The organism is Lactobacillus melliventris (assembly GCF_042679465.1).
In the GTDB taxonomy this organism is placed as follows: domain Bacteria; phylum Bacillota; class Bacilli; order Lactobacillales; family Lactobacillaceae; genus Lactobacillus; species Lactobacillus melliventris.
The window spans coordinates 283,536-341,206 of record NZ_JBHTMT010000001.1 but is presented as its reverse complement, the minus strand read 5'-3'; the positions used below and the strand labels follow the sequence as shown (position 1 = coordinate 341,206).

Annotated in this window: 60 protein-coding genes, 2 pseudogenes and 1 other annotated feature (2 of these 63 cut by a window edge); of the genes and pseudogenes, 13 read left to right on the top strand and 49 right to left on the bottom strand. The window is 35.8% G+C overall.

Annotated features, from left to right (window positions below):
• The 8 genes and pseudogenes from ACFQ32_RS01785 to ACFQ32_RS01750 form a co-directional block, all read right to left on the bottom strand.
• Position 1 (bottom strand): annotated as a pseudogene (locus tag ACFQ32_RS01785) (ABC transporter ATP-binding protein); it reaches 703 nt to the left of the window's first position.
• A 10-nt stretch (positions 2-11) separates the two neighbouring features.
• On the bottom strand, positions 12-365 hold the full coding sequence (locus tag ACFQ32_RS01780) for a GntR family transcriptional regulator (protein WP_046324865.1): 354 nt from the start codon (positions 363-365) through the stop codon (positions 12-14).
• 76 nt (positions 366-441) lie between these two features.
• On the bottom strand, positions 442-1,206 hold the full coding sequence (locus tag ACFQ32_RS01775) for an ABC transporter permease (RefSeq protein ID WP_046324866.1): 765 nt from the start codon (positions 1,204-1,206) through the stop codon (positions 442-444).
• A gap of 18 nt (positions 1,207-1,224) precedes the next feature.
• The gene (locus tag ACFQ32_RS01770) at positions 1,225-1,980 is read right to left on the bottom strand and encodes an ABC transporter permease (RefSeq protein WP_046324867.1); all 756 of its coding nucleotides are present in this window, start codon (positions 1,978-1,980) and stop codon (positions 1,225-1,227) included.
• A gap of 5 nt (positions 1,981-1,985) precedes the next feature.
• A complete protein-coding gene (locus ACFQ32_RS01765) occupies positions 1,986-2,873 on the bottom strand; it encodes an ABC transporter ATP-binding protein (protein ID WP_084619546.1) in 888 nt (295 codons plus the stop codon).
• Between the two features lie 332 nt (positions 2,874-3,205).
• Positions 3,206-4,447: a peptidase T gene (pepT, locus tag ACFQ32_RS01760; protein WP_046324868.1), complete on the bottom strand. Its 1,242-nt coding sequence runs from the start codon at positions 4,445-4,447 to the stop codon at positions 3,206-3,208.
• Between the two features lie 13 nt (positions 4,448-4,460).
• On the bottom strand, positions 4,461-5,258 hold the full coding sequence (locus ACFQ32_RS01755; RefSeq protein ID WP_046324869.1) for a Nif3-like dinuclear metal center hexameric protein: 798 nt from the start codon (positions 5,256-5,258) through the stop codon (positions 4,461-4,463).
• The gene (locus ACFQ32_RS01750) at positions 5,251-5,934 is read right to left on the bottom strand and encodes a tRNA (adenine(22)-N(1))-methyltransferase (RefSeq protein WP_046324870.1); all 684 of its coding nucleotides are present in this window, start codon (positions 5,932-5,934) and stop codon (positions 5,251-5,253) included. The genes ACFQ32_RS01755 and ACFQ32_RS01750 overlap by 8 nt, the downstream gene beginning before the upstream one ends.
• A 266-nt stretch (positions 5,935-6,200) precedes the next feature.
• On the opposite strand from ACFQ32_RS01750, the gene ACFQ32_RS01745 reads away from it, so the two are divergent.
• The 4 genes and pseudogenes from ACFQ32_RS01745 (at position 6,201) to ACFQ32_RS01730 (ending at position 7,355) form a co-directional block, all read left to right on the top strand.
• Positions 6,201-6,641, top strand: a complete 441-nt coding sequence (locus ACFQ32_RS01745; RefSeq protein WP_046324871.1) for an 8-oxo-dGTP diphosphatase — start codon at positions 6,201-6,203, stop codon at positions 6,639-6,641.
• Positions 6,642-6,771: 130 nt separating this feature from the next.
• Positions 6,772-7,062, top strand: coding sequence for a hypothetical protein (locus tag ACFQ32_RS01740; protein WP_046324872.1), 291 nt, complete (start codon positions 6,772-6,774; stop codon positions 7,060-7,062).
• A pseudogene (locus ACFQ32_RS01735) lies at positions 7,056-7,106 on the top strand (hypothetical protein); the annotation flags it as partial. The gene ACFQ32_RS01740 and the pseudogene ACFQ32_RS01735, both read left to right, overlap by 7 nt.
• Before the next feature lie 12 nt (positions 7,107-7,118).
• Complete coding sequence (locus ACFQ32_RS01730; RefSeq protein ID WP_046324873.1) at positions 7,119-7,355, top strand: hypothetical protein; 237 nt, start codon at positions 7,119-7,121, stop codon at positions 7,353-7,355.
• Positions 7,356-7,400: 45 nt separating this feature from the next.
• Here the strand turns inward: ACFQ32_RS01730 and rpoD are convergent, their stop codons facing one another.
• From rpoD to rpsU, 10 genes are all read right to left on the bottom strand, one after another.
• A complete protein-coding gene (rpoD, locus tag ACFQ32_RS01725) occupies positions 7,401-8,522 on the bottom strand; it encodes an RNA polymerase sigma factor RpoD (protein WP_084619548.1) in 1,122 nt (373 codons plus the stop codon).
• A 13-nt stretch (positions 8,523-8,535) separates the two neighbouring features.
• A complete protein-coding gene (gene dnaG / locus ACFQ32_RS01720) occupies positions 8,536-10,344 on the bottom strand; it encodes a DNA primase (protein ID WP_046324874.1) in 1,809 nt (602 codons plus the stop codon).
• 15 nt (positions 10,345-10,359) lie between these two features.
• The gene (gene glyS / locus ACFQ32_RS01715; RefSeq protein WP_046325208.1) at positions 10,360-12,426 is read right to left on the bottom strand and encodes a glycine--tRNA ligase subunit beta; all 2,067 of its coding nucleotides are present in this window, start codon (positions 12,424-12,426) and stop codon (positions 10,360-10,362) included.
• On the bottom strand, positions 12,419-13,336 hold the full coding sequence (gene glyQ / locus ACFQ32_RS01710; RefSeq protein WP_046324875.1) for a glycine--tRNA ligase subunit alpha: 918 nt from the start codon (positions 13,334-13,336) through the stop codon (positions 12,419-12,421). Before glyQ ends, glyS begins: the two co-directional genes overlap by 8 nt.
• Positions 13,337-13,579: 243 nt before the next feature.
• Positions 13,580-14,335 (bottom strand): DNA repair protein RecO, encoded by a 756-nt coding sequence (recO, locus tag ACFQ32_RS01705; protein WP_046324876.1) that lies wholly within the window; start codon positions 14,333-14,335, stop codon positions 13,580-13,582.
• A gap of 1 nt (position 14,336) precedes the next feature.
• On the bottom strand, positions 14,337-15,245 hold the full coding sequence (gene era / locus ACFQ32_RS01700; RefSeq protein WP_046324877.1) for a GTPase Era: 909 nt from the start codon (positions 15,243-15,245) through the stop codon (positions 14,337-14,339).
• Entirely contained in the window at positions 15,245-15,769 is a 525-nt protein-coding gene (gene ybeY, locus ACFQ32_RS01695) for an rRNA maturation RNase YbeY (protein WP_046324878.1), read from the bottom strand. Before ybeY ends, era begins: the two co-directional genes overlap by 1 nt.
• Before the next feature lie 5 nt (positions 15,770-15,774).
• Positions 15,775-16,725: a PhoH family protein gene (locus tag ACFQ32_RS01690; RefSeq protein ID WP_046324879.1), complete on the bottom strand. Its 951-nt coding sequence runs from the start codon at positions 16,723-16,725 to the stop codon at positions 15,775-15,777.
• Positions 16,726-16,749: 24 nt separating this feature from the next.
• The gene (locus ACFQ32_RS01685; RefSeq protein WP_046324880.1) at positions 16,750-17,193 is read right to left on the bottom strand and encodes a GatB/YqeY domain-containing protein; all 444 of its coding nucleotides are present in this window, start codon (positions 17,191-17,193) and stop codon (positions 16,750-16,752) included.
• Positions 17,194-17,330: 137 nt separating this feature from the next.
• Positions 17,331-17,507, bottom strand: coding sequence for a 30S ribosomal protein S21 (rpsU, locus tag ACFQ32_RS01680; RefSeq protein WP_009560161.1), 177 nt, complete (start codon positions 17,505-17,507; stop codon positions 17,331-17,333).
• Between the two features lie 164 nt (positions 17,508-17,671).
• Between rpsU and ACFQ32_RS01675 the strand changes: the two genes are divergently transcribed.
• The 3 genes from ACFQ32_RS01675 (at position 17,672) to ACFQ32_RS01665 (ending at position 20,215) form a co-directional block, all read left to right on the top strand.
• Positions 17,672-18,499, top strand: coding sequence for a pyruvate, water dikinase regulatory protein (locus tag ACFQ32_RS01675; protein ID WP_046324881.1), 828 nt, complete (start codon positions 17,672-17,674; stop codon positions 18,497-18,499).
• A gap of 150 nt (positions 18,500-18,649) precedes the next feature.
• Positions 18,650-19,186: a peptide-methionine (S)-S-oxide reductase MsrA gene (gene msrA, locus ACFQ32_RS01670; protein ID WP_046324882.1), complete on the top strand. Its 537-nt coding sequence runs from the start codon at positions 18,650-18,652 to the stop codon at positions 19,184-19,186.
• A 150-nt stretch (positions 19,187-19,336) separates the two neighbouring features.
• Positions 19,337-20,215 (top strand): YitT family protein, encoded by an 879-nt coding sequence (locus ACFQ32_RS01665; RefSeq protein WP_046324883.1) that lies wholly within the window; start codon positions 19,337-19,339, stop codon positions 20,213-20,215.
• A 49-nt stretch (positions 20,216-20,264) separates the two neighbouring features.
• Here the strand turns inward: ACFQ32_RS01665 and msrB are convergent, their stop codons facing one another.
• A complete protein-coding gene (gene msrB, locus ACFQ32_RS01660; protein ID WP_046324884.1) occupies positions 20,265-20,696 on the bottom strand; it encodes a peptide-methionine (R)-S-oxide reductase MsrB in 432 nt (143 codons plus the stop codon).
• A gap of 144 nt (positions 20,697-20,840) precedes the next feature.
• Between msrB and ACFQ32_RS01655 the strand changes: the two genes are divergently transcribed.
• Together ACFQ32_RS01655 and tpx are read left to right on the top strand one after the other, a co-directional pair.
• The gene (locus ACFQ32_RS01655) at positions 20,841-22,025 is read left to right on the top strand and encodes an aminotransferase class I/II-fold pyridoxal phosphate-dependent enzyme (RefSeq protein ID WP_046324885.1); all 1,185 of its coding nucleotides are present in this window, start codon (positions 20,841-20,843) and stop codon (positions 22,023-22,025) included.
• Positions 22,026-22,109: 84 nt separating this feature from the next.
• Positions 22,110-22,604 carry a thiol peroxidase gene (gene tpx / locus ACFQ32_RS01650; RefSeq protein ID WP_046325209.1) on the top strand — a complete coding sequence of 165 codons (495 nt, stop codon included), beginning with the start codon at positions 22,110-22,112 and terminating at the stop codon, positions 22,602-22,604.
• Between the two features lie 52 nt (positions 22,605-22,656).
• Here tpx and ACFQ32_RS01645 read toward each other — a convergent pair whose 3' ends face one another.
• From ACFQ32_RS01645 to prmA, 7 genes are all read right to left on the bottom strand, one after another.
• A complete protein-coding gene (locus ACFQ32_RS01645) occupies positions 22,657-23,157 on the bottom strand; it encodes an NUDIX hydrolase (RefSeq protein ID WP_046324886.1) in 501 nt (166 codons plus the stop codon).
• A 476-nt stretch (positions 23,158-23,633) separates the two neighbouring features.
• Positions 23,634-25,484: an aspartate--tRNA ligase gene (aspS, locus tag ACFQ32_RS01640; protein ID WP_046324888.1), complete on the bottom strand. Its 1,851-nt coding sequence runs from the start codon at positions 25,482-25,484 to the stop codon at positions 23,634-23,636.
• A gap of 2 nt (positions 25,485-25,486) precedes the next feature.
• The gene (hisS, locus tag ACFQ32_RS01635; protein WP_046324890.1) at positions 25,487-26,773 is read right to left on the bottom strand and encodes a histidine--tRNA ligase; all 1,287 of its coding nucleotides are present in this window, start codon (positions 26,771-26,773) and stop codon (positions 25,487-25,489) included.
• Positions 26,774-27,043: 270 nt separating this feature from the next.
• Entirely contained in the window at positions 27,044-27,481 is a 438-nt protein-coding gene (dtd, locus tag ACFQ32_RS01630; RefSeq protein ID WP_046324892.1) for a D-aminoacyl-tRNA deacylase, read from the bottom strand.
• Complete coding sequence (locus ACFQ32_RS01625) at positions 27,481-29,721, bottom strand: RelA/SpoT family protein (protein ID WP_046324893.1); 2,241 nt, start codon at positions 29,719-29,721, stop codon at positions 27,481-27,483. The genes dtd and ACFQ32_RS01625 overlap by 1 nt, the downstream gene beginning before the upstream one ends.
• A gap of 20 nt (positions 29,722-29,741) precedes the next feature.
• The gene (locus ACFQ32_RS01620) at positions 29,742-30,095 is read right to left on the bottom strand and encodes a hypothetical protein (protein ID WP_194240838.1); all 354 of its coding nucleotides are present in this window, start codon (positions 30,093-30,095) and stop codon (positions 29,742-29,744) included.
• Positions 30,096-30,138: 43 nt separating this feature from the next.
• Positions 30,139-31,083 carry a 50S ribosomal protein L11 methyltransferase gene (gene prmA, locus ACFQ32_RS01615; RefSeq protein WP_046324897.1) on the bottom strand — a complete coding sequence of 315 codons (945 nt, stop codon included), beginning with the start codon at positions 31,081-31,083 and terminating at the stop codon, positions 30,139-30,141.
• A 45-nt stretch (positions 31,084-31,128) separates the two neighbouring features.
• On the opposite strand from prmA, the gene ybaK reads away from it, so the two are divergent.
• On the top strand, positions 31,129-31,647 hold the full coding sequence (gene ybaK / locus ACFQ32_RS01610) for a Cys-tRNA(Pro) deacylase (protein ID WP_379906787.1): 519 nt from the start codon (positions 31,129-31,131) through the stop codon (positions 31,645-31,647).
• A 129-nt stretch (positions 31,648-31,776) separates the two neighbouring features.
• Entirely contained in the window at positions 31,777-32,721 is a 945-nt protein-coding gene (locus ACFQ32_RS01605) for a sugar-binding transcriptional regulator (protein WP_046324900.1), read from the top strand.
• Here ACFQ32_RS01605 and citX read toward each other — a convergent pair.
• The 21 genes from citX to ACFQ32_RS01500 all read right to left on the bottom strand — a co-directional run bounded on the left by citX (position 32,718) and on the right by ACFQ32_RS01500 (position 54,842).
• The gene (gene citX / locus ACFQ32_RS01600) at positions 32,718-33,275 is read right to left on the bottom strand and encodes a citrate lyase holo-[acyl-carrier protein] synthase (RefSeq protein ID WP_046324901.1); all 558 of its coding nucleotides are present in this window, start codon (positions 33,273-33,275) and stop codon (positions 32,718-32,720) included. The two genes, ACFQ32_RS01605 and citX, sit on opposite strands and share 4 nt — an antisense overlap.
• Before the next feature lie 89 nt (positions 33,276-33,364).
• A complete protein-coding gene (citF, locus tag ACFQ32_RS01595) occupies positions 33,365-34,903 on the bottom strand; it encodes a citrate lyase subunit alpha (RefSeq protein ID WP_143444014.1) in 1,539 nt (512 codons plus the stop codon).
• Positions 34,893-35,807, bottom strand: coding sequence for an aldolase/citrate lyase family protein (locus ACFQ32_RS01590; protein WP_046324903.1), 915 nt, complete (start codon positions 35,805-35,807; stop codon positions 34,893-34,895). Before ACFQ32_RS01590 ends, citF begins: the two co-directional genes overlap by 11 nt.
• Positions 35,808-36,104 (bottom strand): citrate lyase acyl carrier protein, encoded by a 297-nt coding sequence (gene citD, locus ACFQ32_RS01585; RefSeq protein WP_046324904.1) that lies wholly within the window; start codon positions 36,102-36,104, stop codon positions 35,808-35,810. It lies immediately after the preceding gene.
• Positions 36,094-37,149 (bottom strand): [citrate (pro-3S)-lyase] ligase, encoded by a 1,056-nt coding sequence (gene citC / locus ACFQ32_RS01580; RefSeq protein ID WP_046324905.1) that lies wholly within the window; start codon positions 37,147-37,149, stop codon positions 36,094-36,096. The genes citD and citC overlap by 11 nt, the downstream gene beginning before the upstream one ends.
• Before the next feature lie 20 nt (positions 37,150-37,169).
• Positions 37,170-37,964: an alpha/beta fold hydrolase gene (locus tag ACFQ32_RS01575; RefSeq protein WP_046324906.1), complete on the bottom strand. Its 795-nt coding sequence runs from the start codon at positions 37,962-37,964 to the stop codon at positions 37,170-37,172.
• On the bottom strand, positions 37,965-39,431 hold the full coding sequence (locus ACFQ32_RS01570; RefSeq protein WP_046324907.1) for a DASS family sodium-coupled anion symporter: 1,467 nt from the start codon (positions 39,429-39,431) through the stop codon (positions 37,965-37,967).
• A gap of 5 nt (positions 39,432-39,436) precedes the next feature.
• Entirely contained in the window at positions 39,437-40,147 is a 711-nt protein-coding gene (locus ACFQ32_RS01565) for an RraA family protein (protein WP_046324908.1), read from the bottom strand.
• 20 nt (positions 40,148-40,167) lie between these two features.
• Positions 40,168-41,097: an L-lactate dehydrogenase gene (locus ACFQ32_RS01560; protein WP_046324909.1), complete on the bottom strand. Its 930-nt coding sequence runs from the start codon at positions 41,095-41,097 to the stop codon at positions 40,168-40,170.
• 403 nt (positions 41,098-41,500) lie between these two features.
• Positions 41,501-42,895 (bottom strand): flavocytochrome c, encoded by a 1,395-nt coding sequence (locus ACFQ32_RS01555; protein WP_046324910.1) that lies wholly within the window; start codon positions 42,893-42,895, stop codon positions 41,501-41,503.
• 30 nt (positions 42,896-42,925) lie between these two features.
• A complete protein-coding gene (locus ACFQ32_RS01550; protein WP_046324911.1) occupies positions 42,926-44,329 on the bottom strand; it encodes a class II fumarate hydratase in 1,404 nt (467 codons plus the stop codon).
• A gap of 185 nt (positions 44,330-44,514) precedes the next feature.
• On the bottom strand, positions 44,515-46,566 hold the full coding sequence (locus ACFQ32_RS01545) for a copper-translocating P-type ATPase (protein ID WP_342341518.1): 2,052 nt from the start codon (positions 46,564-46,566) through the stop codon (positions 44,515-44,517).
• 101 nt (positions 46,567-46,667) lie between these two features.
• Positions 46,668-48,041: a branched-chain amino acid transport system II carrier protein gene (gene brnQ, locus ACFQ32_RS01540; protein WP_046324912.1), complete on the bottom strand. Its 1,374-nt coding sequence runs from the start codon at positions 48,039-48,041 to the stop codon at positions 46,668-46,670.
• Between the two features lie 92 nt (positions 48,042-48,133).
• Positions 48,134-48,383: a binding site (T-box leader), on the bottom strand.
• 198 nt (positions 48,384-48,581) lie between these two features.
• On the bottom strand, positions 48,582-49,220 hold the full coding sequence (locus ACFQ32_RS01535; protein WP_046324913.1) for a copper homeostasis protein CutC: 639 nt from the start codon (positions 49,218-49,220) through the stop codon (positions 48,582-48,584).
• A 69-nt stretch (positions 49,221-49,289) separates the two neighbouring features.
• On the bottom strand, positions 49,290-50,204 hold the full coding sequence (locus ACFQ32_RS01530) for a N(4)-(beta-N-acetylglucosaminyl)-L-asparaginase (protein WP_046324914.1): 915 nt from the start codon (positions 50,202-50,204) through the stop codon (positions 49,290-49,292).
• A 349-nt stretch (positions 50,205-50,553) separates the two neighbouring features.
• Complete coding sequence (locus ACFQ32_RS01525) at positions 50,554-51,273, bottom strand: MIP/aquaporin family protein (RefSeq protein WP_046324915.1); 720 nt, start codon at positions 51,271-51,273, stop codon at positions 50,554-50,556.
• A gap of 259 nt (positions 51,274-51,532) precedes the next feature.
• Positions 51,533-51,904: a dihydroxyacetone kinase phosphoryl donor subunit DhaM gene (gene dhaM, locus ACFQ32_RS01520; protein ID WP_046324916.1), complete on the bottom strand. Its 372-nt coding sequence runs from the start codon at positions 51,902-51,904 to the stop codon at positions 51,533-51,535.
• The gene (gene dhaL, locus ACFQ32_RS01515; protein WP_046324917.1) at positions 51,901-52,485 is read right to left on the bottom strand and encodes a dihydroxyacetone kinase subunit DhaL; all 585 of its coding nucleotides are present in this window, start codon (positions 52,483-52,485) and stop codon (positions 51,901-51,903) included. Before dhaL ends, dhaM begins: the two co-directional genes overlap by 4 nt.
• 14 nt (positions 52,486-52,499) lie before the next feature.
• Positions 52,500-53,495, bottom strand: a complete 996-nt coding sequence (gene dhaK, locus ACFQ32_RS01510) for a dihydroxyacetone kinase subunit DhaK (protein WP_046324918.1) — start codon at positions 53,493-53,495, stop codon at positions 52,500-52,502.
• A gap of 168 nt (positions 53,496-53,663) precedes the next feature.
• Positions 53,664-54,146 carry a nitroreductase family protein gene (locus tag ACFQ32_RS01505; protein ID WP_046324919.1) on the bottom strand — a complete coding sequence of 161 codons (483 nt, stop codon included), beginning with the start codon at positions 54,144-54,146 and terminating at the stop codon, positions 53,664-53,666.
• Positions 54,147-54,197: 51 nt separating this feature from the next.
• Positions 54,198-54,842: an SLAP domain-containing protein gene (locus tag ACFQ32_RS01500; protein ID WP_046324920.1), complete on the bottom strand. Its 645-nt coding sequence runs from the start codon at positions 54,840-54,842 to the stop codon at positions 54,198-54,200.
• A 208-nt stretch (positions 54,843-55,050) separates the two neighbouring features.
• Here ACFQ32_RS01500 and ACFQ32_RS01495 point away from each other — a divergent pair, with 208 nt between their 5' ends.
• On the top strand, positions 55,051-55,911 hold the full coding sequence (locus ACFQ32_RS01495) for a glycosyltransferase family 8 protein (protein ID WP_046324921.1): 861 nt from the start codon (positions 55,051-55,053) through the stop codon (positions 55,909-55,911).
• A gap of 160 nt (positions 55,912-56,071) precedes the next feature.
• Positions 56,072-56,353, top strand: a complete 282-nt coding sequence (locus ACFQ32_RS01490; RefSeq protein WP_046324922.1) for an HU family DNA-binding protein — start codon at positions 56,072-56,074, stop codon at positions 56,351-56,353.
• A gap of 63 nt (positions 56,354-56,416) precedes the next feature.
• On the opposite strand, the gene ACFQ32_RS01485 is transcribed toward ACFQ32_RS01490, so the two are convergent.
• Together ACFQ32_RS01485 and ACFQ32_RS01480 are read right to left on the bottom strand one after the other, a co-directional pair.
• Positions 56,417-57,118 (bottom strand): methionine ABC transporter permease, encoded by a 702-nt coding sequence (locus ACFQ32_RS01485; RefSeq protein WP_046324923.1) that lies wholly within the window; start codon positions 57,116-57,118, stop codon positions 56,417-56,419.
• A protein-coding gene (locus ACFQ32_RS01480; RefSeq protein WP_046324924.1) for a methionine ABC transporter ATP-binding protein crosses the window boundary here: on the bottom strand, positions 57,111-57,671 show its 3' portion. The gene runs 504 nt beyond the window's last position; the window shows 561 of its 1,065 coding nt (coding positions 505-1,065); the start codon falls outside the window, past its right edge; it ends in the stop codon at positions 57,111-57,113. The genes ACFQ32_RS01485 and ACFQ32_RS01480 overlap by 8 nt, the downstream gene beginning before the upstream one ends.

The following is a 57,671-nucleotide window of genomic DNA, read 5'->3' as shown; positions in this document are numbered from 1 at the left end:
TTTTTTACTCCCTACTTTAAGTTTTCAGTTAAAATTAAATTAAGCTGTCGCGCTGAAACTCCTAAGGCCTTCATATTATGCACAAATTTGCTTTGTTCAGATCTGATAATGTCTCTTTTGATTTTTTTCAGTAATTTTTTATCATTAGTCACAAAATTACCCTCTCCTCTTTTAGTAATTAAAAGCCCTGATGTAGTCATTTGTTTGAGCGCTTTTTGAATAGTGTTCACGTTGACCATTAGATGGGTTGCCAAATTACGGACAGAGGGAATTTTCTGACTGGGTTTAAGTTTTCCGGTAATTATTTGGCGACATAAATCTTCTTGGATTTGAACATATATCGGCCTATCATCTTTAAACTTCATATTTCCCCTCTAACTGTATTACATTTATAATACACTATAATATTACAATAAACTTAAAAGTTATGCAATTAATTACTTAAAATCTTTTTCTCCGAAAGATTAAATAGCCAGCAATTATAAAAATAAAGATATAGATTAGACTACCCATTAAAAGCTCTTGGTTATTCAGGTGGGTAGTTAAAACATACATGCCATAATTACCATATTGCCGGGTTAAGTCCACCATATTAAAGGGGTTCCATTTCATAATGCTTATAAGCTTGCCCCCGTTCATTAAGTCGGAAGAAATGTTTTGACCTATGAATGTCACTAACAGGCTTGCTGTAATTACAATTGCACTACTATTAATTAGACACGAGAGTAAAAAAACAATAGCAATAATTAACATTGTAGTTACTAAATCTATTAGAGAAGCAGTTACCATGTTTAGCCATACCGGCTGATGGTATAGATATAGCGCTAACCAATTAACTTGGTAATTAAATATGGTATAACGCAAACATATGGTATAAAAAAGAGCTAGCAAATGCAGAAAAACATCGTATAAGAACAAAACAATATACTTCGATAAGTAGACATATATTTTATTCGAAGACTTATATAAAAGTGTTAAAATCGTATTGTTTTGAAACTCCATCGAAAAACACGTGGCACCTACGATCACTAGGATAAACATGATAAAATCAGAAGAATCAAAAGTTAATGTTAAAATCAGCTTTTTACTTTCATCTGCTAAAGCGAAACCGGTAACAAGCATTAGAAAAAATAATATGATAGCTGCAATCCAGCTAATTTTGCGGTGTACTAATTTATATAATTCTTGTTTAATACTATAAATCATTTTAGTTATCTCCTCTCTTTATACTCGTCGATGTTTGAATAGATAATATCCTAGAACCATAAAAAGTATGCCGTAAATGATATTGGCTATAATTAGTTCAAGACTTGATAAGTGCGATTTTAAGCTAAGACTTGGATTTGATAATTGCTGAGAAATAAAAGTCATATTTAAAAAGTTCCATTTAATAGTACTTATAAAATGGGGAAAGGTTTGCATTAATCCTTTGGAAAAGCTGGCACCAAAAAATGCTAGTACAATTCCAAAACAAACTACTACGGCATTATTTTTAACCAGCATAATGAGCATAAAGGATAAGCCAATGCTAAAAAAGGAATAAATCAATGCTCCTGCCAGGTTAGCTAATAGACCATTTAAAAGATTATTACCATTTTTGGTAACTAACCAATCATATCTGACATTATTAAAGAACATGCTTAAAATCAATGTAAATAGAAATGCGATCACTGTTAAGAAAAAACTATAGATTAAGACAACCAAAAACTTGGAAAAATAAATTTGAAACTTACTTGAAGTCTTATACTCCAACATGATAATCGTGTTATTCTTGTATTCCATTGAAAAAATTGCAGATGCTACGGTAATAACTATTAAAGGAATCCACTCAATTGCACCAAATCCGTAGCTAAGGGATTGGCTTGTAATAGGATTAGTAAAAAAGTTGTAAATCATTGTTACAATGAGAATAATCAGACCATACAGAGCAATGTTTTCATGCCTTAATTTATAGATTTCCTGTTTAAAGCTTATAAGCATTCTGTCTATCCCCTTTTCTTTTCCAAGACATCAACTACAATTCGTTCAAGGTTGGCTTCAAGCGGCAAAATTTCTTTTAAATGAACACCTTCGTTAAAAAGCAGATCTTCTATTTTGTATATATCCTTTTGGCTTACTATCAAATAGTTTTCTTTTGCTGTAAACGTGATCTGGTAAGCAGCAAAAATCTTTTTTGCAAGTTTATTATTTTCAGTAGTCAAATGGTATTTTTGGTGACTAATTTTTTCAAATTCTGCAATTTCTTTATTCAATATGATTTGTCCCCCGGAGATTAAGACAACTCTCGTCATTACTTTTTGTAATTCACTTAAAATGTGACTTGAAATTAAAAAAGCAGTTCCTTGGTCAGAATACCTTTTGATTAGTTTTCTTACTCTAATAGTTGATTCAATATCCAGTCCGTTCATTGGTTCATCAAGAATTACAATTTGAGGTTGATTTAGTAAGGCGATTGCTATGCCTAATTTTTGCTTCATACCAAGAGAATACCCTTTAGCCTTATTATTAATATAGGAACCCATTTGTAAGTCAGAAATCAAGTTTGCCATATCTTTTTGATCATGAGCATAAAGGGTCAAATTCTGCATTCCAGTAAGAAATGGGTAAATAGCAGGGTGTTCAATTAACGCACCTGCCTTATCTAAAGCCTGATGATCATTTTCAGAAACTTCTCGCCCATTAACTACAACTTTTCCTTTGAATTTCATTAAACCCAGGATAGTTTTCATAATGGTGGTTTTCCCAGCCCCATTAGGACCTATCAAACCGATTATTTCACCTGGTTTAACTTCAAAAGTAGCATTTTTGACTAGCACAGTTTTGCCAACAAATGTACTAACATTATCCAGTTGTAGTGCATTAATATTTTTCACTCTTAATCATCCTTACTAAAAATTATTATACTAGTGAACTACATATGTAATACACTAGTATAATAAAACAAATTTTATTTTTTTGCAAATTTATTTTTAATCAAAAGTCTTAGAATAATTTAAATGTTCCACATCTTAGCTGTTAGTATTACAAAAAATAAAAAAAGCACCTAAAACCATTTTTGATAATGATTTTAGGTGCTCTTTAGCATAGCTTTAATAACTGTGCATAATTTTGCTAACCTTTTACAAGTTTAAATTCCTTTATCAGAACAAGCTTTTAATTTTTAATCTTTTTATAAACAGCCTTAAAAAGAGCCGTTTTTGTTTCACTACTTATTAGCGGCAGCATTCATTTGTGCCATTTTTATCATGACGTCTACTGCTTTTGCCATGGACTCCAGAACGGTATATTCAAACCTGCCATGCATGTTTTCTTGACCAGAGAATAGATCCGGACAAGGTAAACCTCTATAAGTCAGAAGTGAACCATCTGTCCCTCCCCTTACAGGGTCTTCATTAATTGTTAAGCCTTCAGCTTTATATGCTTTTCTAGCTAAATTAACAATTTCCATGTGATCTTTAAGAATATCAGCCATATTGTAATATTGATCTCTCATGTTCAGCTTAATTCTCTCAGTCCCGAAATCCTCATTCATTTGATTGACAATAGCTCTAACTTTATTTTTACGATCTTCCAGACCATCTCTTTCAAAGTCGCGCACGATGTATTCCATTTGTGCGTTATCAACTGTACCAGTAAAATTGGTAAGATGATAAAAGCCTTCTCTGCCCGCCGTTTTTTCAGGCACTTCGTTTTGTGGAAGCTGATTTTGGAAGTTAATGCCAACTTGGATAGCATTAATCATCTGATCTTTTGCCACAGAAGGATGCACATTTACTCCTTGAATATCAAGCGTGAAAGTAGCTGCAGAAAAAGTACCCCAATCTAACTTACCAGGAGCTCCGCCATCAACCGTGAAAGCAAAATCTGCCCCAAATTCATCAATATCGAAATGCTGGGCCCCCATGCCAATTTCTTCGTCAGGAGTAAAACCAAGGCGAATCTTACCATGTTTAATTTCAGGGTGATTTAACAGATATTCTGCTACAGTAACTAATTCTGCTACTCCACATTTATCATCCCCGCCAAGCAGTGTGTCACCAGATGCAGTAATAATAGTCTGTCCCGCATATTTCTTTAAGTTCGAAAATTCGGCAGGATCTAAATAGAATTCAGAATCTCCAAGGCGAATTTTTGATTTGCCGTCATAATTTTCATGAACTTGCGGCTTGACATTTTCCGCATTGAAGTCTGCGGTATCACAATGCGCTAGAAGTCCCATTACAGGTACATCATAATCTACATTAGCTGGAATTTCGGCAATAACACACCCTGATTTTTGATTATAATGCACATCTTTGAGGCCAATCTCTTCGAGATCAGGTAAAATAACCTGTTTTTGAAAATCTTCTTGACGCTTAGTTGAAGGAAACCTGTCTGAATGTTCATCAGAGCGTGAATTAACTTTTACATATTTTAAAAATCTTGGTAATAAATTTGGATACTCCATCTTATCTCCTTAATTAAAATAAATCTTGAAATGGGTTAGTTGATACTTCAGATTGGGTAATTTCGACATTCCAAGAATGTTCTTTATTCCATTCAAGCAATTTTTGATAAATTTTTTCTTTAAAAATCTTTTCAGTGTAGTGACCCGGATCAACTACTGTTAGACCAGCAGAAATCATATCATGGCCTGTATGGTAATAAACATCTCCTGTAATAAAAGCATCAATATTCTCTTCTACTGCTTGATGCCAATATTTGCCGCCATCACCGCAGATAAAACAAACTGAAGAAATAGTCTGCTGATTATCAGCAGTAATTAATCTTACCATTTTTACCTGCATCTTGTCTTTGACGTAATAAGCAAAATCAAGTGCCGATAGTGGTTGAAGCAATCTCCCCTTGCGTCCTATGGCAATTCCATCATCGTCTGGACAAAACGGTTCAACGTCTTTCAAACCCAACTCTTCAGCTTGCCAGTCGCTTGAACCATCTTCAGCCTTGTCTGAATTGGTATGAATAGAATAGACCGTAATGCCATGAGCAATTATTTTACCGTACATAGCATATTGGGGATTGGCAAAATCCAAGTTTGGAGCGGGGCGAAACATCAAGGGATGATGACTAATAATCAAGTCAACACCATTTTGCACTGCCTCGTCCACCACTTGTGGTCTGACATCTAAGGTGGTCATTATTTTAGTGACATTTTGCTCAAGTGAGCCTATTTGGATGCCAATTGGATCACCTTGGCTAGCTATTTCTTCTGGAAAGTGTTGCCTTAAAACGGCAACTATATCCTCTACTTTAGTCATTTATTTCTTCCTCAATCATTTTTATTTCATACTCAATTTGCTTAATATGTGCCCCATCTTTTTCCTGGGCCTTATTTAAATTAGTTAGCAGCCTTTGATGGTAAGCTAATTGATCACGCCATTTTTGATAAAAAACTTGATTTTTTTCTTTTAGAATTTCAGGTCCAAAAAATATTTGCCGGTCAGTTAAACTGATAGTATTTTCCAGCTCTTGTGCCTTAATCAGTTCATATATATGCCCAGCTTCAGCGATAATTTTTTCGTTAATAATTTGATACTTATGTGCTGAAAGCCATTCACGCACACCCGGCTCCCCCACATTAGGCTCCAAAATTAATGTAGCAAAATGAAAATTTCTTGACCAAGCTTCGTTTAAAATATTGGTCATTAACTTGCCACCCATACCGGCAATTACCACTGTATCAATTCTGTCTTTGGCGCTAATTGTTTCAAGTCCAGATCCTAAACGAGTTTCAATTTTGTTTTTTAAGCCAGCAGCAATGATATCTTTTTCAGCATTTTCTAAAGGCCCAGCTGCTACATCACTGGCAATAGCATAATCCACTTTACCCTCTTTTACTAATTGGATCGGTAAATAAGCGTGATCTGTTCCAATGTCTGCTACACGGGCTCCTTGATCAACCATTTGTGCTAAAGTACGTAATCGTAAATTCATCCTCATCCTACTTTCTTTATAATAGAATTTTAGCATAATGCTTTTTATAAGATAAAAATAAAATAATAAATTTAGCTACTCTTATTATTAGTTTCTAAAGCAATCTGGCGGTCTGACAGCTCTGATACATCTGTTAGCATCATTTAGAACTAAAGCAAAAATCATTGCTTGCTATATTAAAACAAAGTGTAAAAATTTTCTTTTTCTTTCTAAATTGCTATTTTATAATTGATAATAAGATTTAAAAGAAAGAGATCTTTTACTTAATGGATAGAACTGAACCAGTTACTTTAACGAATATGTGTATGATTAAAAAAAACAATAATATCTTAGTTTTGGATCGCAATGACCCCTATTGGCCAGGACTTACTTTTCCAGGAGGCCATGTTGAAGATCATGAATCTTTTCATGACTCAGTGGTGCGAGAAGTTAAGGAAGAAACAAATTTAGATATCAAAAACCCGCGCCTATGTGGCATTAAGCAATTTTATGATGAAAATGATCACCGCTATCTTGTTCTTTTTTATATAGCGACTGAATTCACTGGCACAGTCAAAGCCTCAAGAGAAGGCAAATTGACGTGGATGACTAAAGAAAAACTTTTCCAACATAAATTAGCATATAATTTTGACCGCGACTTGCTGGTATACTTTAACGAAGATATTGATGAGCATATCTTGGACGGTAAACGGGATGAATTATTTTAAGGAGTATCGAAATGCTTTCTGAACCAGGAATTAAGCGTTAGCATTTAGGACAAATAGTAATCCAAGAAATTCTGATTATTATGGTACCTGGATTATTTTTATCTATTAAGCCCTGACTAAAAGCAGAATTATGGCCCTAATAATTTTGCTAACTTTGTTTATCATGGTTCTTCTGCAACTAACCCTTCTACGCGAAAACATCTTTAAGCAAATAGTCCAATTTAATCATTATTTTCAAGCCGTTAAAGTCCAAATATATTTTTTGGTACTCCACAAAATCGGAGCAGGTTTTAACAAAGTTTTTAATACTAAGAACTTTATCTGTTTGTTAACTCCTCTTACTTTGTATGAACTGGTTATGCTAGTTCCTAAGGCAGAACTACCATGGTGGAAAATAAATAATAATTTGAGCAAATTATAAATGCGTTTGCCGCAGGTATTGTTTTTGCTGCAGTTTATTTATATACAGGTTCTTTTTTGGTTAATTTGGGCTATCATGCAGTTTATGATATACTAGCCTTCCTAGTTACTGGCTCAACAGTTATGACAGTACCCCATATCTTTGACTGGGAATATCTCTTTATTACCACTTTGATCTATTTGGCTTTTGCCTTTTTCTTATTATCAAGTAAGCGAAAAAGTGTTATCCCATATAATTTGCAGCAACGGGGACTAGAAAATAAGCACGGTGCCAGCGATTTAACTTTTAGCTAATAAAAAAGACAAGATTTGAAAAAATCTTGTCTTTTGTTTGGCTAATTAATCTAGGAAATCACGTAATTGATTTGACCTACTTGGATGTCTTAGTTTACGTAAAGCTTTAGCTTCAATTTGACGAATACGCTCTCTCGTAACTCCAAACACTTTACCAACTTCCTCAAGTGTTCTAGTTCGACCATCATCTAAGCCGAAGCGTAGCCTTAAAACATTCTCCTCGCGATCAGTTAAAGTGTCAAGCACTTCTTCTAATTGTTCTTTGAGCATTTCGTATGAAGCATGTTGTTCAGGACTAGTTGCATCCTTATCCTTAATAAAGTCACCTAAATGTGAATCATCCTCTTCACCAATAGGAGTTTCCAAAGATACTGGTTCTTGTGCAATTTTTAAAATGTCCCTAACTTTAGAAGTAGGCATATCCATTTCTGCACCTATTTCTTCAGGAGTTGGTTCACGTCCTAAGTCCTGCAACAGTTGTCTCTGAATTCTAATCAACTTGTTAATTGTTTCAACCATGTGGACCGGAATTCTGATAGTTCTAGCTTGGTCGGCGATCGCACGGGTGATAGCTTGTCTAATCCACCAAGTTGCGTAAGTTGAGAACTTGAAACCTAGGCTGTAATCGAATTTGTCCACGGCCTTCATCAGACCCATGTTACCTTCCTGGATAAGGTCCAAAAATGACATGCCACGACCTACATAACGCTTAGCAATAGAAACCACTAAACGTAAGTTGGCCTCAGCCAATTCTTGTTTAGCTTCTTCATCACCTTTTTCAATCCTTTTTGCCAAAGAAATTTCTTGATCAGCATTTAGTAAGGGTACGCGGCCGATTTCTTTCAGATACATTCTGACTGGATCATTCATTCTGACACTTGAAGGTGCCGACATATCTTTTAATTCAGCCTTTTCAACATCTTTTTGCTTTTTTAAAGCTAATCTCGAAGGATTACCCTTCTCGTCAACAATGCTAATGCCATTATCTTCAAATTCCTGAACTAATTGGTCAACTGCTTTTCCCTGTAGTTTATAGGGCTTAATCAATTGAGCAACGAATTCTTTTTCAGTAATAGATTTATCTTTTTTAACATCTTTAACTACCTTTTTGACCATTTTGTCTAAAGATAATTTTTCGGTGTTAGCGGTTTTTCCATTTTCTACCACAATAAGCCCCCCTTTAACCCTGGATTCTTTTTAACTGCAAAATTTTACGAGTAATACTTAATATTTCATCCGTATCAGTTTTACGTTTAGCATCTTGTAAATCATTCATTAGTTGTTGCAATTTAAAATCAATTTTTCGCCTGTTTAAAGCATTAATTTGCTCATCGATTTCGCGGTCTGAAAAATCCTGGGGCATGTCTGTCATTTCAGCATTAACTATTATACCTTGAAGTTCACTAGGAATAAAATCTAAAAAACTATTAACTCCCGGATTTTCTTGATTTTCACTAAAATTTAACCATAATTCCGCTAATTTTTGATATTTAGGGTCTGGAAATAAAAATTGATGTGATAATAAATATTCCCGAGCATGTCTTGAATGAATAAATAAATATAATAACCGAGTTTGAACAGGATCGTTTTTACTATAATTCTGTTCAGGTTCAACAAAAGAACCGGAATAGTTGCTATTTGATTCTTCAGGTTGCGCACTATAATTGGCTTGGTGCCTTCTAGCCGCATTTTGCTGTCTGCGATATTTGGTAAAATTAACTTTGAGTGAATCCTTCGAAACACCTTGTTGTTGCGAAATCTTATCCAAATATAGATCTTGCTCTACTGGATTAGACAATTGAGCAATCTCTTTCACTGCTTCGTCGAGATAAGCTAATTTTTCCCGGTCATTTGCTAAATTATATTTTTGAGCCAACCTTTTAAGAAAAAAGTCTGTAGGAGTTAAAGCACCTTTAACTTCTTCCTGATATTTTTCCCAACCATATTTCTTTACATATTCATCAGGATCCAGCTTTTCCGGCAGAACTACTATCCCTAAATTAAAGCCCCCAATATTATTAAACATTCTGGCTGCACGTTCTTCAGCGTGAATTCCTGGGTCGTCTCCGTCATAATTAATGATGATGTTTTTAGTGATCCTGCGTAACATATATATTTGTTGATCAGTCAAGCTGGTTCCCATAGAAGCTATACCAGATTTAATTCCTGCTTTATAGGCCGCAATTACATCCATGTATCCTTCATACAAAATTAAATGCTTTTCACTGCGGACTGCTTTTTTTGCTTCCGCAAAATGAAAAAGAGTTTTAGATTTAGTAAAAATTTTGGTTTCAGGACTATTAATGTATTTAGCTTCTGTTTTATCTGGCGAAAGCCTTCTACCAGAAAATCCAACCACATAGTCGCCTTCATCAGTGAGAGGAAACATCAGCCGATCTCTAAAGCGATCAAATAATTCACCAGTCTGAGATTGCACAAATAAGCCACTCTCAGCCAAATCTTCATCTTTAAATTTCTGGTCTCTTAAATAAGTCAAAAGCAAATTGTTTTGTTTAGGAGCATAACCAATACGAAAATGAGCAATTATTTCATCGTTAAGACCACGTTGTTTAGCATAATTATATCCTGGTCTACCAGCATTTGTTGAAACTAATACTTTATGATAAAAATCGGCAGCCTCCTCATTAATTTTTATTAAAATATTGGAAAACTTTGGTTTTTGGTTATTATATTGCCCGATATCAATATGACCAAAATCAGCAACTTTTTGAACACTTTCAGGAAATGTAAGATTTTCTTTATACATTAGAAAAGAAAAGACATTACCACCTTTGCCACAGCCAAAGCATTTAAAAAATTGTTTCCCTTCATTAACAGTAAAAGAAGGAGTTTTTTCTTCATGGAATGGACAAAGACCAACATAATCTTTGCCTTTCTTTTCTAGAGAAACATACTGGCTTATGACATTTACAATATTGACATTATTACGAACTTTAGCAATAGTTTCTTCAGGTATAAGACCAGCCATCTTTGCACCTACTTTTTATTTAATGACTAATTTGCTTAAATCACCCAATCGCTTTGAAAGTTGTGCCACATCACTTAGCTGTGCCAAACGATTATTTTTAACAGCTTCATCTTTAGCCATAATCATATTAGTTTCGAAGTAAAGATCAATTACTGGCTGTAATTTCACAAATCCGTCATAAAGATCTGCTAATTTATCAATTTTACTTAAATCGTTAACGCCCTCGGCAAGTTGGATTTCGGTATCGTTATCAAATAAGTCCTTGTTAACAATATTCTTACCTTTATATTTTGCCTTTTTCAAAATATTATTAATTCTAATTAAACTTTCTACTACTGGTTTGAATTTATCATCATCATGATGTAATTGCAAAACTTTTGCTGCAGCTAAAATTTGTATTGGATCCTGCTGACTTGAAGCTAAAACTGCATCAATTATGTCATATTTATAATTATTTTTCTGTAAGTACTGTTTAATACGATCACGAATAAATAAAGAAATCTCTTCTTCCTGCTCAGCTTTTTTAGGCAGCTTAGCCGGAGTTTGATTTTCAAGAGCCGACACAATCTCTGGTAAGACATCATTAAAAGGTAATGACCAACTCTGGTTTATTAAAATGCGAACAATACCATAAGCATAGCGGCGAAGAGCGTAGGGATCATTGGATGAACTAGGGATCATACCCACAGCAAAGAAAGTAATTATAGTATCTAATTTATCTGCTATAGATAACAAGGAGCCAACAGTTGTTTTGGGCAAATTTCCTTCAGAAGTGGTTGGCATATAATGCTCTGCAATTGCTGCTGCAACATCATCCTTTTCACCAGCCAATTTGGCATAATGCTTGCCCATGACACCTTGCAATTCAGCAAATTCTCCTACCATTTGAGTTACCAAATCAAACTTATATATTTGGCTAGCACGATCGAAATCACTGACAACTTGCTTATCTAGGTGCCATCTTTTTGCTAAGAAATCACCAATGATATTGACACGCTTCATCTTCTCAGACATTGAGCCAATTTTGTCATGAAACGAAACATTGTCCAATTTTTGTACAAAGTGACTTAAAGGATATTTTCTGTCTTCATCATAGAAGAATTGTGCATCATCAAGTCGTGCTACCAAGACCTTTTCATTTCCTAAAACCACATTTTCTAAGTAATCTTTATTACCATTGCGCACAGCAATAAAATGATTAATTAATTCTCCATTTTGATCATAGACTTCAAAGTAACGCTGATTATCCTTCATCGAAGTGATAAGAACTTCTTTGGGCATCTGCAAATACTTTTTAGCAAAAGAACCTGCAAAAACAGTAGGATATTCAACTAAATTTGTTACCTCTTCAAGTAAACTTTCATCAGATTTAATTTGCCAATTATTTTTCTTAACTAATTTATTCATTTGGTCAATGATCATTTTCCGACGTTTATTTGCGTCAACAATCACAAACTGATCTTTTAACGCATCTTCATAATCGGAACTATTGGCTAAAACTACGCTATCTCCCAGAAAACGATGCCCTGCCGTCTTTCTACCAGCTGTAATGTCAAGAATTTTTACGGGTATTACATCACTGCCATATAGTGAAACAAGCCAGTGAATAGGACGGACAAATTCGAAATCGTGAGAATCCCACCGCATTTTTGTGGGAAAAGTCATTGACTTAATGATTTCACTCATTCCCAACAGGATATCACTTGTTTTTTTACCCTCTTTTTTTACATGCACGTAAGCATATTCCGTACCTTTTAATTTGTCAAAATAAATATCGTCAGTAGTCATTCCTTGGCCACGGGCAAATCCCTGTGCGGCTTTGGTCCAATTCTTATCTTGATCAAGAGCGATTTTCTTTGCCGGTCCCTTTTTTATTTCATCAATATCTTCTTGTTTTTCCGCCAAAGCTTCAACTAAGACAGTTAGTCTCCGAGGTGTTGAGAAAGTTTTAGTACATTTAAAGTTAAGACCCTTTTCTTTAAGAAACTTTTCTGTTCTCTGCGCAAGCTGTTTAACACTCCGTTCAACAACATGAGCTGGCATTTCCTCAGTACCAATTTCAAATAAATAATCTTTAGCCATTTTCAAGTCCCGCTTTCTTATCTTCTGCTTTTTTCAATAATGGAAAGCCTCTTTTTTCACGTTCTTCTACAAAACATACCGCTACTTCATGAGCTAAATTTCTAATTCGAGCTAAATAACCCGCTCTTTCAGTAACTGAAACAGCTCCCCTGGCATCAAGCAAGTTAAAAGTGTGTGAACATTTTAAAATATAATCGTATGCCGGTTGAACTAAATTTAAGCCGATTAATTCTTTAGCTGTTTTTTCATAGACATCAAAAAACTGTAAAAGATCTTCCTGATTTGATTCTTCAAAAGCATACTTGGAGTTCTCATATTCAGCTTCTTTAAAAATATCACGGTACAAAACGCCGTTGCCCCACTCTAGGTCAAAAACAGAGTTGACATTCTGTATATATGAAGCTAATCGTTCCACCCCGTAGGTAATTTCACTCATTGTGGGTTTAACATCAAGTTCACCAACGGTTTGAAAATAAGTAAACTGACTTACTTCCATTCCATCAAGCCAAACTTCCCAACCAACACCGGCACAACCCATTGAAGGGTTTTCCCAGTTGTCTTCTACAAACCTAATGTCATGCTCAAGTGTATTGATACCTAGTTCTTTTAAGCTGTCTAAGTAGTATTGTTGAATATTTTCCGGTGCAGGTTTTATCACCACTTGGAATTGATGATGTTGAAACAATCTGTTAGGGTTATCACCATACCTACCGTCAGCCGGACGTCTTGATGGCTCGACATAACATGCAGCCCATGGTTCTGGTCCCACAGCGCGTAAAAAAGTATAGGGACTCATTGTTCCTGCTCCCTTTTCAACATCGTAAGAGGGCATTACCATGCAGCCCTTTGAAGACCAAAATTTTTCTAATTTAAAAACCATATCTTGAATAGTTAATTTTTTCTTTGCCATTTATATTTCCTTCCTGCATCAGACCATAAAAAAAGCCTATGCAAAACATGCATAGGGACGAGATTTAATCGCGGTTCCACCCTAATTCAGGAAATAATTCCTGCTCTTAATTAAATTGACTAGAGGTGCCTTTTCCCAGATGCTCTCCCACTGTTTAGCACTCGCTTAACAGGTACTTTTTTTATCCTCATTATCGCCAAAATACATTATTATTTTACCATAAAATTCAGTGAAGCAGAAGACTCACTCGTTTAATTTAAGTTCATCTAAAAACTTTTTAGTTTTGAGGTTAAGATCAATTGTTTCCTGATATATGCGGTCAATAGCCTTACGGGTCGCCGTTTTGGTAGCAGTATTTATTTTGATGTCGCCTAACCGTTCAAAAGGAAGTAAAAAGATCGTTCTTAAAACAGCAGTTTCCTTTGGTTTTAAATGTAATCGGCCAGGATCTGTATCAAAATGCTGACTACACAAAATGCCACCACTTTTAATGGAATAATCAAATTCGCCTTGTTCTTTACCACAAATAACGCAATGACGCATTTCTGGCTCAACACCATAAGCTTGCAATAATTGCATTTGCACAATTTGGGTGATCATTTCAGGATCAGTTCCAGCGTTAATTTTTTGTAACGCAAAATTTGCCAGATTATAGTATTTACCCAGATTTTGATATTCAATAAAAGCATGATCTATCAAATCAAGGATAAAAGAAGCATATGCATTTTTAGTTAAATCACTAAACAGGCCATCAAATTGACTGACGTTTTTATAAGTTCTGAGCGTACTTAGACCGTGACCGGTAAAATATATGACATAAGTGCCATAGGAAAAATTAAGTAAAGATGCACCTAGTTTTGATTTTGGCTTAAGTGCTCCATGAGCAAGTAGAGTAACTATTCCATTATTCTTGGTCATTATTTTTGCCAATAAATCTGCCTCACGGTATTTTTGCCTTTTAAAAATAATTCCCTGCACTTCTTTTAATTGTCGTGCCATTTTAGCTAAAATCCTTGGGATTATAGCCTATTTGCTTTAAAAAGCGTGGATCAGAACGCCAATTATGTTGAACTTTAACCCAGAGATGCAAATTAACTTTTTCACCTAACAAATCTTCAATTTGATGTCGGGAATTAATGCCAATCTGCTTCAGCATCTTTCCGCTTTTGCCAATAATAATTCCTTTTTGACCATTCTTTTCAACATAGATGGTAGCTTCAATTTGCAGTTTATTATTTTCATGCTTATTCATTTGTTCGACCCAAACAGCAGTAGCATGAGGAACTTCTTCAGCAGTCAAGTTTAAAATTTGTTCACGAATTAATTCTGCTACCATGAAATATTCAGGGCGATCAGTTATTTGATCTGTTCCATAATATTTGGGTCCTACAGGTAAATATTGATGCAACACCTGAATCAGATCACTAATCCCTATTCCCTGCGTTGCAGAAACTGGCAAAAATTCCTTAAAAATGTCCAGTTGACGGTATTGATCAATAATTGGTAACAGTGCGTTGGGATTAACCTGATCTACTTTATTAATAAGAAGCAAAACTGGGACCTTCGCTTTTTTCAACAAATCAGTAATATAAGCATCACCTTTGCCCATTTTTTCTGGTTCAACCATAAATAAAATGAGATCGACATCGTTTAAGCTAGACAAGCTGGCTTTATCCATATAATTATCTAAATCAAGGTGGGGCTTAAATATACCGGGAGTGTCAACAAAAACCGCCTGCATATCATCAGTGGTTAAAATGCCAGAAATCTTGTTACGCGTAGTCTGAGGTTTACTTGAGGTAATAGCAACTTTTTGACCTACTAAATAATTCATTAGGGTAGATTTACCAACATTAGGTCTTCCTAATAAAGCAACAAAACCAGATTTATTTTTTATATCATCAGTCATTATTTTCCTCTGCCTTCATCAAGTTGATCCGGATATAGTGGCAACCCATATTCTTCTAAAACTTTACCCTGAATTTTAAACATTACTTTTGCTTCATTTGGTTTAATATGATCATACCCATTAAGATGCAGAAAGCCGTGAACCAAAGTATAACCAAATTCGCGGTCCCAACCTGTACCATAATCCTTACTATGACGCATAATTACACTCGGACACATAAATAGATCGCCTATATCCTCACTGAATTCTGGATCATTTTCAAATGTACTGTAATCCAACAGGTCTTCACCATCTTCAATGGCAAACGAAATAACATCAGTCGGTCTGTCTTTGTCACGATATTTCTTATTAATTTCATTGCTTTTCTCTTCATCAACGAAATTAATACTCATTTCCAAGTTATTCTTTTTAGCAATATCATTTTTAGCAAGCAAAAGAAGGTCATTAATCCATTTCTTCCAATCACGCGTTTTATCATCAAGAAAACCAACTTCATCATTGAAAGTAATATCAATTGGGTTCATTAATTTTATTTATCTTCCTTTTCATATGCATTAATAATCTTGGCAACAACCGGATGACGAACAACATCGTTAGCTGAAAACCAAATAAATTTTATTTCAGCAATATTTTTTAAAATTCTCTGGGCATCAATTAATCCACTATGTTGTTTTCCAGGAAGATCAACTTGAGTCATATCACCGTTAACAATCATTTTTGAATTGAAACCCAGTCTTGTTAAAAACATTTTCATTTGAGCATCAGTGGTATTTTGAGCTTCATCTAAAATCACAAAAGCATCGTCCAAAGTGCGTCCGCGCATATAAGCTAAAGGAGCTACTTCAATAACTCCCCGTTCCATTAAATGATCAGTAGTATTTGTTCCTAATATAGCATAAAGAGAGTCATAGATTGGCCTTAAGTAAGGATCAACTTTTTCTTTTAAATCACCAGGTAAAAAGCCTAATGACTCTCCTGCTTCAACAGCAGGCCTAGTTAATACAATTCTAGAAACTTCTCCTCTTTTAAAAGCAGCAATTGCACATACCACCGCTATAAATGTCTTACCAGTACCGGCAGGACCAATACCAAATACAACATCATTTTTTTCAATTGCTTCTACATACTTTTTCTGCCCCATATTTTTAACTCTAATCGGTTTGCCTTTAGCATCCCGAATTAAAATCTTTTTGTATAAGTCAGGAAAATATTCCGTAGTACCTTTATCGGCCATTTTCATGGCACTCACAACATCAGCGGGACCAATGTTAATATTGGCATTAACTACATTATCCAAAGCTTGCAGAACAGCTGATACTTTCTTGATATTTTTATCTTCACCCTGAATGGCAATGCTATTACCAGTGTCAATTACACTAGTATTATAGCCAGTTGATAAAAGATTCAAGTTACTATCATTAACTCCAACTAGTTTTTGGATATTTTCAGGATTTTTAGGAATAAAATTGGTTTGGGCCAAATAACTCTGCTCCTTTTCTTGCGTTTAACTTAACTGCTTACGCACCGCATTAGAAGCTGCTTTACCATCAGCTTTACCTTTTATTTTAGGCATCAAAGCTTTCATCACTTTGCCAAAATCGGACTTGCCCTTAGCTTCAGTTTCAGAAATTGCTTGGGAAACAGCCTGGTTGAGCTCTTCATCTGTCATTTGCTTGGGCAGATAATTTTCAACAATAGCTAATTCCTGTTTGGTTTCTCCTACTAAGTCGTCTCTATTAGCCTTAGTAAATTCTGCAATTGATTCTTCACGCTGCTTCTTTTCTCTGCTGAGAACTGTCAGTTCTTCATCAGCGGTTAAATCATGACCAGCTTTAATCTTTTCATTCATCAAAGCTGCTTTTATCATACGCACTGTGTTCAATTTTACTTTATCACGTGCTTTCATTGCGTCTTTCATATCTGACATTATTTGCTCAGACAAACTCACATAAATTCCCTCTTTCTGTGTAAAGTCTAGGTAAATTATATCAAATTTGAACCTTAGTTTAAATTAAATAATGCCTTAAACTTTTGATATTTGTAATGAAAAAACGACTTCTATCTTTTGATAAAAGTCGTTTATAATTAATAATGTCTACGTTTACGAGCTGCTTCAGACTTGAGTTTCCTACGAACGCTAGGTTTTTCATAGAACTCGCGCTTACGGTATTCTTGTAGAGTACCGCTTCTAGAAACGGAACGTTTAAAACGACGAAGAGCATCATCAATAGACTCGTTTTCGTGAACGACTGTCTTGGCCATATGTGATCCCTCCTTCCATTTCTTGACGTTACCGTCATACATTTAACTAAATTATATCAAACATCAACAATCGGTCAATACAAACGTTCAATATTTTTTAGAAAAAAGTTAACCTGTTAATGACTTTTGTTAAATTGTATAATAAATTAAAAAAGGAGTAAATGATGGCTGAAGAGACACTAAAAAAAGAAGTTAACATTATAATTATTTCAGATTCTGCCGGAGATACAGCGTTTAATAATGCTGTAGCTGCCGCAGCACAATTTCCTGACGCACAAATCACTTACAGAAGATATCCTTTCATAATCAATAAGGAAAAATTAGAGGAGACTTTTGAAGAGATAATACAATACCCTAATTTGTTACTTATATACAGCTTGGTAAAAGATGAAATGCAAATACCAGTTATTCGTTTCGTCAGAGAACATCACATACAAAGTGTAGATATCTTATCACCTGCAATTGAGTCTATCCAAAAATTGACTGGTCTTAAACCTGAGCAAAAAATTGGTGCACAACACAAAATGAACCAAAAATACTTCGATCGGATTTCTGCAATGGAGTTTGCTGTAATGTACGATGATGGGAAGGATCCTAAAGGGTTTTTGGAAGCAGATGTTGTTCTGCTGGGAGTTTCAAGGACTTCAAAAACGCCTTTATCTTTATTTTTAGCAAACAAAAATTTGAAGGTAGCGAATTTACCGCTGGTGCCTGACACCCATATTCCTAAGGAAATATATCAAATTGATCCTAAAAAGATTATCGGTTTGACTAACGATTTATCCGTTTTAAATGAAATTAGGCGGGAAAGAATGATTTCTTATGGCTTGAGTCCTGATACATCTTACTCTAATACCGATGCGATTAAAAAGGAATTGGATTCTGCACAAAAGCTTTATGATAAATTAGGCTGTTTTGTAATTAATGTTGCACACCGCTCAATTGAAGAAACAGCAGCTATTATTATGAATCATTTAGGAGTACAAAAGTAATTTCTAGGGACATATTTTAAGCTGAAAAGGGCTTATTTAATAAAGCGCCAAGTTTAAGAATATCGAGGCTGATTAATTGCAGTAAGGTGGCTCAAAAAATAAAATAGAAGTAGGTAATAACAGCTTTTAGTTCATAGAAAGGGCCAAATTATGCAAGCAAATAATGAAAAACTAGATACTGCGATTTTCGCTGGTGGGTGCTTCTGGTGCATGGTTAAACCTTTTGATTCACTGCCTGGAATTAAGAAAGTGATTTCTGGATATACAGGAGGTCATGTCCCTAACCCTACTTATGAGCAAGTTTGCACTGGAACTACTGGTCACACAGAGGCCGTGGAAATAACTTTTGATCCTGAAATTATATCGTATCAGAAATTATTGGACTACTATTGGCAAGTAACGGATCCTACAGACGCAAGCGGACAATTTCAGGATCGTGGAGATAACTATCGTCCAGTAATTTTTTATAATTCCCCTGCTCAAAAAGAAGCAGCTGAAAATTCAAAAGAAGCTTTACAAAAAAGCGGCAAATTTGATGACCCCATTGTTACTCAAATTGAGCCTGCTAAACCGTTTTATCCGGCAGAAGATTACCATCAGGATTTTTACAAAAAAAATCCTTTCCGGTACAATCTTGAAGAGTCTGGTGGCAGAGCAGATTTCATAAAAAAACATTGGCAGAATTAATCAAAGTTTTGCCCAAAAGTGCTTTAAATTTTACGTAGTTGTGTTAGTATACTTAAGAAAAATACTAGTTTTTATATTTAATATGAAAACTAGTATTTTATTATTTTATAAAAATTAATTAGAGTGCTTAAGAAAAAGGATTTATTAACAATGGATCAACTTGACGCGTTCAATCGGCGGTATAACCTACTATCAAAAATTTCTGCATCTTTTTTTTATTCATTAGCGGTTGCTGTAGCTTTAAATTTCTTTTGGACACCCGGCCACATGTACTCTTCGGGAGTTACTGGTTTTGCACAATTGATTAACACTATGAGTGAGCGGTTTTTGCCCTTTACCTTGTCAACTTCAGTCCTCTACTTTGTTCTTAATTTGCCCCTACTTCTTTTAGCGTGGATAAAGATTGGCCATAAATTTACCTTCTTTACCATTATTACTGTCATTCTTGGTTCAATTATGATGAGAGTCATTCAACCAGTAAATATGCATATTGACCCCCTTGTCTGTGCTATTTTTGGTGGTATGATCAACGGACTAGGAACAGGTTTTGCTCTAAAGAATGGTATTTCAACTGGCGGACTGGATATCATTGGAATAGTGATTCAAAGGAAAACGGGTACTAGTTACGGTAAAATCAGTATTTTAATTAACCTGATTATTATTGCTGCTGCGGGTTTTGCTTTCGGCTGGACCCGTGCCCTTTATTCAGCTTTGACAATTTTCATCAATGGCCGTGTAATCGATGCTGTATACACTCAGCATCAAAAATTACAAGTCACAATTGTTACAGAAAAGCCTAAAACAATCATTGATGGCATTCAAGAAAAAATGCACCGGGGCATCACTATCTTTCATGATGTTGAGGGTGCATACAGCCATAACGAGAAAAAAGTTCTCATTACAGTTATTGATAGATATGATATGTATGACGTTTTACATATTGTTAAAAAAAGCGATCCTTATGCTTTTATGAGTGTTACCGAAGTAGAACGAGTTTATGGCAGTTTTAAGGAACAAGAAATAGTTTAAGTAGTAAAAAGGCCTGATTTTGACATCAGGTCTTTTTACATAATTTTTATTATTTAAAAAGTTTTCGGTATTCACCATATCCTCTTTGTTCCAATTGATCAAAAGGAATAAAGTCTAAAGCAGAGGAGTTAATGCAATATCTGAGCCCTCCTTTATCACTGGGTCCATCATCAAAGACATGTCCCAAATGTGAATCACCTTCTGGACTCTTAACTTCAGTTCTTTCCATATTGTGTGATTGATCACGGTGATAAACCAATTTCTTGATTGGCCGGGTAAAACTAGGCCACCCGCAACCCGCATCATATTTATCTTCGCTTGAAAACAAAGGCTCTCCTGAGACAATATCAACGTAGATTCCTTTTTGGTAAAAATCATCATATTTTCCTCTAAAAGGATAATCTGTTGCTGCTTCTTGAGTAACTTGAAATTGGTCTGGTGTTAGTTCTTTTAGCCTTTTGGCTTTTTGATCTTGATCCATTTATCTCACGCTCCTTAATTAACTATAACAAAATTTGGGATAACACACTAAACTAAAACTTTATAAAAAACACTTTTTCTTAATTTTATTTAGAAACATACTGGGTTATAATATGGTTTCAATAAAAAAAGGAAGGTTCTTTTTATGCCAACATTAGCAAAAAATTTATCAACAAAAATTAATTCGAAAATTAGTAGTATACCTAATCCAGCGATCAGATCCTTCAATCAAAAAATTTCCACAATACCTGGAATTATAAAATTGACTATTGGTGAACCTGACTTAAATACCCCAGAACACATAAAAAGAGCGGCAATTGAGGACATTAAAAATGATGACTCTCATTATGCTCCTGAAGCTGGAAAAGAAAAATACCTGGAAGCTGTTAGCAAATATCTAGCAAAAAGCTTAGGTGTTACATATGATCCCAAAAGTGAAATCTGTGCTACGGTTGGAGTTTCTGAAGGATTGAATATCGCCGCCATGACTTTACTTAATCCTGGTGAAAAAATAATCGTACCTACCCCTGTTTGGGGAGTCTACTTTGGAATCATTAAAATGGCTGGCGGAATCCCAGTTCAAGTAGATACTTCTAATGATCATTTCCTCTTAACTCCAGAAAAATTAACGGAAACTTTGGAAAATGAAGGAAAAGGCGCAAAGGCTGTTATCATCACTGATCCCTCTAACCCAACAGGACGAGTTTATTCAAAGAAAAACTTGCAAGAATTAGCAGCTGTTATTACCAAATACGACATTTTTGCTGTCAGTGATGAAATCTATGCTGAATTAATTTATGGTCAAAAAAAGCATTATTCATTGACACAATTCATTCCTGAAAGAACTGTTTTATTATCGGGGCTTTCAAAAAGTGTCGCCATGACTGGCTGGCGTATAGGCTATATAGCTGGACCTGCTGAGTTAATGAAATCAATGATAAAGGTGAACTCATTTTTAATTTCCGCAGTAACTGACAATGTTCAAGCAGCCGCCACAGAAGCTTTGAATTATGGAGATCAGGACTATGTTGCCGCGCGAGAAAAATATCAAAAACGCATGCATCTGCTTCAGGATGGACTTGAGAAAAATGGCTACACTATGGCTACTCCTGAAGGGGCATTTTATATTTTTGCTAAAATTCCCAGTAAATTTGGCTGTGATGATGTGGCGTTTGCCAGTGATTTAGCTGAAAAAGCCAAGGTTGGCGTAACACCAGGCAGTTATTTCGGTGCTGGTGGTCAAGGATACGTACGCTTATCCTATGCTTCGTCTGAAGAAAACTTAAAAGAAGCTATTAAACGTATCAGTAGCTATACTGAAAGCAATTAAAAAGCTGATTTATTGAGTTACTATTCTGCGATAGGTTAAACTTGAAATGGTAATTGTTTTTATTTTTGAGAAAGGGTAATGATTATGCAAGTAACAATGAAAAGTGAGCCGCTGTCAACTAATGGAGAACCAATCAAAATTGGTGAGCAACTGCCAGATTTTAAGGTAAAAAAGTCTGATGGTTCAGTTGCATCAAGCACTGATTTGGTTAATAAGGTTACACTGATTAGTGTTGTACCTAATATCAATACTAGCGTCTGCAGTATTTCCACTAAACGCTTTAACAGCGAAGTGGATAATTTTGATGGCATTAATTTCTATACTATTTCTACCAATACTCCAGAAGAACAGAAAAATTGGTGTGCTGCAGAGGGTGTATCAAAAATGGAGCTTTTGTCAGACGAGAGTTTTGACTTCGGCAAAAAAATGGGTTTGTTTATTGATGCTACGAAATTTGATTCTAGAAGTATCTGGATTGTAGATGCAAATAGAAAAGTCTTGTACCAAGAACTTATTCATGAGTTAACCAATGAACCTAATTATGCCAAAGCACTTGCATTTTTACAGAATTTGCGGTAAATATGAATAAACAGAAGCTGTTAAGGAAATTTTCCTTAACAGCTTTTTTAGTTTAAAAAACTGGGTGATCTAGTACAATCCAATTAGCAAAAGTTTGGTCTGCTAAGTCAACCTTATCCGGCTTTAACAAAATCTCTTTTGCTTTTAATACTAAAGGCGATGAATTTGCCAGATTGAGCTGTTCTAGAGGAACTGATACAGCCCCTAAAGAATCTTGCCCCGTAAACTGTTTAACTGTAGTTTGTAAATTACCACCAAACTTATTGATTTTATAAAAAACACAGTTATGTTGATTAAAATGCCATTGTTCATAGTCCCAAGGATATCTAAATGAGGTAACACCAATTTGGTCATAGTCTTGCACAATTAATCCAGTTTCTTCCTTAACTTCTCGCTTAACCGTATGGTCTAATGGCTCCCCATCTTCCAAACTACCGCCCGGCAAGTCATACCGATTTATATAAGGCCCACCCTCTTTTTTGATAACAACTAAACTTTGTTGATCACCAATAATACCATAACATCCGAAAGCACGATGAAATTTTTCCGTCATAAATTATCCTCCTAGTATAAAAATAATAACTGAATAATAATTCTCTCATCATTTAATACTCAAAGCAATTTTATTTAGAGCCTAGTTGCAGCTCTGGCCAGAGGAGCAATAGAATTATATATTTTATGATATAAATGATAGTATTTTTGATAAAGGGCAGTGTTATGTGGATCTGGCGCGATAATTTCATTATATTTTACAAATACATTGATGCAGCTATTCCAGTCTTTAAACCAACGGCACCCCATTGCTGCAATCATAGCGGCACCAATTCCAGGTCCCTGTTCATTCTTTAAAGCAACAATATTTTTATCGCATAATTTATCCTGACATTTTTATTATATAAGTCTGTGAAAGCGCTACATCATAAGAAAATGTCCTCAAGCAAAATTGAATGAGGACAAATAAAAAAGCACAAGAGCTGTGAAAATTTCTTCACAGCTCTTGTGCTCTAATTAAAAATATATTTAAATCTGCTAATCCCAAGTGGTATTTTGGGCGGCGTCTTTTTCAGCCTGTGCTCTTAAGTTAGCTTCAATCTTTGCAACATCATCATGATACTTATCTTCGACAACTATGCCCAAATCACTTAATTGCTGATCAGATACAGGTGCGGGAGCATGCATCATTGGTTCAGATGCATTAGCGTTTTTTGGAAATGCTAGTACATCACGAATATTGTCTTTTTCTGCAAGAAGCATTGCAAAACGGTCAAGTCCAATGGCAAGACCAGCATGAGGTGGAAATCCCATGTCCAAAGCTTCTAGCAAATAACCAAATTGTTCATAGGCACGCTTTTTAGTAAAACCGAGAGCCTTAAACATTTTTTCCTGAATTGACCGTTTGTGAATACGTATTGAGCCCCCACCAAGCTCGTCACCATTCATAACTATATCGTAGCTACGCGCATGAGCCTTATGCGGTTCAGTATCAAGAAGCTTGATGCCTTCGTTATCCGGCATTGTAAATGGATGATGTGCAGCAATCCATCTACCGAAGCCTTCATCGTATTCAAATAATGGCCAGTCCACTACCCAAATAAAATCAAATACGTGCTTAGGTATAATATCAGTTTCTTTGGCAAATTCACGACGTAAGTGATCAAGTGAATCACAGCAAACTTTCCATTTATCAGCAATAAATACTACTAATTCCCCACCTTTTAAATCAAACTCTTTAATTAATGCAGATTTATTCTCGGTAGTTAAAAAGCGTGAAACTGGTCCAGAAAATTCTCCATCTTCAAATTTAACCCAAGCCAGACCCTTTGCATGATAGCGCTTAATATAGTCTTGCTTTTTCTCAATTTGTTTACGAGAATATTTTTGTGCGCCGCCTCTAACTGCAATTCCTTTGACAAAACCACCATTAGCAATAGCACTAGAAAATACTTTAAAATCACTATCTTTAAACACAGAGCTTAAATCGTGAATCAGCATGCCAAAACGAATATCAGGCTTGTCAGTGCCATACTTATTCATTGAATCAGTCCAAGAAATGCGTGCAATAGGTGTTTTTAAATCAATCCCCATTACATCTTTCATAATTTTCTTTAATAGGCCTTCGGTATAGTCCTGCACCTGTTGCTCATCAGTAAAAGACGTTTCCATATCAATTTGCGTAAACTCAGGCTGTCTATCACCGCGCAGATCTTCATCTCTAAAACATCTTGCCAATTGATAATATTTATCAAAGCCTGCACCCATCAATAATTGCTTGAAAAGTTGAGGAGATTGCGGTAATGCATAAAAACTACCCGGATAAATCCTGGAAGGAACTAAATAGTCTCGCGCTCCCTCGGGAGAAGATTTTCCTAATATTGGTGTTTCAATATCGATAAAGCCGTTTTGATCAAAAAATTCGTGCGTGGCTTGCAATATTTTTGAACGCAAAATAATCGCGTTTTGCAGGCTTGGTCTGCGTAAATCCAAATAGCGATATTTTAATCTGGTTTGTTCAGCAACTTCAACATCATCTTTTATTTCAAAAGGTGGGTTCTTTGCTTTATTCAAAATAATAATTTCTTTAGCGTCAATTTCAACTTCACCAGTTTTCATATCTGGGTTAATACTGGAGCGTTTGACTACTTTTCCTTTAACTTGAATAACGAATTCATTTCCCAGTGCGTCAGCGGTAGTCATCAAGTCTTGACCTGAATCATGATTAACAACTACCTGAACTATACCCTCTCGATCGCGCAAATCAATAAATACTAAGTTACCAAGGTTTCGCACGCGCTGAACCCAGCCATATAAGTTTACTTCTTGGCTAAGATATTTGGGGGTAATATTGCCACAATAATCAGTTCTTTTTTCTACTTGCTTCATTTTTATTCCTTTAATTGTTTCATTATTGTATTCATATTTTCAAGATCATCAAAACTGAACTTGAAAGTTTGCCCATCAGCAAGGCGCTTAACATTTAAAACTCCGTCGGATAATTCTTTAGCTCCAAGAGTAATAACAAATTTTGCATTTGCCCTGTCAGCCTTTTTAAATTGCGCCTTTAATTTCTTTTGGTCAACATCATATTGCGCCTTTAGTCCGTTTTTACGCAACAAACGAGCAATTTCAACAGTTTTTATTTGTGTTTCTTGACCGATATTAGTAATGAAGAAATCAATGCCTTGATCCGCAAACAATGCTGGGTTTTGTTTTTGTAATACCAGCATTAACCGTTCTTCTCCGATACCAAAACCAACGGCAGGTGTAACTGGTCCGTCAAATTCCTTAACTAAGTTATCATAACGACCACCACCTAAAATGGTTGAGGCAGATTCCCAAATACTTTTATCTTCGACCATAAATTCAAAAATGACGCCAGTATAATAATCAAGTCCGCGAACTAAATCATTATCTATCACATAACTAATGTCCAATTGGTCCAGCATTTCCAAAATCTGATCAAAATTAGCCTTTGATTCCTCATCTAAATAGTCAATTATTCGGGGGGCGCCAGGTAAAAATTGCTTATCCTGGTCATCTTTGGAATCTAAAATACGTAAAGGGTTTTTTTCTAACCGCCTTTTTGAGTCATCTGAAAGCTGATCTTTAAAAGGTGTAAAGTAATTGACTAAAGCATCATGGTAATCCTGACGAACCTTGGAGTTTCCTAAGGTATTAATATGCAATTCATAATTTTTGACACCCAGTTTGGCTAATAAATCATGTGCTAAAACAATTGTTTCTACATCAGCTAAAGGATTATCCGAGCCAAAACTTTCTATACCAATTTGATGGAACTCACGCTGGCGGCCAGCCTGAGGCCTTTCATACCGAAACGTGGACTCGATATAGTAGACATTTAAGGGCTTAACCACTTCAGGAGCATAAAGTTTATCTTCTACATAAGCTCTAACTACTCCAGCTGTTCCCTCGGGCCTTAAAGCAATATGCCTGCCGCCTTTATCATTAAAGTCATACATTTCTTTTTCAACGACATCCGATGTCTCACCACTTGAACGAGCAAAAACGCTATAATTTTCAAAACTCGGTGTCCGAATTTCCCGGTAATTTGCTTGTTTAAAAAAATTACGCAATATTTGTTCTACTTTTTCCCATGAACCAGATTCGTCTGGCAAAATATCAACTGTCCCTTTAGGTCTTTGAACTCTCATTTAATCATCCTTTTAATAAAAAAACGTCCTTGAATAAATCAAGGGCGCTCTGAATTAGCACGGTACCACCTTTTACCTGCTGCGAATAACGCTCGCGATGCGCTTATTATCTGGTAAAGGGGTCACAGTTAGTTTATTTTCCGTCTTCTCAGCAAAACAGACGGTCTCTGAAATTAAAAACTATACTTCAGTCTTTGTCATTGATAATTCTTTTTTAGCTTATAGTTTTCCAGGCAAAAAGTCAACCTGTAGTGCTGTTAAGCCTAATTTTTACAGGTCCAACACAATAGTAAAAGGACCATCATTTTGTAAATCAACCTGCATATCTGCACCAAATTCTCCGGTTTCAACAGTTAAGCCCTGCTTTTTGAGCTCTTCATTAAACTGCTCCCATAATTCCGCGGATTTTGGTGGTTTCATAGCTTTGATAAAACTTGGTCGATTACCTTTTTTAGTGTCAGCTAATAAAGTAAATTGACTCACGCTTAAGATTTGTCCGCCAACATCTTTAATTGCCAAATTGGTTTTGCCATTTTCATCTTCAAAAATTCGCATTTTGGCAATCTTAGTAGCAGCCTTTTTAATCTGCTCTACTCCATCGCCTTCTTTTAAGCCAACCAGCAATAACAAGCCTTTATTAATTTGGCCAACCGTATTGCCTGCAATTTTGACACTGGCATTATTTACTCTTTGGACGACAACTCGCATTAATTATCAGCCCTCCTTGTTTGGTAAACATCAGGAATATCTCTTAATTTTGATAAAATTCCGTCTAATTGTGCAGAATTATTAACCGCAACTGTCGCATAAATATGAGCAATGTTATCTTCATTTACTTTACCTGAAATATTATTAATATTTGGCGTTAGTGTATTTAATTTGGTAATGACGTCAGTAAGCAGCTTTCCGCGATTGTAACCAAAAACTTCAATATTGGCATTAAATGCTTGGGCACTGTTTTCTTCAACATTTTCCCATTGCACTTCAATCAATCTGCCCTGGCTATCATCGTTATTAACGATATTACGGCAATCTGTTCTATGAATAGTCACCCCGCGGCCCTTAGTAACGTAACCAACAATTTCATCTCCTGGGACGGGATTACAACACTTAGCTAAATGAAGCATCAAGTCACTAATTCCTTGAATCATGACACCATTTTTATGCTTGATTTTCATTGCTTTAGAATCTTTTTTAGTGGTTGTAGTTTCCGAGACAGATTTTTGCCCAGAGTTAAGAATTTCTTCTTCTAGCTGCTTTTGCTTCTTTTTCTCGTTTTCATGGCGTATATCAGCTGTCAGCCTATTAACTACACCAATAGCGGAAAGATCACCAAAGCCTATTGAGGCATACATCTCATCAGCAGTATGATAATTAATTTGTTCCAAAAGTGGCTCGATATGATCTTTAGACATGAATTCTTTTGGTGAAAGTCCCTGATCACGCAATTTATCAGCAACCATTTGCTGACCCTGCTCGATGCTGTGATCCCGGTCAAGGTTTCTAAAATATCGCCTAATTTTATTACGAGCACGGGAAGTCTTAACCAAATCAACCCAATCACGAGATGGCGTCGCATTTGATTGTGTCATAATTTCAATGACATCGCCGTTTTTCAGCTTATAGTCTAAAGGTACCAATTTACCGTTAACTTTAGCTCCAACAGCATGACTGCCAACCTGAGTATGAATTTCATAAGCAAAGTCCAAGGTTACTGACCCTTTTGGCAATTCATAAACTTCACCTTTGGGAGTAAAAACATAAACGCGATCAGAAAAGATTTCACTCTTAACGCTTTTCATAAATTCATCAGCATCCTGAGTTTCGTCTTTTAATTCTAAAATTTCGCGCACCATATCCAATTTTTCATTTGAACTGGTCTGTTCTACACCCTTAAAATTACCTCTTTTATAAGCCCAGTGGGCGGCAACACCATATTCGGCAATTTCATGCATTTGTTCAGTTCTAATTTGTATCTCAAGTGGTCGGCCGCCAGGACCAATAATAGTCGTATGAAGAGACTGGTAGCCATTTACCTTGGGAACAGCAATGTAATCTTTGAAACGGCCAGGCATTGGCTTCCATTTCGTATGAACAGCTCCTAGCACTGCGTAACAGTCCTTAACTGTTTTAACAATAACCCGTACAGCTAACAAATCATAGATTTCATTAAAATCCTTATGTTTGTTAACCATCTTTTTATAAATAGAATAGATGTGCTTGGGTCTGCCATATATTTCATATTTAATTCCTAGACTGTCCAAGCTTTCCTTAAGTGTCTTGATGGCATCTTGAATATATTTTTCTCTTTGACTACGCTTAAGGCTCATTAAATTAACAATGCGATAATAAGCTTTAGGATTCAAATAATGAAAACTCATATCTTCAAGTTCCCATTTAACTGTTCCAATACCCAGACGATCTGCTAAAGGTGCATAAATATCCATTGTTTCTGAAGCAATTCTGCGTTGTTTATCGGGACGCAGATGCTCTAAAGTATGCATATTATGAAGTCTATCAGCCAGTTTAACCATAATTACCCGGATATCTTTAGCCATTGCTATTAGCATTTTCCTGTGGTTTTCAGCTAAAAATTCCTGGTGTGATTTATACTGGTATTTATTTAGTTTAGTAACACCATCAACAATAAAGGCAACATCTTTGCCAAATCTTTCTTTTATATCATCATTTGTAACTGGCGTATCTTCTACAGTGTCATGCAAAAAGCCTGCAGCGACAGTGTCAGGGTCAAGACTCAAATTAGCAAGCGTACCGGCAACCTGAGTAGGATGAACAATATAGGGTTGTCCTGAAGCTCTTTTTTGTTCTTTATGCGCGTTTGCAGCAAATTCATAAGCTTTTTCGACAAATGCAATTTGATCATCATTCATATATTTTTTACAGGTATCTATCACCTGCTCATGTGTCATTTCAATGTACTTTGACATATAAATCGACCCTTCTAATACTATGCATAAATTTGATTATCCATTACGCCAAAAATTTCTAAAATGAGGTAGATTAACCCAAACAGAAAGTTGTAATTGGCATATTTAATTAAAACGATTAAACAAAAACACCCAGGCATTAATAACAGCCAATAATGTTTGAGATTGCGTTTTTTAATTAGTTTACCAACATGGTAACTGATAAAGCTGTTAGCTAATATAAATAATAAACTTACACGCCAAATAGTCCCTATTGAAAAAAGACTAAATAATAACGGCAGGATCATGACTAAAACGCTCCAGTAAATGACTGGTGTCACCTCATAACTATTTAACTTCTTAATTACAGGTATATTTTTTATTTTGTCAATCAACTTGCTAATTCCTTACTAATTTAATTATCTATTATAACTCATTTTAGTTATCTTTTCTTTCAATAATTAATCCTATCCAGCGGCCACTTTGCATTGATAGGACAACCTGGAAGCCATTTTCGCTTAAAGCTTTCTTTATTTTAGCAGCCTGAGAACAATCTATTCCTGAAAAAATGACTTGTCCACCCTCATAGAGATGCTTATTTAACTGCGGAATCAAATCAAGGAGTATTTCAGCTAAAATATTAGCAACTATAATATCATATTTACCCTGAACATTATCTAATAAGCTGGTTTTTTTAAGTTTAATATTAGTTAAATCGTTCAAAGAAATATTTTCACGAGCAGCAGTAATTGCTTCGTCTGAAATATCAGTTGCCAGAACAGAACTGGCTCCCAAAAAAGAGGAAGCAATAGCTAAGATTCCTGAACCAGTGCCAACATCACAAACTTTTTTGGGTCTTATAAGCGTTTGCTCAAGTCCAATTAGGGCTAACTGCGTTGTCTCATGCGAGCCAGTGCCAAAAGCCAAACCAGGATCTAATTTTATTAACCTTTGATCTTTAAAAGCCGGCTGATATTCTTCCCATTCAGGTACTATTGCCAAATGGCGGGAAAAATCAATTGGATGATAAAACTTTTGCCAAACAGTATTCCAGTCCTCATCTTTAATGTAGGATGTACTTATTTCTGCTTTACCTATTTTTAAACCATAGCTTTTTAATTCAGATAACTTTTGCTTGTATTCTTCAATCAATTTTTCTTTATCTTGATCACTATCAAAATAAGCTAAAAACTGTAAATCTTCTGGTAAATTATTTATTTCTTCAAGCTTAATCATTGTTGAGTCAGATTTCCAGCCAGCATGTTCAAAGTCGGACCGTTTTCGGGTCTCAGTACCCAAACAATGCAAGACATCATTACTAAATATGTTTAAAGCATCTTCAACTTCGTGACTGGTTTCAATTTTAATAATCAATAATTTCATTATTTTTTAAACTTCCTTTTTATTTTCCCTTTTTGTAATGCTATCATGAAAAGGGTGATCAATTTGTCAAAAAAGAAAAATAATATTGAAAAAACACTTGTCGAAAAAATTTTAGACAAGAACAAGATTCCATATCGTCAAGCAGAGTTTGCCACCCACGAGGATTCTGGTGGTGTAGCACAAATGGATACATCCATTTTAAACGAGAAAGAACATTTGGTCTATAAAACTCTCGTTTGTTCTGGAAATAACACTAAAGTTCTGGTAGGGGTTGTACCAGTAACAGAACATTTAAGCATGAAAAAACTAGCGCAAAATTCTGGAAACAAAAAATGTGAAATGTTACCTTTAAAAGATTTGGAAAAAACTACAGGTTATGCTCACGGTGCCAACACGCCTATTGGTATTTATTTCAAACATCATTTTCCTATTTTTCTTGATAAAAGCATGTCTAAAGAAAGCGAGATAGCAGTTTCAAGTGGTAAAATTGGCCGCAGCGTCTTTTTAAAACCGCAAGATTTGCAAAAAATTACACATGCGAAGTTTTGCGATTTATTAGAGTAAGAAATAAATATATTTTTCTGATATTCTGAAAAATATTTTATTTTAAAAAGTTGTTTAGGTTATAGTATTAAAGCGCTTTTTCTAATATAATTAAAATAAATGTAGAGTATGAAGAATAGGAATAACCAAATGACATTGTTAACAGATGAGCAAATTGCAAATATTGCACATGACTATTTTTTAAGTAAGTTAAATATTGCTGAAATTTCTAAGAAATACAATCTTTCTCGTTATCTTATTGCAAAAGCAATAGACGAAGCGGAAGACAAGGGCATTGTAAAAATTAGTATTTATCAAAGTCCCAAAAGAGCGCAAAATCTTGAACGGGAGTTTCAAAAACTTTTCGATCTGAAAGAAGTTTATATCTTAGAAGATAAAGAAACTAAAAATCAAGACAATGAAATGATTGTCAATTTTGCCGCCAAACAAATTCAAAACTATATTAATTCTGCTCACGTCGTGGGATTAACTTGGGGGACACTTTTAAGAGACATTATTGATGATTTTTCAGCCGAAACTCGCGCTGACCTGACATTTATTCAACTATTAGGTCAAGTGGTAAATTCTAGTAAACGCAAGCAGCCGCTTATTCAACATGCTGCTGACAAATTTAATGCAAAAAGTTTAACCTTTCCCGCACCTCTTTATGCAATTGATCCGAGACTCGTCAAAAAAATTCAGCAAGAACCTTATTATCAATATATTGAAAAATATTTTTCACAACTTGATCTGGTATTTGCAAGTATTGGTACCATGCAATCACTGGAATCAGGGCAATTTTTTATGGATTATTACGCTGATAAACTGTTTACTGGAATTGAAAAAAATCAGTTAGCAGGAATTATTTTTGGCAGACCTTATGATATTAAAGGTCGTTTTTATAGTCCAATTGAGCCTCATATATCTGGCATCAGTCTTTCCGACATTTTTGCAGTTCCTGATCGGTTTGTAATTGTTAAAAACCGGTTTAAGGAAGATGCACTTTTGGGGGCTCTTAGATCTGGCATAATAACGCATTTAATTACCACTTCGGGTATAGCTGAAAGAGTTTTACGCAAAAATGAGGCACTTTAATTTGCGGATTTTTTACAGAACTCTTCATTATATAAGCTTGTAATATAATTTTGCAGATCTGCCACTGAATGTGTTCTTGAGCGAGCGCATTCTTTAGCGGGTTTTGAACATAAAAAGCATTTGCGAACAGGCAAGTCCAGATCTTTGCGGGATATTGTCTGTTTTTGCTTTTTAATTAATACATCGGCATCAAATAGCCGATTAATTTTTTGTTTATTTTCAAATTCAACTGCCCTTTTTTTAACTAAACGATAATCAGCATTAACGAGATAAAAGTTTTCTGAACCTGCTGCTCTCTCCCAATGTTCATACAAAGTAAAAGGTAACTGGCTATTTTGCAAAATTTCTTCTAAATTTAGAATACCTGAAGCAAAAATTTCTTTTAAATAGCGATTGTTTTTAATAGGGCCGGGAATGTTTAATTTAACATCCAGCAGCGTACATTCAGGAAACTTGTGAAATATTGTTTGTTGCAACTCTACCCTTTCATCTTTATTAGCTAATACCTCTGTAATACTCTGTGGTTCTCCTTCAGTAAATATTGTTTTTACCATTTTATCATCTTCTTTCTCTTTTTATATTATAACTAAAAAGTGTGAGAACAAGTCTTACCCTCATTCTCACACTTTAGCAAAATAATTAGTTAATCTTTTACTTGCTTAATTGTATCAATAATAGTACCATCCCGATACTGAATTAAAGCAACAACACGATCAGTATATTCTAATGGCTTTGGTGTTCCAACCTGTTTTTGTGCCATTTCTTGCAGTTCTTTGATATCAACAATATTGAGTTCAGGAACCTTAGCAAAGGCAGCTATTAAGTCTTTACGGCGAGGATTAATTGCAATTCCTCTTTCAGTCACTAAAACATCAATTGAATCTCCTGGTGTAACGACTGTTTCTACCTCTGGGACTACTGTAGCGTTGCGTCCACGTACTAACGGAGCGGTGATAATAGTCATTTTTGCTGCAGCAGCATCCTGGTGACCACCAATAGCGCCACGAATAACGCCATCGGAACCTGTCATTACGTTAACGTTAAAATTGGTATCGATTTGCAAAGCTGAGAGAATGGCCACATCTAAGTTATTTACTACGGCACCCTTATTATGAGGATCAGCATACCAGGAGGCATCAATTTCCTGTTGGTCTTTATTCTGAGCCATTGAAGCTGCAGCACCCTTGTCAAAGTCCTGAACATCCATAATTTTCTTGACCAGGCCTTCTTCAAGGAGATCAGTCGTAGGCTTTGTTATACCGCCTAGCGCGAATGATGCCTTAATCCCATCCTTTAGCATAGATTCTCTTAAGTATCTAGTCACTGCCAATGCAGCACCACCGGATCCAGTTTGGAAAGAAAATCCTTGTTTATAATATGGTGAATTTGTTATCACCTTATTAACAGTTTGTGCAATTTTCAGTTCTTTAGGATCTTTGGTAAAACGAGTCGCTCCTGAACCAATCTTATCAGCATCACCAATTTGATCAACCTTCACAACATAATCGACTTGAGTTTGTTTAATTGAGGCAGGCGTATTTGGATAATCAACTATATTGTCAGTCAGCAAAACTACTTTATCAGCATATTGTGCATCAATCAAAGCATAGCCCAAGGAGCCAAAAACTGCATCCCCTTCTTGACCATTGGCATTACCAGCTAGGTCAGCATTTGGAACACCTAAAAATGCCACATCAATTTTGATTTCTCCTTCTTCAATAGAACGAGCTCTATTGCCATGAGAACGGAAAATCACTGGGTTTTTCAAACCACCATGGGAAACAAAATCTCCCAAGCTGCCTCTCATTCCCGATGAAGTAATATTTGTGATAACACCCTTTTTTATTGCTTCAATCACCGTGTCATTCATAACACCGGTTAAGGAAGATGGAGCTAATGTTAAGTTTTGATAACCCATTTTAATAATTAGATTCATTACTTTATTAAAAGCAAAATCACCATTTCTAAAATGATGGTGGAAAGAAATAGTCATACCATCTTTTAAAGTTTTCTTAATAACATCTGCTAAAGAATCAACCACTTTTGATTCTCCCGTAGTAACTTGCACCTTAGGAGCCACTCTTTTCACTTCAGGGTTACCTATTTCCACAGATGCAAATGGTTTAAGATTCATTTTTGTCATCAAATCATCAGGCAAATTGCGTTTTACTTTATTCTCCAATGTAATTACCCTCCTCATCAATTAAATTCGATGCTTTAGCTGTTGCAATAACACGGTTAGCCTTCTCAACAACCGGTTTGTCGACCATTTTACCGTTCATTGAGATAACGCCTGAGCCTTTTGCCTTTGCTTCTTGAATAGCATTTTGGACAGAAAGAGCATTTTCAATTTCTTCCTTGGTAGGGTTAAATACCTTGTTAACCATAGGTATTTGTCTTGGATTAACTAAAGACTTACCATCATAACCTAGTTCATAGATATACTTGGTTTCACGGTAAAATCCTTCTGTATCATTCATGTTAGAAAACACAGTATCGAAAGCATAAACATCGGCTGCTCTAGCAGCTTGCAATACCATGTTGCGGGCAAATTCTAACTCACGTCCATCCGGATAACGGTGTGTGTGCATATCAGCAGTATAGTCTTCACCAGAAACGGCTAAGCCCATCATTAATGGTGTAGCTGTTGCAATTTCAGGAGCATTAAGAACACCTTTTGCACTCTCAATCGCTGCCATAACACCAATTGAGCCCTTTTGCACTCCGTATCGTTCTTCAGCATCTTCCATATCCGCTACTAATTTTTTAATCATAGCGGCCGATTCAGTTTTAGGCAGGCGAATAACATCTACTCCAGCGCGCACCATTGCCTTTACGTCTTCGTCATAAAAAGGAGTGTCTTGACCGTTAATTCTAACGACTATTTCAGCGCCACCAAAATCAACTGTTTTAATAGCATTAAATACTAACATTCTGGCTGCATCTTTTTCAGTTAATGAAACTGCATCTTCTAAGTCCAGCATAATAGAGTCAGCTCCATAAATGCCAGCGTCTTTAACCATTGCAGGATTATTACCTGGTACAAACATCATTGTTCGACGCAAACGATTTTTAACATAAGTCATTTATTGCAATACCTCCAATCTCGGCTTGTCAGTAGTTTCAGTTGCTCTTTGCGCAGCTGCTAATGTTCTTGCAGCAATTACGCAATCAAGAGCTCCTTTGTCTGTAGCCTTAACTTTTGCGTTAGTAATACCAAATTTATTTAGGGTTTCAGTTATTACCTTTTTGATCTGATCACCGTATGATTTAGCTACCTCTGAATCCAGATCAACTTCAATTCCATTTTGACCAGCAGAAATCATTATCTGAATATCTGAAGATTCTAATGTTCCTGCTACTCCAACCGTTTTAATTTCCATCAATGTTCATTCCTTTCTTTATTCTTTCTTGTAAAATTTGATAATTTTCATTTATAAAATTCATTGTAGTTGGTGGAACTAGAGTGGAAATATCTTTCAAATCACTATTTTTGATCAATTGGCGCACATTAGTTGCCGTAATTATTTTCTCGTTATCACGAAAGCGTTGCACAATTTTAACCTTAATAGTGGGACTAAGTATTTTTTGTAAACTTTGATTATAGAAATTAGTCGTCCTTGAAAATGGCTCAGTACCCAGATAACGTTTCTTAATTGTCAATTTTTGTGCAATAATATTTTTAAAAATTAAAGCGTCAATCGCCGTTTGTGTTGTAATTAGTTCATCAGGTGACTTTAAAAAATAAGCCGGAAATGTCGAGCGTGAAACTTGGTAATCTCCACCACTGACTACCACCACGTTTTTAAAGTTGGCAGTTCCTTTTTTTACTAAATCCATTCTTTCAGTTGTTTTAAATAAAGAAGCATCTGTAGCCACTACAAAAACATACACCAAATCATTTTCACTACTTGCTAGTTTTACTAACTTTTGGTGGCCCAAAGTAAATGGATTAGCATTCATTACAATTGCCGCAACTTCTTTTTGATTTTGGTTTTTAATTCTAGGCATTTTTGTTAAAAAGTCTTGAATACTTGGTGTTCCACTTTCTAAAAAAGCCGCAGTATCAGTATGAGCCAACTCATTAAAGCCTAAATGGGCGAAACTAGACGAATATTTTGCCTTGGTGAATACGAATGAATGATAAATTTTCTGACCAAAAAGGTATTCTTGCAAAGCCGACACTATTTGATTAAAGCGTGCCCCGGGAACAGCTTCATCATTTGACACTGCTATGTATTTAAGAACTTTGCCCGCAATACTACCAGTTCCAACCAAATGGCCATCTTCATCTATTAAACCAATAGTATGATCAAGAACGTCAACTTCGCGGGAGCTGAAATCTGTAATTCCCTGATTAATTAAGAAATTTTCCCATCTTGTTTTTGTGTCTGGAAAATTTAAATTGAGCTCTATTGTTTTATCCATTTATTTGGTTCTCACTTTAGCTAAAATTCTTGCAAAAATTTCATGACTTCTTGATACATTTTCAGAGGCTGTTCCGCCTGAATTAAGTGACCACAATTTGCTATTATTCCTGTGTCAATTTTAGGATTCAATTCTCTTGTAACATAGGCAAAATGATAATCAAAAAAGGGTGAATTTTGTCCTGCTAAAACGAGCATAGGAACTTTTAAGCTAACTAAAACGTCCCGCCAATCCTGCTCAGCATGATCTATTCGACAAAGATAATTTTCTTCAGCATTATACGGATATTTTTGGGCTTCAATTTTGGCCTCTTTAAACATCTCATCATTGATATGAGCATAAATACCACTGCCCTGATCTATCTTTAAATAATCCGGATAATTTTTCCAAGTTAAATCTTTAAACCCATAGTGCCAAGTGCTGTCTTGAATCATTTTTGGAGGTTGATCTAAGTCAACAATTGCCTGCAATCTTTGCGAGCCAAATAGTGAAACATAAGCCCAAATGTTTGCGGCTCCCATGGAATTGCCAACAGCAATAATATTTTTTAAATCTAATCTGCTAATGAGCTCGGCTAAATCAGCTGCATGGCGACTAATACGTTGCCCCTTAAACGTTCTTTGAGAACGTCCCTGATTTCGAGGATCAATTATGATAATGCGGTAATCTTCTGTGAAAAGCTTTACAGCTTCTTGCCATAATGTGGCAGAACTACCTATGCCAGGAACCGCTAAAATAGGCTGACCACTTTTTAATGTATCGTAATAAGTTATTCGAATACCATCATTTGTTATAAAATTGTTTGCCTTAAGCATTTACCAAATTCCAATAACTTTCATCCATAAAGTGCCTATTACGCCGAAAATCAGTAAATAGAGAATTCCTAAAATAAAATTATATTTCCACCATTCACTCTGCTTAATGTAGCCAGTTGTAGCTAATATAGAGGCCGGTCCGTTAGCATAATGAGTGGTTGAAGCATTAATTGCCCCAGTAAACGCCAAGAGCATAGCTGATAATCCTAATGGAGCTCCTGTAGCAACAGCAACAGATAAGAATGGCAGGTATAATGCTGTCATATGTGCAGTACCACTGGCAAAGAAGTAGTGGGTGTAAAACATCAAGATCACTAAAACGGCTAGTACTATTTGCCAGCTTATACCGCGAAGACTAGTCTGAATAGTCTTAGAAAACCAGTCAATGAAACCAAAGGAAATAAGTTTACTTGCCATAAATATTAAAATTGACAGCCAAATTAGAATATTCCAAGCTCCAGTTTGGTTTAAAGCATCTTTCATAGTTAAGACACCAGTTAATAGCAATAAGCCGACAGCTAAAAAGGCTACAAAAGTAGAATCTAATTGAGGAATTTTGAAGATTCCGGATAAAACCCATAAAATAATAGCCAGCAAAAATACTATTGACATAATCATTTCAGGCTTTGTCACTGGGCCCATTTTTGCTAAACGGTCACTGGCCCATTTTTTAGCATTAGGAGTTTCTTTAATTTCTGGAGGAAAAATCTTATAAATCACAACTGGAATAATAATAGTTGCAACTAGAACAGGAACTATCGCAGCTGTAAACCAGCTGATCCAGGTCATATTATAATTTTTCTGTGCCGCCATTTGAGAAGCAACCATATTAGGAGCAGCACCTGTAATAAACAGAGCAGTTGACAGAATGTTTGCATGGAAGGCTGTAAAACTAAGATAAGCTCCGATTTTCTTTCTTGAAGGATCATTAGGATCAGAATCATAATCTTTAGAGATTGATTCTGTCACCGGCCAAACTACACCACCTGTACGAGCACTATTTGATGGTATTAAAGCTCCTAAAACTAATTCCAAACCGGTAATAGCATAGCCGATACCAATGGACTTCTTACCAAATTTTTCAATCATCCAATACGCAATCCGATTACCTAAACCGGTTTTGCTAATACCATAAGCCATGATAAAAGCCATAGCAATTAGCCAAGAAGCAGAATTACTAAAGGCGCTGAGAATGCCAGATGTCACTTTACCAGTTTTGGGATCTACAACATCTTTGATTGGAGCCAAACCAACTAAAACCGTCACTATCAGTCCGATTAAAGTAGTACCACCTATTGGCAAAGGCTTTGTAATACAGCCAACAATAGTTGCTACAAAAATGGCAAACATCTCCCATGCGGAAGCAGACAAGCCACCAGGTCTCAACGGTGTGATGCCCCATAGAATCACGCCAATCACTAAAGGTAAAACAAAGCCCTTATAATTAACTTTTTCAAGTGTTTTCATAGTAATTACCTATAATTTTCCGGGCGATAAAAATCGTCGATAATTTTATAATTCTTATTCTTTAATTCATCATCAAGCCAATCTATATTTCCTGAACCATCATGAAAACTAGCTGCTTTTGCCTCATCCTTTTCATGAAAATTCTGAACAATCGGCAACAATTCAGTTGCTTCTTCCAGAGCAATTTTGATAACACCGTCAGCGTCGCCTAAAATGACGTCACCTGGGTTAACACTTACGTTACCACAAGAAACCGGTACATTAATTTCTCCTGGTCCTTCTTTATAAGGACCATCTGGAGTGGTACTTACAGCATAAATAGGCAAATCCCAGTTGCTTAAACTATCAATGTCTCTTATTGGCCCATCAACTACTACACCAGCTACATGTCTTTGATCCCGCAGCCATGTCATCATTACTTCACCAATAACTGCCCTGGTATTATCATTTTCATTATCGATGACCACCACATCACCCTCTTGGCAATATTTTAAAGCTGCATAAATAGTTAAATTATCACCTGGGCGGTTATGAACTGTAAAAGCTGGACCACACATTTCTTCATGTGGGTGCGACATCAGCCTAATTCTGGGCGACATTGCACCTGTTCTATTCATACAGTCAGCCACATTTGATGAGGGCAGCTTTTTATATGCAGAAACTACTTCTTTTGCGGGAAGCTTTCTTTGTAAAAAAATTCTCTTACCAACCTGCATTATTCATGCCTTCTTTTTAATTAATCTAAAGCAATATTATTTAGTACTTCTTGCATTTTGGCAGCCGAATCCACCATCTTTGCCTTTTCAGACTCTGAAAGTTCAGTCTCAATCACCTGGCTGATTCCAGACCCGTCAACTACTGCAGGTGTGCCTAAATAAAGTTCGCTTTTAATGCCATACTCACCATTAATTGGTGCAGATAAAGGCAAAGCAATTGAACGGTTAGTCAATATTGCGGTAACAATTTGCGTTAACATCATCGCAATGCCATAAAATGTTGCACCTTTATTTTCAATTATTTTTCCACCTTTTTGACGAATATTCAGTTCAACTTGGTTCAAAATATTATCATCAATATGAGCAAATTCTGTTAGTGGCTTACCGCCCACGATTGACTCATCAAAGTTTTCAAATGAAGTATCACCATGTTCACCTAAAACCATGGAATTAACCTCAGCCACCGGAACATTTAATCTTCTGGCTAAATCAACCTTTAAACGAGCAGTATCTAGTGATGTACCTGTCCCAATTACTTTGTTTTTCGGAAAGCCAGATAGTTTTTGGGTTAAAGTTGTCAATATATCAACTGGATTAGCAGAAACTAAGAAAATACCATTAAAGCCCGATTCAACTACTGGTTGAATGATACTTTTCAAGATGCTAACATTTTTATTCACAAGATCAAGCCGACTTTCTCCTGGCTTGCGGGGAACACCTGCTGTAATTACCACCACAGCAGCATCTTTTGCATCAGAGTATTCACCAGAATGAATATTACACTCGCCTGTAAAAGGCAGTATATCTTCCAAATCCATTGAATCTCCCACTGGACGATTCTTGACCACATCACAGATTACCAGCTCGTCAACACTAGTATGTTGCAACAAGTCATTTGCAAAAGTTGAACCTACAGCTCCGTCTCCAACCAATAATACTTTCTTATTCATTAAGTCATTTCCTTTCGAATTTTTTAAAAATGTAATCCTTTACATCCACATTATAAATTTTATTTCTATTATTTGCAATATTTAAAATAAATAATTTATTTTTTAATTTTTTTAAAAATAAAAACAGTCTTACATATTTAAAATTCGGTTTGTTAATAAGGTAAAAATTAGTATTTTTGGCATACCCGTTTACTTAAAAACCTAAAATAAAAAAGCCCTTCGTCGCTGCTAGACGACAAAGAGCTTGAAAACTGCTAAACATAATTTTGCTTATGTAAAATAAAAAACAGTAAACAAATCACTGGCAAAACCCCAGCTTACAAAGCGTAGAAACTAACAAAATACCTATCAGTATTATCAACGGCTGACACTTTTTTTAAGCACCAATTTAGTTAAATTATAGTTATTGGTTTTTGACAAACTTGCTCATTTGTATTCCTGCTTGCCTGCCAAAAATGACAGTTTCAGCAATCGAGTTGCCACCAATTCGGTTATTTCCGTGTAATCCACCTGAAACTTCTCCCGCAGCATAGAGGCCTTTAATAATGTTACCGTCTGTATCATAAACTTCGGTCTTGGGATTGATATGGATACCGCCCATAGTATAGTGGATAGCCGGGTTAATATGAATTGCAAAGAATGGTCCCTGCGCAATTTGATGCTCCATTCCTGTTGTTCTGCCAAATTCTTTATCTGTTTTATTGGTGACAGACTCATTCCAATTAGTAATAGTTTCATTCAAGTTCGAAGCTGTGACGCCAATATTTTGAGCTAGATCAGAAATTGTTTCCCCGTGACTAACCAATCCTACGTGATCATAAAATTCAACAGCAGTAAAGTTATTTCTAATACCTTGATCGAACACCAAAAAAGCACCGTTCTCATTTAAGTTGCTAATGGCGTCAGAAACAATTTTACGTGTACTTAACTCGTTGACGAATCTTTTACCAGATTTGTTAACGAGAATAGCTCCTTCTCCTCTTAAGCCTTCTCCGATCAAGTAGACGTGGTCAGTATCAGTTTGTGCAGTTGGGTGCACTTGAATAAAGTCCATTTGCTCTAGTTGTGCATCAATTTGAATAGCAAGTTTTAAACCATCGCCAGTAGCACCGGGCTGATTGGTAGTCTGATAATTTACCAGGTCAGGACGATATTTTTTAATTAATTCTTTAGACGAGCCAAAGCCACCTGAAGCCAATAGCACAGCGTTTGCACTTACTTTTACTTCTCCTTTTGGAGTATCAACCTGGACACCTGTTACTTGTTGTTTATAATCTTGTAAAAGCTTAGTTACTTTTGCATTATTAAAAACTGGTATTTTATCTTCGTGGATTTGCTTTAAAGCACCGGTAACCAAATAATTGCCGACTGGGGCCATTGAAGCTGGACGGTGAGCTCTCTTCTTGCTCATCCCACCAGTAATAGTTAAATTAGTTAGCTCTATCCCGTGATCCATTAGCCAAGCTATTGCAAGAGCAGAATGATCGACAAAGTAGCGCAAAAGTTCACGGTCATTCATCATTCCTCCACCCTTGAGAGTTTCACGATAAAAATCTTCTTTATCATCTATAATTCCCTGTTTTATTTGAACAAGACTTTCAGAAGCATTCATTCCAGAAGAAGCCCTGTTTGTGTTCCCACCTAAATCAGAATTCTTTTCAAAGACAGCAACATTCAGTCCTAATTCATGAGCCTGAATAGCTGCAGTTAAGCCGGCACCACCTGCACCGATTATAATTGCGTCATAACTTTCTTGTATTTCAGAAGCCTTATTAGGCGTAAAAACAAATTTACCCATTGATTTCTCCTCTACAGAAATTTAAAAGATTTATTTTTCAGGATTAGTCTGAGAAATATTGGTCATCTCCATATAATCCATCCATTCATCATATTCCTTTTCAGTTAATTTGCCACTTTTAAGGGCTGCTTCTTTAAGCGTTGTACCTTCTTTATCCGCAGTCTGTGCAATCTTAGCAGCTGCATGATAGCCAATATGAGGTGACAAAGCCGTCACTGTCATTAAAGAACTTGCAAGCAAATCGTCCATTTTTTCAGCGTTTACCGTTAAGCCGGCAATCATTTTATCAGCAAAACCATTAATGGTACCGGTTAAAATGTCGCAAGAATCCAGAAAAGCTGTGATCATGACAGTTTTATAAACATTCATTTCAAAATTTCCTTGTGAGCAGGCAAAAGTGATAGTAGTATCATTGCCAAAAACTTTTGCAGCTGCCATAGTCACGGCCTCAGCCTGAGTAGGGTTAACTTTGCCAGGCATAATTGAGGAACCCGGTTCATTAGCCGGAATATTAAGTTCGTGATAGCCTGCTCTTGGACCTGATGCCAAGAATCTTATATCTTGGGCTATCTTAAACATATCGGCAGCCAAAGTTTTTAAAGCACCATGGACAACATCTATGCCAGAATGGTGAGCTAAACCCCAAAACTTATTGGTATTAACTTTAAAATCGTGGCCGTAAACTTGGGATAGTTTGTCAGTAATTTTGACAGTCATTCCCGGTGCAGCATTAAGGCCTGTCCCAACAGCAGTACCACCAATCGCCAGTTCATACAATGTAGGCTTAAGCTCTTGAATATAAGATAAATCATGTTTTAAAGCTGAAATATAACCTGAAACCTCTTGCCCAAAAGTTATCGGAGTAGCATCTTGCAGGTGAGTACGGCCAACTTTGACGGTTTTCCAATACTTGTCCTGCTTAATTTTGAGTTCGTCAATTAAGTGTTGCACAGCCGGTTCAAGTTTATCTAAAGCTTCCACTGCCACAATGTTCATTGCTGTGGGATAAGTATCGTTTGAAGATTGTCCTCTGTTAACGTCATCATTAGGCAAAATATTCAAATTGGGATGCATCTTGTTAGCTAAATTTGCTACTACTTCGTTAACATTCATATTGCTCTGAGTACCAGAACCGGTTTGTAATACGTGTAACGGAAAATCTTGTCGCAATTCATGATCATCTAATTTTAATAGTTGATCAATCGCTTCCTCAATAGCTTGTCCTTTTTCTGCTGGTTCATCGCCGACTTCTACATTCGATTCAGCTGCAGCTTTTTTTAAATGTAAAAAAGCACGAATAATTGCAAGCGGCATTAATTCACCACTGGGAAAATTGTTACGACTCCTTTCAGTTTGAGGACCCCACAGTGCATTTTTAGGAATTTTAACAGGACCAATTGTATCACTTTCAACACGGTATTCTTCTTTACTCATACTAAATCTCCTTTTTCAAATGTTAGTATTTAAGCTATTAAAGCAGTAATATTCTCTTGCACTTATAATACAGGTTTTTAGTATTATTTTCAATATTTTAAAATAAAAGGGGTATCATTTTAAAATTTTAAAATTTATTTTATTTTAGCAAAAAAGCACTCTTATTGAGTGCCTTAACTAGATATTTATATTTTTAGTGTTTCAGCATTAATAGCTACGATAACTGTTGACAAAGACATTAAAATCGCTCCCACAGCCGGTGATAGCAAAATTCCCCATGGTGCAAGTATACCCGCTGCCAGTGGTAAAGCTATGATATTGTAGCCTGCTCCCCACCATAAGTTTTCGATGGTTTTTCTTTGAGTATGCTGAGCAAGGTTGAGGAAACTGATAATATCAAGTGGTTCACTGTTCACTAAAACAACATCAGCTGAGTCCACGGCAACATCAGTTCCTGCACCAATAGCTACACCAATATCAGCTTTAGCTAAGCTAGGAGCATCATTGATGCCGTCTCCCACCATCATGACTTTGTTTCCTTTTTCCTGAAGGTGCGCGACAATTTTTTGTTTGTCAGCTGGCATTAAGCCTGAGTGAACCTCGGAAATTTTTAGTTTCTGCGCAATACTCTGAGCGACTTTTTCATTATCGCCGGTTAGCATCACCGGTGTAATGTTAAGATCTTTAATTTGCTTAATCAAAGCTGCTGCATTTTTCTTTATTTCATCACCAACTGCTACGTAACCCAAAAGTTCATTTTCTGCTACCAAATAGCTGGAAGTGTAATTTAAAGCATCAATTTCCGGGAAATGACTCACCAAACTTCTAGCAGCTTTTTCATTTACAAGTTGATATTCCTTTCCATTTAAAGTTCCAGAAACACCTTTACCATCCAAAGTCTTACTATTTGACAATGGATAGAGCTCAATATTTTTTTCCTTAGCAAACTGTAAAATGCTTTGCGCAATCGGGTGATTAGAATCTTGCTCAAGTGAAGCGATCAGTTTGATGATTTCAGCAGAATCATATTCTTTATATAAACTATCATATTTTCTTACCTGAAATTTGCCTTCAGTTAAAGTTCCCGTTTTGTCTAAAAGAAGATAATTTATTTTTGAACTAACACTGATAACGTTGCGGTTTCTAATGAGCAAGCCGTTTTTGGCACCAATCGAGGTACTTTTGGCATTTACTAAAGGAATAGCCAAACCGAGTGCATGAGGACAAGCAATAACTAAAACAGTTACCATCCGTTCAAGACCGCCAGAAATTCCCCGTAAACTGGTCCAAACGATTAAAGCAATAATACCAAAAACAAGTGCGGCATAAAATAACCAGCTGGAAACCCGATCGGCTAAGTTTTGCAGCCGTGATTTATTCATTTGAGAAGATTGCACTAACTTATTAACATTGGCCAAGAAACCTGAATTTGCGGAGCTAGTAACTTTGACAGTTAAAGTACCAGAGCCATTTATTGAGCCACCAATTACCTTGTCATTTTCTTTGCGCGTAACTGCACTTGATTCTCCAGTAACGAGCGATTCATTTACTTGACTTGAACCATTTAATACCACGCCATCAAGTGGGATACTTTCACCGGCTTTGACTAATATAACAGCATTTTTTTGGACAGCATTAATTGCTACGTCTTCTGTTCGGCCATTATTTTGAACGTGAACTTTATCTGGCAGAAGTTTTGCCAAATCATGAACTGAGCTATTCGCATTCATCACGGACTTCATTTCAATCCAATGTCCTAAAAGCATAATTAAAATTAAAGTTGCCAATTCCCAAAAGAAATCCATTACATGGACTTTACTGCTTAGTAAATTGTTTTCAACGAAAGCATAAATACTATAAATATAAGCAGTAGTGATGCCTAAAGAAATCAAAGTCATCATTTCAGGCTTTTTTGCTTTTATTTCATAAAATGCACCTGATAAGAAGGGCTCACCGCCATAGAAGTAAAGAATTGTGGCAAAAATGGCTACGACCCATTCAGAACCTGGAAATGAAAATTGAAATGGCAAATGAACTCCCATTGCAGGGGACAAAAAGATAATTGGCAAAGATAATATTAATGAAAGCCAAAACTTTCTTTTCAAATTACCCATATGCATCATATGACCGCCATGCATCATCATGTCATGACTACCCATTTTCATCGAAGAGTTGGCGTCCATTGAATGATTCATATTTTCACTATGATTCATGTTCATATTATTCAAAATACTCAATCCTACCTTTTACATTAACAAAACTGCTTTTTCTTTAATCTACTTTTATAAACAGTTGTTGTCAAAAGATGCGCTTGAGAAATCGAACAATATTTACACAATTAATTAGTTCTTTGCTTATGATAAAAGTGAACAATAAAACCGATTGCTAATCCAATAACTGCCGGAATAACCCAGTCCATACCTATGTCAGCAAAAGGAAGAAATTGTAATTGGAATGCTCTTAATTGTAGTGCCCATGCTTGTTTGCTAACTAGCGCAGGAAAAGACGCAATCATATCCAAAATGGCTGGAATAAAAGTAAAGACGATACTCCAGAAGTAAACAACTGGATCATGGTCAAATAAAGAACCAGAAATCGACAATATAATCAATACCATAGCGATTGGATATAAAAACATTAACATTGGCGTTGACCAGGAAATAATTGTGTCCAAACCAAAATTAGCAGTAATGAAGGAAACAATAGTCATAATTGTCAGCCAGCCATGGTAACTAATTTTACTAAAACTGCGGTGAAAGTCTTGCGCGAAAGCGGCAATCAAACCGACTGCTGTAGTTAAACAGGTTAGTGTAACTAACGTGGCAAGTAGCGCATGACCAAAGTCACCCAGATAATAAGTCACTATTTGGTTAAAGACAGTACCGCCTTCAGCAGAAATTTTAAATTGATTTAATGTCGTTGCTCCAACCCAAATTAAACCAACGTAAATGACACCAATTGCACTTGTGGCAATCACACCGGCTCTGGCAGTCACTTTTGCGTTACTTTTCGCCGAAGTTTTTCCAAGTTGGCGTACGGCTGAAACTATTGTGTAGCCAAAAGCCAATCCAGCCAGTGCATCCATAGTGTTGTACCCTTCCAAAAAACCATTAAAGAAAGGTGCACTTTGATAAGCCGCAGTAACATTTTGATTTTTGGCAGCACCCATTGGAGAAATAGCAGCTAATAAAAAAATTGAAAATAACAGCAATAAAAACAAAGGATTTAAAATTTTGCCGATACTGGTCAAAATCGTAGATTGCTTATAAGAAATAATAAAAGCCAAAATGAAGAATATTGCCGAGAATATTAAAAGTGCCGGCTTAGTGGCTGATTTCGGCAATACCGGCTGCAAGCCAACTGAAAAGGAAATACTCGCGGTCCGCGGTGTGGCAAATAATGGTCCTAAGGTCAAATGGATTAAAACCATAAACGCGAGAGCAAAACTATTTCCCAAAGGTTTGCCAATATCGTAAACCCCCTTAGCATGACTGGCACTAATAGCTAAAACGGCTAATAGTGGCAAAAGCACAGCCGTTACTAAAAAGCCAAAAGTGGCCATTCCCCAATTTGCTCCTGCAAGCTGGCCTAAATGAAGTGGAAAAATTAAATTACCGGCACCAAAAAATAGACCGAATAGCAATGATGCAACTACTAAATATTGTTTCCATGATAAAGGCTTGGTATTAACATCTCTTTCAATTTCTTCCATTACAGTTCCTCCTGAAAAATATAAACACTTAATATAGATAAAGGGCCTTGATGAATTTATTTAGGTAATAAAAAAGCACCCTTGATTTGAAAATCAAGGGTGCTTAAGCACGGTACCACCTATATTACTGCAATAATTATCATTAAAGATGACAAAAACACAGTCACTTCACGTACGGCATACTGCGATACGCTAACACGTTAATGGGTGTACCCAATAATAGCTACTAACTTTCACCATATAGCTCAAAGTTACTTTCAGCTTACCATCACGGTCCCTTTTCAGCAACAGGACTCTCTAAAACGTTACTTGCAAACTTACTTATCTTTTCATCGCTTTATCAATATTAAAGATATTTTAATCAATGACTTATTTCCTGTCAACTATATTTTAGTCAAAATAATAAAAGCACTACCTAAATTTTCTTATCCAGCTGCTGTAGACAAATAAAACTAATGTCTTATTGCTTAAAGTGGCTGTATATTTTGATGTGCAACTATTTTTCAGTAATCAGACTTTGAGCTATGTTAAAAATTAATTTCATTTAACAATTTTTGTACCATGTAACTGGTCTACCTGCAATCTTTCAGCAATTAAAGTGCTATTTTGGGCGGTAATGCCACCACCTGGTAATATTTCTATCTTGCCGTTTGCCCAGTTAATAATTTCTTTTAGATGAGAAATGGTATTTAAAACAGGAATTGATAACTCTCCGCCATGTGTCAAAATTCTCTTAACACCATTATTCGCTAACCAGTTTAGTCCATCTTCTTGCTCAGTTAAAGGCATTGCGTCAAAAGCCATGTGCATGACAACATCAATATTTAAAGATCTGGCTAATGAAATAAGACGCTTCATTTTTACTTTATCCAAATGATTTTGAGAGGTTAAACAGCCAAAGGTGACTCCTTGAGCACCTAATTTAGCTGTTATTTCTAAATCACTGGCCATTATTTCTATTTCACTTTCACTATAACAAAAATTTCCACCCCTCGGCCTAATCATCACAATAACTGGTATGTGAAAATTAGAGGCATAAGTAACTGCTTTTTTGATAACTCCATAAGAAGGCGTGGTGCCACCTAATGTTAAGTTATTATTCAGTTCAATTCTGTCAGCACCTTTATTAATCACATAAGGAATACTAGTAAAATTTTCTACACATGCTTCTTTTAACATCTAACTTCACTTTCTTTTTAACAATGATTACTTTACAGGAGCTTTGATTTGCTTTTGGTAGTCATCTAACTAGGCTTGAGAAATTGGTTCAATTTTGGTGTTATTGTGCAGCCCCGGATTTGCCATTAATATCTGAGGTTCTTGCTTTTTAGCAGCAATACAAAAAGGAAACTCCACGTTAGTAGCTACACCCCACTCGCCTTTTTTATTCAAGGCAATGAGGGAAATTTCGCCTACTTGACCATAACGCTTCTTTAAATCATTACAAAACCGATAAACTGTAGCATCACAGGCTTCTTGGGGAGACTTTCCTTCTGCCATTTTACGGACTATTTCGTATGAAAGGCAGCCCTTCATGATGTCTTCTCCTAGGCCAGTTGCAGTCGCAGCTCCAATGTGACTATCCGCATAAAATCCAGATCCGGACAGAGGTGAATCGCCAATTCTACCATTTTTCTTCATAAATAAGCCAGAGGTTGATGTAGCAGCTGCCAGCGAACCATTTCGATCAAGAGTTATTGCTCCTACGGTATCATGACCATCATAAGGATGCAGGTCTGATTGAAGTTGCTGTTTTACCTTGTTCTGCCAGATAGTTTTGGCCCTTTCAGTCAACATATTAGTCATTTCAAAGCCATTCTGCATTGCATATTTAGTCGCTCCTTCTCCGACTAAAAAGCTGTTGGTCTTATTTAAGCTTAGTCTTCGAGCAACTGAAACAGCATGTTTTACGTTCTCAATTGCAGCTACAGAACCTTGTGCCAAGGTGTCACCGTCCATGAATGCAGCATCCATTTGAACAACTCCGTCTTCGTTAGGAAGTCCGCCATATCCCACGGATTTATAAAGGGGATATGATTCGACTTTTCTTAGCAAATTTTCAACAGCATCCCCAGCACTTTTATCCTTTTTCAACAGCTCTGCCGCTTTCACCAATCCGTCATACGACATACTCCAAGTTGATATTACAGCCCAATTATTCATTTAAACCGCCTTTTTTAATTCAATTTAATGCTAATAATACTAAACTAGAGCAGCAGAAAACAAGCACCCAAGGCAATTTTAAGGGGAATGTAACCTGTTCTAGTGAAAATCGTTGCTGCTAAACTCTTTTCTATAAAAAAATTAAAATATGTTAGCAGATTAAGCTCAACAGAACAATCAAAAATATTTAGCACATAAGCATTAAAAGTTTAAAAGTTTACTCGATAATTATTTTGGAACTAGAAAATTTTTATGAAATCAGATTGGAAAGGGAAAATGGATTGAGAAACAAGAAACACCCTCAAATTTTACAAATTTGAAGGTGTTACTATAAGCTAATGCTTTTCTTTTATACAATAACTTTGAACAATAATGCAGCAATTACTCCGCCAAGAAGTGGGCCAAAGATTGGAACCCAGCTATAAGCCCAATCTGAACCACCTTTATTGGCAATCGGCATAAATTGGTGAGCCAGTCTAGGTCCCAAATCACGGGCTGGATTAATCGCGATTCCAGTCGGTCCTCCTAAAGACAAACAAATCGCTGTAATCAAAAATCCAGCTAACAATGGATTAAATCCTGGAGCTAATTTTGTATTGGTCAATCCCAACAAGCCAAATACCAAAACAAAGGTAGCAATCGTCTCAGTAAAGAAATTCCAACCGTAATTTCTTATAGCTGGTGTCGTAGCAAACGACCCTAAAATGCCATCTTGATCAGTTGTTTCTTGCCAGTGAGGAAAATAGGTTAGCCATACTAAGATACCACCGATAAAGCCTCCAGCTGTTTGTGCCAGCATATAAGGCAAAACGGATGACCATGGCAACTTATTGGCAATTGCCATACCTAGTGACACTGCAGGATTAAAGTGACCCGGGCAAAGCCAGCTAACACAGAATACACCAAACGTCACGGCAAAGCCCCAGCCAAAAGAAATAACGATCCAGCCACTGCCCTTTGACTTCGACTTATTCAAATTGACACCGGCACAAACGCCATCTCCAAGCAACACCAAGATAATAGTTCCGAGGAACTCTCCCACTACTTGCATTGTTAAGCTATTATTCATTTTTAATCTCCTACTTCGATTATTGGACTTCCTTTTGAAACCCAAAATAATGTTTAGTAGTAAATTACTCCCAGATCCAATATATTATAAAATTCTACCTATGTAAACCCTTTCTTTAAATAAAACTATCTTTCCAAAAAATCTCAATTTGTTGTTATTTTATAACATAAGATTTAAAAGAGTTTCTGAATTTTTCGGCTAAAATTAAGTTAAGATACGCTTAATGTTATTTTTACTCAATATAAATCTGGTATTTATTCTATTTCTTTAGGGCTAGGGGCTTAAGCTGTCCTTCTATCTCCGTTAACTCGACCCCCGCCTCAATTAAAGTAGCGGCAGTATAAGCCCCTTCGATAAAGGCTACATCATATAGATGAATCTTTTTAGATGTCATTTCCGTTGCTAGTTCAAGATTCATTTTGGCACTGCCTAAATCATAAAATGCCAATATTTCATCAGCTTTATTTTCAGAAAAAGCCTGCAAAATTTTGTCCATACTGGTGCCAAGATCATCAGCGTTAGTACCACCCGCAGTGGTAATTGACACATCTTTTGCAACCTGTCCCAACAGCTCAGACAAACCGGTTACAATCTCTGGAACATGGGATACTAAAGTAATGCCTAAACTCATAAGATACCTTCTGTTTCAAGTAACGCCTCAAAAAGGTACCCACTTGATTGCGAGCCAGGATCAACATGGCCTTTTGATCTTTCGCCTAAATATGAAGCACGACCTTTTTTGGCAACTAAGTCTTTGGTTGCCTCTACAGCTGAAGCGATTTTTTCCTGTGTTAGCTTATTGGTTTTAACTTCTGGAACTAATGCGGTCCACACATCAACCATGGTTTTATCACCAGGTTCAGCACCACCACGTTTTTTAATACCTGTCAATGCAGTAGCCAGTAAGTCTCCTATGTCTGAACTTGTGCTGCTTTTTTTCGCCATTTCCAAGAAAGCAGTTCCATAAAGTGGACCAGAGGCACCACCAACTGTAGAAATGAGAGTCATAGCGATTTGCTTAAAAGCATCTGTGATGGTTTTGGGCTCAGTACTTAATTTTTGACTAACCGCTGTCATACCTCGGCTCATATTAAAACCGTGGTCACCATCGCCAATCGCAGTATCCAGATCACTTAAAAATTGCTTATTTTGTTTAATTTTAGCAGAAAAATTATTCATCCATTCAACCACATTTTTAACTGTTAAGCCCATATTAACTTCTCCTTTTACCAAGCGATTGTTTCTACTGGCTGATTGAGATAATCAAGCCACTTGTCATCAGCTAATTCAAATATTGTGAGTGAAATACCTGCCATATCAAGCGAAGTCATGTAATTACCCACTTTCATGAAAGCTGGCTTGACATTGAACTCTGCTAGTTTGTTAAGTAAATCATTACTAAAAATGTATTGTTCCATTAATGGTGTAGCGCCCATACCATTTACCAACACAGCATATTTCTTATTTTGGTCTAAATGCATTTCATCATTTAATTTGCCCACTAATTCCGTTACTAAATCTTTAGCAGGTTTAATCTGTTCACGCCGGTATCCAGGCTCTGAGTGAATACCAACACCGTATTCAATTTCATTATCTTTGAGAACAAAACCGGGTTTACCTGTTTCAGGATTGGTAGCAGCAGACAAAGCAACCGCGATTGTTTTAATTTTAGGCAATACCTTTTTGGCTGTCGCATCAATCTCGTCTAGACTGGCACCATTTTGAGCCATTGCTCCTAAAATCTTGTGCATGAACAAAGTTCCAGCTACTCCTCGTCTTCCTTGGGTAAATGTACTATTTTCGACGGCAATATCATCATCTACCACAATTGACTTGACCTTAATATTGTCCATATCAGCCATATCTTTAGCCATATCAAAATTCATCACATCGCCTGAATAATTTTTAATTACTAAAAAAACGCCCTGACCTTGATTAACAGCCTTAATAGCCTCATATACTTGATCTGGAGTTGGGGAAGTAAAAACTTGTCCGCAAACAGCTGCACTAAGCATTCCTTTGCCCACAAAACCAGCATGAGTAGGTTCATGACCTGAACCTCCGCCACTTACAATACCGACTTTTCCCGTCATAGAATCTTTATCTGCTCTCATAACAGCTTCAGTATCCTTAACCTTGGCAATATACTGGGGATATGATCTGACCATTCCTTCAACCATTTCCGGTACAACATTTGCTGGATCATTAATAATCTTTTTCATGAAACTTGCTCCTTAAGTAAAAAATGTAACGCTTACATAATTATTATATCAAGTAAGATAGCCATAAACCATTCTGGCTTTAATAAATTTAATTTTTTTGTCAAAAAAACTGTAGCCACATCAGTTAAAAATAGGACTACAGTTTTAATATTAAGTCTTTTAAAGCATTTATTTTCTTACAACTTTATATCTATTTGACCTGTCCTCATTTGGTTGCTCTGCAGCATGTCCGCAGGCCACAATGACACTAGTTTCAAAATCTTCTGGAACTTCCAACTTTTGTTCTAAACTTTTAGCAGAATTTAACACATTTGCTGCATTCATTAGATAAACTGAACCCAAGTTAAGTGCTGCTGCCTCTACCATCAAATTTTCTGCAGCAACTGAAGCATCTCTCTCACCAAATTCATTACCTTTTTTGACATTAATAATAAACAATAAAGGAGCATTGTAACAAGCATTGCTTGTTACCTGTTCAATTTCAGATAACAAATTCTCATCTTCAACCACTGTCATCTGCATCACATCAGCTTTGTGCATACCACAAGGTGAAGCTTGAAATGCTGTAATCAATGCTTTTATGTCGTCTTCAGAGACTTTTTCAGCCGTATATTTCCTGATAGCTACTCTCTTTAAAACTGCATCAGTCATTTTAGTACCTCTTTCTGTAAATTTTTTAACTACCATTATTATAAAGCAATTTTAATTAGTCTTATGAACTAAATCAGACCATTTTAAAAATTGGGTATTAGAAATTCCCGCAAATTTTTGCCCATTAATTTTTTTCAGGTAATAGACGGGAATCTTTACTCCTTTTTTAACAAACGGATATTTATTTCCTATTACCACTAGTCTACCCTTTTTGTCGTAAACTTTGGCGTTTTTCTTAACTTTATAAACTTTAATTTTTAGAATTTTAACATTTCCTGGTTTAATATATTGTTTTTTCTTACTTTTAGTACTTATTTGTAAAAAGCTGTGTCCTTTAGCAGTATTAAGACCGGAAACATATATAATTGTTCCTTTTTTTAGTTTTTTATTTTTTATCTTTTTGCCTTTGTTATCATAAATATATGCTGGCTTTTTTAATATGACACTTTTTTGCAAATACTTTAAAACTTTACTTAAATTATTAGTATTTTTGGGTGAATTGCCAGTAGTAGATGTTTCGTTTGAGTTAGTTTGTTCCTTATTGCTGTCACTCTGAGTTGCAGTATTTGTTTCTTTAGCTGTAGCAGGATTCTGTCCTTGAATTGACGAATTTGCAGCTACAACTGGTTTGCTAACAGATAGTCCCAATATTAAAGAAGTAATTCCAGTTAAACTTAGCAATAATTTTTTCTTCATGTTAATACCTCTTTGTTAAAACTTTATTTATATACATTCTACTACTTTGAATAAATAATTTCCTTGGTAAAATCTAAGACAACAAATTTAGTTATGATATTTTCACACTATGTTATTTTTACAACTTATATTATGAGGTATCTTAACATGTTTTGCTTTATACTAATAAATAGTGAAAATAAACAAGAAACTGGTAAAGGAAGACTTTATGAATAATCCTCAAAAAGAACCGATCGAAATATTGGTTACTATTGACCAAAACTATATCAAACCACTTGAAGTGATGATGTATTCCCTCAGACTGAACAATATGACTGAGAAGTTCCATGTCTGGTTAATTTACGATAATATTGATCAACATGCTCTAAATAAACTTAAAAAATTTGGTACAAAAATTAGAATTAAAGTATCAACCCTAACTATGAACAAAAAAATTAAATTTCCAAAATCATTGCTAAACTTGCATGATTACCCCAAGGAAATGTACTTTAGGCTACTTTCAAGTAAAATTTTGCCTGCAAACTTACATCGAATTATTTACCTTGATCCGGACATATTAGTTATAAACTCAGTCGTGCCATTATGGCTATTAGATCTTGAAGGTAAAATGTTTGCTGCTTCGGTTCATGAGGGTTTAACAGATATTATGAGTTCAATCAATAATATCAGACTTGGGACTTCAACTGGATACTTTAACTCTGGAATAATGTTAATGGATTTGGACCAAATGAGAAAAAAGATCAAAATTGAAGATATCACTCAAGCAATTGAACAACATCATGATACCCTGATTTTGCCTGATCAGGATATTCTAAACTACTTATATGGCGAGGATATACTCAAAATTCCTGAAACACGTTGGAACTATGATGCAAGAGCTTTTTCAGTTTACTTGACTAGAAGCACTGGTGAAATTAACACAGAATGGGTCATGAAAAACACTTCAATTTTGCATTTTTGCGGTAAACCCAAGCCTTGGCAAAAAGAAAAACATTCTCGCTTCAAACCTCTTTATTTGAACTATCTGCAAATGGTCAACCGCTTGTTAGATCAACAAAAATTAAGTTAACATTTAGCTTTTTACTATTGAAGGTAGCATTATCTGTGCTAAAATAATAAAAGTTGCCGGATATCAAGCGACACAATGCTTTAGGTGGATTAGTATAGAAAAATACGAACTATTTAACAGCATTGAATAAGTATAAATTTTTATAGAAAAGAGAAGAATTATGGCTTCAATTAACAAATCTGAACTCACTAAAGAGGTTGCAGCAAGAGCAGAACTTAAGCAAAACGTGGCAGAAAAAGTCATCGATGCTTTAATCGGATCAATCAAGGATAACTTGGCTAAAGGTGAAAAAGTACAAATTATAGGTTTTGGTTCTTTTGAAGTACGTAATCGTGCAGCTAGAAAAGGTAGAAACCCACAAACTGGCGAAACTTTAACTATTCCTGCAACTAAGGTTCCTGCGTTTAAACCTGGTAAAGCTTTGAAAGATGCAGTTAAATAGCTCTATATTTAAATACGAAAAAAACAACGAGTTTACCTCGTTGTTTTTATTTTTTTATATTTTTTAGCGACTTTGATGATTTAACTTCTTAGCGAAAAAGTCACCGATCACTTGAATGATAAATATCAAAATGATAACCAGCACTGTTGCTACAAGTGTTACATCATTGTTAAAGCGATTGTATCCATATGAAATTGCTGTATTACCCAAGCCACCTGCACCAATGGCTCCAGCCATTGCAGTTAAACCAATTAAACTAATAATTGTAACGGTAGAAACACGAGCAAGTTCTGATCTCGCTTCATTTAAATAAACACTAAAAATAATATCCCAAATCGTAGCACCCAAGCTCTGTGCTGCCTCAATTTTACCGTGATCAACGCTTTCTAAAGCCACTTGAACTTGACGGGCATAAAAAGGAAAAACGCCCAATGTTAATGGAACCAGAGCCGCTTTTATACCAATCTGAGTCCCGACAATTTTTTGAGTAACTGGTGCTATAAACGCTAGCAAGATAATAAACGGAATAGCACGAAAAATTGAAACTATTTTATCGCAAACATTGAACCAGAATTTATTAGGTCTTATTCCATCACTTTTGGTCAGAACCAAAATTACACCGAAAATCAAACCTAAAATTCCCCCAAATATTCCGGACCAAAAAGTCATATATAATGTTTGAAAAATGCTGGTTCCCCAGCCAGTATCACCTAGCCAGCCCAGTTGCACAACATTGGGAAAAACTCTGCTAAACCAACTACTCATAAAGATCCCCCTTTTCGTTCAAACGAGTAACAGCGACTTTTTCTTTTCTCAAATAATCTACTGTTTCTTGCTGTTTTGTCTTATCACCTTTAACTTGAACAAGCAGAGTTCCAATTGGCTCATCATCAAGCAGTTCTACGTTACCATATAGCATACTAGCTTCAACCCCGACTTTACGGTATAAATCAATAATAATAGTTTTAGTAACGTTAGCCATACTATAAACAAGTTGATAAATAGCTTCATTATCGTTATCTAATTTATTAATCTTAAGAGACCTTAGAGTATTAATAACTTCCAAAGATCCACCAACAAAACTCTTAGTTAAATCTTTTTGCGGATGCAAGACTACTTCACGGAGATTGCCATTTTCGATCACCTGACCAGATTGCATTAGCGCTACTTTGTTACAGATTTTTTTGACTGCAGCCATTTCATGTGTGATCAGTACGATGGTTAGGTTAAGATCTTTTTGTAACTTCTTTAATAAAGTTAAAATTTGCAATGTATTTTGAGGATCGAGTGCACTCGTAGCTTCATCAGAAATCAAAAT

Bases quoted from the DNA above. Each gene is read 5' to 3' on its own strand.
- ACFQ32_RS01675 (WP_046324881.1), top strand. From the start codon at position 17,672: ATGGCTGAAGAGACACTAAAAAAAGAAGTTAACATTATAATTATTTCA.
- ACFQ32_RS01485 (WP_046324923.1), bottom strand. From the start codon at position 57,118: ATGAGTAGTTGGTTTAGCAGAGTTTTTCCCAATGTTGTGCAACTGGGC.
- aspS (WP_046324888.1), bottom strand. From the start codon at position 25,484: ATGAAGCAAGTAGAAAAAAGAACTGATTATTGTGGCAATATTACCCCC.
- prmA (WP_046324897.1), bottom strand. From the start codon at position 31,083: ATGAAATTATTGATTATTAAAATTGAAACCAGTCACGAAGTTGAAGAT.
- ACFQ32_RS01495 (WP_046324921.1), top strand. From the start codon at position 55,051: ATGAATAATCCTCAAAAAGAACCGATCGAAATATTGGTTACTATTGAC.
- dnaG (WP_046324874.1), bottom strand. From the start codon at position 10,344: ATGGCTGGTCTTATACCTGAAGAAACTATTGCTAAAGTTCGTAATAAT.
- ACFQ32_RS01500 (WP_046324920.1), bottom strand. From the start codon at position 54,842: ATGAAGAAAAAATTATTGCTAAGTTTAACTGGAATTACTTCTTTAATA.
- ACFQ32_RS01655 (WP_046324885.1), top strand. From the start codon at position 20,841: ATGCCAACATTAGCAAAAAATTTATCAACAAAAATTAATTCGAAAATT.
- citC (WP_046324905.1), bottom strand. From the start codon at position 37,149: ATGGATAAAACAATAGAGCTCAATTTAAATTTTCCAGACACAAAAACA.
- dhaK (WP_046324918.1), bottom strand. From the start codon at position 53,495: ATGAAAAAGATTATTAATGATCCAGCAAATGTTGTACCGGAAATGGTT.
- ACFQ32_RS01535 (WP_046324913.1), bottom strand. From the start codon at position 49,220: ATGTTAAAAGAAGCATGTGTAGAAAATTTTACTAGTATTCCTTATGTG.
- ACFQ32_RS01555 (WP_046324910.1), bottom strand. From the start codon at position 42,895: ATGGGTAAATTTGTTTTTACGCCTAATAAGGCTTCTGAAATACAAGAA.
- era (WP_046324877.1), bottom strand. From the start codon at position 15,245: ATGACTGATGATATAAAAAATAAATCTGGTTTTGTTGCTTTATTAGGA.
- ACFQ32_RS01780 (WP_046324865.1), bottom strand. From the start codon at position 365: ATGAAGTTTAAAGATGATAGGCCGATATATGTTCAAATCCAAGAAGAT.
- pepT (WP_046324868.1), bottom strand. From the start codon at position 4,447: ATGGAGTATCCAAATTTATTACCAAGATTTTTAAAATATGTAAAAGTT.
- ACFQ32_RS01750 (WP_046324870.1), bottom strand. From the start codon at position 5,934: ATGAATTTACGATTACGTACTTTAGCACAAATGGTTGATCAAGGAGCC.
- ACFQ32_RS01550 (WP_046324911.1), bottom strand. From the start codon at position 44,329: ATGAGTAAAGAAGAATACCGTGTTGAAAGTGATACAATTGGTCCTGTT.
- ACFQ32_RS01775 (WP_046324866.1), bottom strand. From the start codon at position 1,206: ATGATTTATAGTATTAAACAAGAATTATATAAATTAGTACACCGCAAA.
- ACFQ32_RS01560 (WP_046324909.1), bottom strand. From the start codon at position 41,097: ATGAATAAGAAAGTATTATTGGTTGGAGACGGAGCTGTAGGTTCAACT.
- citX (WP_046324901.1), bottom strand. From the start codon at position 33,275: ATGGTAAAAACAATATTTACTGAAGGAGAACCACAGAGTATTACAGAG.
- ACFQ32_RS01505 (WP_046324919.1), bottom strand. From the start codon at position 54,146: ATGACTGATGCAGTTTTAAAGAGAGTAGCTATCAGGAAATATACGGCT.
- glyS (WP_046325208.1), bottom strand. From the start codon at position 12,426: ATGGCTAAAGATTATTTATTTGAAATTGGTACTGAGGAAATGCCAGCT.
- glyQ (WP_046324875.1), bottom strand. From the start codon at position 13,336: ATGGCAAAGAAAAAATTAACTATTCAAGATATGGTTTTTAAATTAGAA.
- dhaL (WP_046324917.1), bottom strand. From the start codon at position 52,485: ATGGGCTTAACAGTTAAAAATGTGGTTGAATGGATGAATAATTTTTCT.
- ACFQ32_RS01770 (WP_046324867.1), bottom strand. From the start codon at position 1,980: ATGCTTATAAGCTTTAAACAGGAAATCTATAAATTAAGGCATGAAAAC.
- ACFQ32_RS01645 (WP_046324886.1), bottom strand. From the start codon at position 23,157: ATGACGGAAAAATTTCATCGTGCTTTCGGATGTTATGGTATTATTGGT.
- citD (WP_046324904.1), bottom strand. From the start codon at position 36,104: ATGGAAATTAAAACGGTTGGAGTAGCAGGAACATTAGAATCTTCAGAT.
- ACFQ32_RS01625 (WP_046324893.1), bottom strand. From the start codon at position 29,721: ATGTCAAAGTACATTGAAATGACACATGAGCAGGTGATAGATACCTGT.
- brnQ (WP_046324912.1), bottom strand. From the start codon at position 48,041: ATGGAAGAAATTGAAAGAGATGTTAATACCAAGCCTTTATCATGGAAA.
- ACFQ32_RS01665 (WP_046324883.1), top strand. From the start codon at position 19,337: ATGGATCAACTTGACGCGTTCAATCGGCGGTATAACCTACTATCAAAA.
- dtd (WP_046324892.1), bottom strand. From the start codon at position 27,481: ATGCGAGTTGTCGTCCAAAGAGTAAATAATGCCAGTGTCAAAATTGCA.
- ACFQ32_RS01755 (WP_046324869.1), bottom strand. From the start codon at position 5,258: ATGACTAAAGTAGAGGATATAGTTGCCGTTTTAAGGCAACACTTTCCA.
- recO (WP_046324876.1), bottom strand. From the start codon at position 14,335: ATGGCACGACAATTAAAAGAAGTGCAGGGAATTATTTTTAAAAGGCAA.
- ACFQ32_RS01740 (WP_046324872.1), top strand. From the start codon at position 6,772: ATGGCCCTAATAATTTTGCTAACTTTGTTTATCATGGTTCTTCTGCAA.
- ACFQ32_RS01570 (WP_046324907.1), bottom strand. From the start codon at position 39,431: ATGAAAACACTTGAAAAAGTTAATTATAAGGGCTTTGTTTTACCTTTA.
- ybeY (WP_046324878.1), bottom strand. From the start codon at position 15,769: ATGAACCCAATTGATATTACTTTCAATGATGAAGTTGGTTTTCTTGAT.
- ybaK (WP_379906787.1), top strand. From the start codon at position 31,129: ATGAAAAGGGTGATCAATTTGTCAAAAAAGAAAAATAATATTGAAAAA.
- msrB (WP_046324884.1), bottom strand. From the start codon at position 20,696: ATGGATCAAGATCAAAAAGCCAAAAGGCTAAAAGAACTAACACCAGAC.
- rpsU (WP_009560161.1), bottom strand. From the start codon at position 17,507: ATGGCCAAGACAGTCGTTCACGAAAACGAGTCTATTGATGATGCTCTT.
- tpx (WP_046325209.1), top strand. From the start codon at position 22,110: ATGCAAGTAACAATGAAAAGTGAGCCGCTGTCAACTAATGGAGAACCA.
- ACFQ32_RS01745 (WP_046324871.1), top strand. From the start codon at position 6,201: ATGGATAGAACTGAACCAGTTACTTTAACGAATATGTGTATGATTAAA.
- ACFQ32_RS01525 (WP_046324915.1), bottom strand. From the start codon at position 51,273: ATGAATAATAGCTTAACAATGCAAGTAGTGGGAGAGTTCCTCGGAACT.
- ACFQ32_RS01605 (WP_046324900.1), top strand. From the start codon at position 31,777: ATGACATTGTTAACAGATGAGCAAATTGCAAATATTGCACATGACTAT.
- hisS (WP_046324890.1), bottom strand. From the start codon at position 26,773: ATGAGAGTTCAAAGACCTAAAGGGACAGTTGATATTTTGCCAGACGAA.
- msrA (WP_046324882.1), top strand. From the start codon at position 18,650: ATGCAAGCAAATAATGAAAAACTAGATACTGCGATTTTCGCTGGTGGG.
- ACFQ32_RS01490 (WP_046324922.1), top strand. From the start codon at position 56,072: ATGGCTTCAATTAACAAATCTGAACTCACTAAAGAGGTTGCAGCAAGA.
- ACFQ32_RS01530 (WP_046324914.1), bottom strand. From the start codon at position 50,204: ATGAATAATTGGGCTGTAATATCAACTTGGAGTATGTCGTATGACGGA.
- ACFQ32_RS01575 (WP_046324906.1), bottom strand. From the start codon at position 37,964: ATGCTTAAGGCAAACAATTTTATAACAAATGATGGTATTCGAATAACT.
- ACFQ32_RS01590 (WP_046324903.1), bottom strand. From the start codon at position 35,807: ATGACTTATGTTAAAAATCGTTTGCGTCGAACAATGATGTTTGTACCA.
- ACFQ32_RS01565 (WP_046324908.1), bottom strand. From the start codon at position 40,147: ATGCAGGTTGGTAAGAGAATTTTTTTACAAAGAAAGCTTCCCGCAAAA.
- dhaM (WP_046324916.1), bottom strand. From the start codon at position 51,904: ATGAGTTTAGGCATTACTTTAGTATCCCATGTTCCAGAGATTGTAACC.